Source organism: Arthrobacter alkaliphilus, assembly GCF_021483235.1.
Classification (GTDB): domain Bacteria; phylum Actinomycetota; class Actinomycetes; order Actinomycetales; family Micrococcaceae; genus Arthrobacter; species Arthrobacter alkaliphilus.
Genome location: NZ_JAKEEC010000007.1, coordinates 56232 through 113902, shown reverse-complemented (window position 1 = coordinate 113902; position 57671 = coordinate 56232). Strand labels below are relative to the sequence as shown.

Below are 57671 nucleotides of genomic sequence, written 5' to 3'. Positions count from 1 at the left end.
GGGCGTGACGGTTTCGGGGGCGCCGTAGAAGTTCTCGCATGCATCCTGGAAAATTTCCTGGACTGTTCCGGCCGAGCCGGGGAGGAACACGATGCCTCCGTTGCACAATTCCAGCAGGATCGCTTCGCGCATGGAGTTGGCGAAGTACTTGGCGATGTGGGTGGCAAAGAGATTGGGCGGTTCGTGCCCATAGAACCACGTGGGGATGCCGAGCGACGTCGTTCCGCTCGGATAATGCCCGACGACGGCGGCCGCCGCCCGCGCCCAGGCCGTCACCGAGGGGCGGAACCCCGGCACGGTGGCGAGCGATTGCAGCGCGACGGTGAAGTCGTCGTCGGGCAGGCCGCTCACGTAAGCTCCCAGGTTGGCCGCTTCCATGGCCCCCGGGCCTCCACCGGTGGCCACGGTGAAACCAGACAGGGCTAAGAGTCGGCCCAGGCGGGCGGCGTCGTGGAAGTCCTGGGTTCCCCGTTGGGCGGCATGCCCGCCCATGACGCCCACGATCTTGCGTCCGGCGAAATCGCCGTTGCCCAAGAGATCATCGAGTGCATCCCCGATCGCGTGGTCGTGCAGGGCGGCGGCGAGGGTGGCGTCGAGGCTGGTCCGTTGCCCGGGCATGATGCTCCAGTGGTACACCTTGGCATCCAACGTGGATTCATATTCAGTGGAGTCGATGTCCTCGTACAGTTCCGCCGCGCTATAGAGGCTGCCCCGGTACGGGTTGAACGGCACGCCGCGCAGCTTGGGAAAGATGAGCGCGCCTCGGCTGCGCAGCGAGTCCTCCACGCCGTCGTCGAAGGTGCAGCCCAGGAAGATGGCGCCTTGGGGATCCAACCTCTGCAGATCGCTGCTTCGACCGCGCAGGTCCAGCGACTGCGCGTGCCAGCCGTGCATCGATACCGCACCGGAATCGAGCAGCCGGTCGAAGTGGGCGATGCTCTCAATGTCGAGCGTGCGTGGACTGGGGGTCAAAGCGCCGGACGGACTCATGGCATCAGCGTAAGCCCGGGGTTCCCGTTGCGCAGACCTGTCGGTCTCGGATCGGCACCCCTACCAACTCAGGAGCTCAGGAGCTCAGGACCACTCTTTTCCAGGGCGTGCTTACCGCGATGCCAACGCCGCAACGATGAAAATCAGCCACAAGGCAGTCACACCCACACAGATCCATCCGAGAACCTTTCCCGCGGTCGCCTTAACCCCGAGCGCCTCGGCCTTGGAAGCCTGAACGATGGCCAAGGGGCCGAAGACAATGCCCAAGACGAATATGCCAAGTACCCCAAATATCGTTGCCGTTGAGCGGTGGTTCATTCCCTGCGCATAGGACTGGAGTAGTGCGGCTGAACCAAGATCAGAGCGCCTCGACTTGTTGACAGCGCTCACAACGACCAGGACGATAACGACGGCCAGAGCAATGGGGACCAGGATCAGCACCCACGGTCCCTCAAACAATCTGCCCAATTGCATTCCCCCCAATACAGCCAGTCGGATCATTTTATTAGAAAACGATCATTAGGTACGCACCGGCCTCAGGCAGCGGTTCCGCAGACAACAACTGCCCGTTCCGTTGAACCTGAGCCCGCCGGAATACGTCTCATCAATGTGGCTGGCACATTCCGGCCACCGGACACGAGAAGCGGGAGCCAATCATGAAGAAGAGCCCCAAGACCTTGATGGTCATCCTTGCTACAGCCACCCTGATCGCCGTGACCGGCTGCGGGGCCTCCGGAACCGGCGGCCAAGGTACGGCATCGAGCCAGGCGTCCTCGAGCGCTGCGACGTCCGGCAACTCCCAGCAACTCACCATCACCATCAAGGACTTCCGCTATCAAGGGCCCGCATCCGTCAGCCCCGGCGCCAAGATCACCATCAAGAACGACGATGCCCAGGCCCACACCGTCACCTCGGACGATGGCAAGGCATTCGACGTCGCCGTTGATGGCGGGGGCGGAACCGCCCAGTTCACGGCGCCTGCCACACCGGGCAGCTACACCTATCACTGCGCGTACCACTCCAATATGCACGGAACCCTGATCGTGAAATGAAGGCCGGCGAAATGAGGACCAGCGATATGACAACCCGTGAACTGGCGCTGCGCAATCCAACGGACATCCTGCTGCGGCTGCTTGTTGTGGCGGCCTTGGTCATTGACGCCGTGGTGCACTTCGATCTTGCCCCGGGCTATCAACTGGCCGCCCCGGACGGAATCGGGCAGGGCAACTTGTTCCGCTTGCAAGCCGCAGCGGCTGTCCTGGTTGCCTTGTACGTCCTGGTGCGCGGGAGCCGCCCGGCGTACGCCGCCGCCCTGCTCGTGGCGGGCAGCGCGTTTGTCGCCGTCCTCATCTACCGATACGTCGACATACCGGCCTTTGGTCCGATCCCGGCCATGTACGAGCCCGTATGGTTCTTCGAGAAGACCCTCAGCGCGGTGGCCGAGGGCATCGGCGCGGTCTTGGCCGCCGTCGGGGTCTTCAGGCAAAGCAGCCGAGCACGCCGGCGCGGCGCCACTCAAGGCGTCCGACGCCGTAAGAACCAGGCCTGCTATCATCGGTAAAGCAGTATGTCCTATCAAGCGAACATGAAGGGACATGCATGCGATTTCCGGGACAGCCCCGGAATACGAGGGAGCATGCAATGGCGAATCAACTTGGCCTTAATATCGACCGTTCTTCCCCGGTGCCTTTGTACCATCAGGTGGTTCAGGGCATCGAGGCCGCCATCCACAGCGGAGCGTTGGAGCCAGGCAGCCGCCTGGATAACGAGATAGACCTCGCCGCCCAGCTCAATCTGTCCCGGCCCACCATGCGCAAGGCCATGGACGAACTCGTCCGCTCAGGGCTGTTGGTCCGCAAGCGTGGCGTCGGCACCCAGGTTGTTTCGAGCCAGGTCCGCCGGCCGCTGGAGCTCTCGAGCCTCTTCGACGATCTGACCAATAACGGCAAGAAGCCCACCACCCAGGTCCTCAGCTTTTCGCACATGGACGCCGACGCGGATACGCTGACGGCCCTTCAGCTTCCGGCCGGTTCCAAGGTGTACCACTTCACCCGCCTGCGCAAGGTGGGCGGGAAGCCCCTGGCGCTCATGGAGAACTGGGTCCGCGACGATATCGCCACCATGGACGAGGCCATGCTCGCCAAGGAAGGCCTCTACGCCATCCTCCGCCGCGGCGGCGTCAATTTCCGGCTCGCTTCGCAGCGGATCGGCGCCATGATCGCCAACGACTACCAGGCCCCGCTCTTGGAGACGGAGGTCGGCTCGGCGTTGGTCACCATGGAACGCACCGCCGTCGATGACACCGGACGCATGGTGGAAACCGGCAATCACGTCTACCGGGCCGATTCATACAGCTTTGAAATGACACTCGTACAGCGCTGACGCAAGGACTTTTCTTTATGGCGAACTGGGTCTATCCACTAGGAACAGCCAACGACGGCGACTGGGACATCTCGCTCGGAACCTCCGATTCCGCTCTGGCTGTCGAAGGCTGGGCCCACACCGGACTCAAGGTCGCCACGCTCGCCGCGGGCGCCGTCGTCGAACTCCCCGCCGCGGCTGAGGAGCGGATCATTGTGCCGCTCAACGGCGCCTTCGCCGTGACGGTCGACGACGTCGAGTATCCCCTTGCGGGGCGGGCGTCGGTTTTCCATGGGCCCAGCGATGTGCTGTACTCCGGCACGAACGCCGCGGTCACCATCAGTTCGCCCGACGGCGGCCGCGTCGCCGTCGCGACCGCCCCGGCCAAGGCGTCGTACCCCACAAGGCTGGTGACGGCCGCGGAAACCCCTGTCGAGCTGCGCGGGGCGGGCAATTGCTCGCGCCAGGTCCACAACTTCGGCACGCCTGCCACCCTCGAAGCCGACCGTTTCATCGTCTGCGAAGTCCTGACGCCCGCGGGTAACTGGTCTTCCTATCCCCCGCACAAGCACGACGAGGAAAAGGACGGCGAGACGCAGCTCGAAGAGATCTACTACTTCGAGACCCGTGTGGCTGGCGGCTCCGGCGCCCCCGCCCACGCAGATGCGGTCGGCTATCAGCGTGTCTATGCCTCCGACGACCGCCCGATCGATGTTGCGGCAGAGGTTCGGACGGGCGACGTGGTCCTGGTTCCCTACGGCTGGCACGGCCCGGCCATGGCCGCTCCCGGTTATGACATGTACTACCTGAACGTCATGGCCGGTCCGGGTCCCGTCCGCGAGTGGCTCATCAGCGACGACCCCCACCACGGTTGGGTGCGGCAAAGCTGGGACGGACAGGCCATCGACCCGCGGCTGCCGTTTGGCGCCTAGCCGGCCTACGCGTACAGCTCGGGCTTGGTATTGAGCTGGACCGAAACCTTCTCGCCCGACTTCTGGGCCTCGACGCCGGCCTCGCAGCACGCGGCGGTGGCGTAACCGTCCCAGGCCGTCGGACCGCCGATCTCGCCGCGGCGGGCAGCATCCACCCAAGCCTGGACTTCGACGTCGTACGCGGCACCAAAGCGCTCTTCGAAACCAGGGGTGACCTTGCCTCCCCAGCGGCCCGCGCTGCGGACGTAAGGACCGCCGTCGCCCCCGATGTTCACGATGCCGTCCTCGAAGGTGGCCTGGGTAGCGACTTCATAACCGAACTTCGCATTCACGTAGATTTCGACGTCGGCCAGGACACCGGACTCGGTCTCGATCAGGACGTGCTGGGGGTCGTGCTGGCCGTTCGGGGCGTTGCGGGTCGCCTTGCCCAGGCGCACCTGCACGGAAGTGATTTCCTCGCCCGTGAAGAAGCGGATGGCGTCGAACTCATGGACCACGGAGTCATTGATGAGCATCTCGTTGGTGAAGCCCGCGGGGGTGTCCGGGTTGCGGTGCTGGTGGTGAAGCATGAGCAGCTCGCCGAGTTCACGATCGCGGATCATCGAACCCAGGGCGGCGTATTCGGCGTCGAAACGGCGCATGAAACCCACCTGGATGCGCTTGTGGCCGAGTGCAGTTTCGGCCTGGACAACCTTCCAAGCGCTCTCGGCATCCGGAGTCAGCGGCTTCTCGCAGAGGATCGGGAAGTCCTTCTCGAGCGCCTTGTAGAGGATTTCCTCATGCAGAAAACCCGGTGTGGCGATCAGGACGGCGTTGACGTCGCCGTTGTTGAGGGCCTCTTCGGCGCTTGCGAGGGCGACGGCGCCGTCAATCCCTGCGATGGCCGCCTGCGCGCGGGCGAGGTCGACGTCGACGACGGCGGCCACTTCGGCGCCGTGGATGCGGCTGCTGAGGCGCTTGATGTGGTCAGCGCCCATGCGACCTGCGCCGATTACGGCCACGCGGAGAATGTCAGTCAATGTTCTGTCCTTAGCTAGTTGACGGCAGTGCGGGAGCCGCACGAAAGCAGGTAGTTGCGGGTGCGCTTGGCGATGGGCATGGGAACGTCGAAGGCCACGGGGTACATGTCCTGTTCCACGATGCCAAAGATCGGGCGGTTGAGTCCTTCAACGGCCTCGATGACGGCACGAAGATCCGGCAGGCCGCCCGGCGGCTCGGTCATGACGCCGGCCAGGTTCGCCGCTGCCCAGGTCATGTTTTCCTCGTTCACTTTCCTCAGGACGTCCGGGTTGATCTGCTTCAAGTGCAGGTAGCCGATGCGGTCCGGGTAGTTCTTGATCAGTTCCAGGCTGGACGCTCCGCAGTATTCCGCGTGCCCGGTGTCCAAGCAGAGGTTCAAGTACTGGGGATCGGTCTCTGCGAGCAGGCGCTCGATGTCCGCCTGGGCGCCGACGTGGGAATCTGCGTGTGAGTGGAATTGCTGCTTGAGGCCGAAGTCGTCCAGCAGCACTTTGCCCATGCGGTTGTGTCCGGCGAACAGGTCGTTCCACTGTTCATGGGAGAGCTCCCCGCTCTCCACGGCCTCGCCGGTGACGTCGTCGCGCCACATCGCCGGGATGACCACAATGTGTTCGCCGCCCATGGCCGCCGTCAGCTCGGCCACCTTGCGTGCCGGCTCCCATGCTTCCTCGTACTGTGCGGCGCCGCGGTGGAAGGCGGTGAACACCGTTCCGGCAGTGACCTTGAGATCGCGCTGCTGGAGTTCCTCGGCGAGGCGGGCAGGATCGTTCGGCAAATAGCCGTAGGGGCCAAGCTCGATCCACTTGTACCCGGACTCAGCCACTTCGTCCAGGAAGCGTTCCCACGGAGTCTGCTTCGGATCGTCCGCGAACCACACGCCCCACGAATCCGGGGCCGTGCCAATGATGAGTTTGTTTTCCGTCATTGCGGGCTCCTTAGTTGGAGGGGAAGTTGTAGGAGGCCCCGGAGGCGTGGGTAGGTTCCGGCCAGCGGGAGGTAACTACCTTGCCGCGGGTGTAGAAGGAGACGCCTTCGGGACCGTAGATGTGCTTGTCTCCGAACAGGGACGCTTTCCAGCCGCCGAAGGAATGGTACGCCACCGGGACGGGCAGGGGCACGTTGATCCCGATCATGCCCACCGTGACGGAGCGCTGGAACTTCCGGGCGTTGGCTCCGGAAGAGGTGAAGATCGCGGTGCCGTTGCCGTAAGGGTTGGAGTTGATGAGCTTGATGCCTTCGTCCAGGTCTTCGACGCGGACGACGACGAGCACGGGTCCGAAGATTTCCTCGGTGTAGGCGCTCATTTCGGTCTTGACGTGGTCGATCACGGTGGGCCCCACCCAGAAACCGTCTTCGTGGCCGGGGACCACGAGGTCACGGCCGTCCACGACCATCGCGGCGCCCGCAGCTTCGGCTTCGGTGACGATCCGTACGATGCGTTCCTTGGAGGCCGGCGTGATGACCGGTCCCATTTCGGCGTCGGGCTCGGTGCCGTTCTTGACCTTCACGGCGAGGGCGCGTTCCTCGACCTTCTTGACCAGCAGTTCCGCAGCATCGCCGACGGCGACCGCGACCGAGATGGCCATGCAACGTTCTCCGGCGGAGCCGAACGCGGCAGCGGCCAGGTGGTCGGCGGCGTTGTCGAGGTCGGCGTCGGGCATGACGATCGCGTGGTTCTTCGCCCCGCCCAGGGCCTGGACCCGCTTGCCGTGCTTGGTGGCGGTCTCGTGGACGTACTGCGCGATCGGGGTGGAGCCGACGAAGGAGATGCCGTCCACGTCCGGGTGGGTCAGCAAACCGTCCACGGTTTCCTTGTCGCCGTGCAGGACCTGGAACACACCGTCGGGCAGGCCCGCGTCCTTCCACAGCTTGGCCAGCAGCAACGAGGCGGACGGGTCGCGCTCGGAGGGCTTGAGGATGAAGGCGTTGCCGGTGGCGATCGCCATCGGCGCCATCCACAACGGCACCATGACCGGGAAGTTGAACGGCGTGATGCCCGCGACAACACCGAGCGGCTCGCGGAAGGAGAACACGTCGATGCCGGTGGAGACCTGGTCCGAGTAGTCGCCCTTGAGCAGCTGCGGGATGCCGCAGGCGAACTCGATGACTTCCAAGCCCCGGCCGATCTCACCCTTGGCGTCGGAGATGACCTTGCCGTGCTCCGCCGTGACCAGCTGGGCCAGTTCCTCCACGTGCGCCGCGACGAGTTCACGGAACTTGAACAGCACGGCGGTGCGCTTGGCCAGGGAGATGTCACCCCACTTCTCCGCCGCCGCCTTCGCGGCGGCGACCGTGGCCTCCAAGTCTTCCCGGTTGGCGAGCCGCAGCTCGGCAGAGACGGCACCGGTGGCCGGGTTGTAGACGGGCTGGGTGCGGTTGCCTTCGCCGGCGGTCTCAACACCGTTGATGAAATGGTTGATGGTGGTCAGGGTGGTCGTCAACGACATGTGGGGACTTCCTTGTCGGTTGCTTGGGGGTCAGCCGAGCAGCTTGCGCTGGCGGGACTTGTGGTCGGTGTAGGTCTTGAAGGCCTGCTGGGTGGATTCGAGTTCGGAGACCTGGGAGACGGGGACGTCCCACCAGGACTCGGAGCTCGGGGCGTCCAGCAGGGGGTCCGATTCGACGTGGATGACGATCGGCCCGGTCTCTTCCGGGGCAGCTTTCGCGTCGCGGATGGCTTGTTCGAGTTCGGCGATGGCCTTCTCGCCCGGTTCGATCCGGATCACCTTCGCGCCGAGGGATTCGGCGTTGAGGGCCAGGTCGATGGGCAGGTGCTCACCGGCGTCGAAACTGTGGTGTTCCTTGTCCAGGGCGCGGTACTGGGTGCCGAATCGCTGCGACCCCAGGGACTCTGAGAGGGAACCGATGGAGGCGTAGCCGTGGTTCTGGATCAGGACCACGATCAGTTTGATGCGTTCGGCGACGGCGGTGACCAGCTCGGTGTGCATCATCAGGTAGGAGCCGTCCCCCACCATGACCACGACGTCGCGGTCCTTGCCACCCGCTGCGGCCTCGGCCAACGCGGCGCGCTTGACGCCCAGGCCACCGGGGATCTCATAGCCCATGCAGGAGTAGGCATATTCGACGTGGTAGCCGAACGGGTCCCGGACGCGCCACATCTTGTGCAGGTCGCCCGGCAGGGAACCGGCGGCGCAGATGACAACGTCGGAAGCGTCCATCGCCCGGTTGGTGGCGCCGATGATCTCGTTCTGGGCCGGCAGCGGGCGGTGGCGGGTGTCGAAGGCTTCGTCCACGATGCCGTCCCAGCGCTTCTTCTCGGCCGCGATCTTCTGCTCGAGGTCCGCGCCGACGCGGTATCCACCCAGGGCTGCGTTGAGCTTGACGAGGGCCTTGCGGGCGTCGGCCACGATCGGCAGCGCGGTGCCGTGCTTGTACGCGTCGATCGGGGCGACGTTGATGTTCACGAACTTCACGTCGGGGTTCTGGAAAGCAGTGCGCGACGCCGTCGTGAAGTCCTCGTACCGGGTACCAATGCCGATGATCAGGTCAGCCTCGGCAGCGATGGCGTTCGCCGCCGTCGTGCCTGTGGAGCCGACGGCGCCGAGCGACAGCTGGTGGTCCCACGGCAGGACGCCGACGCCGGCCTGGGTGTTGCCCACCGGGATGCCCGTCAGTTCGGCGAACTTGGCCAGTTCGTCGTTGGCGAAGGCGTAGAGGACTCCGCCGCCGGCAATGATCATGGGCCGCTTCGCGGCACGGATGGCCTCAGCGGCGCGGCGGATATCGTCGTCGTCGGCTTCGGGGCGGCGGATCCGCCACTCACGCTCGGCGAGGAACTCTTCGGGGACGTCCAATGCCTCGGCCTGGACGTCCTGCGGAAGCGAAATGGTCACCGCGCCGGTCTCGGCCGGGTCAGTCAGGACCCGCAGGCCGTGGTGGAACGCCGAGAAAACCTGCTCGGGGCGGGAGACCCGGTCGAAGAACTTCGACAGCGGACGGAAAGCGTCGTTGACGGTGATGTCGTAGGCGTAGGGCAGCTCGAGCTGCTGCAGGACCGGGTCCGCGGCCCGGGTGGCGAAGGTGTCGGACGGCAGCAGCAGCACCGGGAGCCGGTTGGCGGTGGCCAGCGCCGCGCCCGTCAGCAGGTTCGAGGACCCCGGACCGATCGAGGTGCTGATCGCGAAGGTCTGCCGGCGGCGGGTGTGCCGCGCGTAGCCCACGGCCTGGTGCGCCTGCGCCTGCTCGTTGCGGCCCTGGTAATACGGCATGATGGCCGGGTCCACGGACTGGTACTGCTTGAGGGCCTGCCCGACGCCGGCGACGTTGCCGTGCCCGAAGATCCCGAACGTGCCCGGGATCAGGCGCGCCCGGTATTCGTTACCGCCGACGGTGTCCACCGTGTACTGCTTGGACAGGAACTCGACAACGGCTTGGGCCACCGTCATTCTGCGTGTTGACATGACTCTTACTCCGATACTTTCGCAGGTGTCTTCAGCGGCTCGGGTTTCTTCAGCGGCTCTGTCTTCTTCAAGAGCGATGCGGCCGTGGCCACGGCACCGGCCACGTCGCCGTCGGCCGGATACAAAAGGGTCCGTCCCACAGTCAATCCTTGGACTCCCGGGAGGGCAAGCGCAGCCTGCCAGCTGGCGAAAACCTCGTCCTGGCCCGCGTCCGGGTCCCCGCCCAACAGGACCGTGGGCAGCGTGGTCGCGGCCATGACGCGTTCCATCTCGGCCACGACCGGGAGCTTCATCCAGGTGTAAGCGCTCGTGGAACCGAGGCCCTGCGCAATCGCGACCGACTTGATCACGGCGTCGGGGGAAAGATCGTTGCAGACCTTGCCGTTCGCATCGCGGACGGACAGGAACGGCTCCACCATGGCGATCAGCTTGCGTGCTGCGAGGGAGTCCACCGCCTTGGCCGTGGCTTCGAGGATGTTGGCCGTGTCCGGATCCCCGAGGCAGATGCGGGCGAGCATCTTCCCGCCGTCGGCGCCCAAGGCATCCAGGGCCGCTGCGGTATGGCCCGTGAAACGGTCATCGATCTCGTTGACGAGCCCCGCAAGGCCGCCGCGGTTCATCGAGCCGAACACAAGCTTGCCTTCAAGGGCACCCAGGAGGAGCAGGTCGTCCATCATGTCCGGGCTCGCGAGCACGCCGTCCACGGCGGGATTCGCCAAAGCGATCCGCAGCCGGTCCAGCAGGTCCCTGCGGTCAGCCATCGCCTTCGGGTCGTTGCCAACGGCCAAGGCACCACGTGCCGGGTGGTCGGCGGCCACGATGAAGTTCTGGGTCCCGTACTTCAGGCCCGGGTGGCGGCGACGTGCGGCGGCGGCGCGGGAAACGGCGTCGGGATCTTCCAAACGGATGGCAGTCAGGTGCTCGTACCGGCGGGGGTCATCATTGAAACTCAACGTGCTGCTCCTTCGGAAATGGCTGCGTGAGAGGTGCCATCGGGCGTCAGGCGGCCGCGCGCTGCAAGCAACGAGGTGACCTCCTCCGGCGTCGGCATCGCGTCGGCGCACGAGACGCGGGAGGCGACGATCGCACCTGCGGCGTTGGCGTAGTCCAGGACCTGGGCCAAGGGCCAGCCCGCCAACAATCCATGGCAGAACGCCCCGCCGAAGGAGTCGCCCGCACCGAGGCCGTTGACGGTCTGCACGGTGACCGGGGCGGACACGACGCGCTCGGTGCGGGTCTTGGCCATGACGCCGTCGTGGCCGAGCTTCACGACGGCGATCTCGACGCCGGCCGCCAGAAGGCGGTCCGCCTGCTCGTCCGGGGTTCCTTCGCCCACGGCAACGGCACATTCCTTGTCATTGCCGATGGCCACGGTGACGTGCGGCAGGATCTTGGCGATCTCCGCACGGGCCTCATCCTCGGAAGCCCAGAACATCGGCCGGTAGTCGAGGTCCAGGATGGTGTACTGGCCCTCTTTGAGTCCTTTTCGGGGGCGGGCTTCGTGCGCCGTGATGTGCGCCTCGCGGCTCGGCTCCTGGCACAGGCCGGTCACCGTTGACCAAAAGATCCCGGCGTTCCGGATGGCTTCGAGGTCGAGCTCTTCGGCCTTGATCTGCAGGTCCGGCGCCGTCGGGAACCGTCCGTAGAAGTACAGCGGGAAGTCGTGCGGAGGTTGGATCGCACAGAAGGTGGCGGGGGTCTGGAGGCCCGGTACCGGGGTCACGAAGGAGTCGTCAACGTTGAACTTGCGCAGTTCCCGGTGCAGGTAGACGCCGAAGGGGTCATCGCCTGTACGCGTGATCACGCCGGAACGTCGGCCGTGGCGGGCAGCGGCAACAGCCACGTTCGACGGCGATCCACCGAGGTACTTGCCAAAGGACTGCACATCTTCCAGTCCGACCCCAATGTCGTTCGGGTAGATATCGACGCTTATGCGCCCGATGGTGAGCAGTTCGTGGGTCACGGTGATCGCGGACCTTTCTGTAGTGAACTCTTCTCGAGGGGACGGTGAGAGCTCCAGTGCTGTGCCAGCCCGCCCATGGGCAGGGACACAACCACTACTTTGCCACCAGAATCAATGTCCTGTCAAAAGTTTGTACTGACATATTTACAACGAAACGTGATGGTTTGATTCGGCGACGGATTGGGTCTGGATCCGCGCCAAATCGCCCGAGTTACCGCGCGGGAGCGGCAAGCTCTGCAGTGACATGCGGGGCGGCCGGCCCGAAAAGATTGATCATTCGCAACGCTTTCAACATACCCGGAAACGCACCCTCGCCGTCGACATCCCGCTCGCTAACCCGGGCGGAGTTCGCAGCCTAGTGGACGTCGATTCGAACGCAGGCCGCCCGCCTTCCTCTGCGCAGTTTGTCCTAACATACTAACGGCCCGAAGCGCCCCAACCCCCACTCACCTCTGACCGCCAAACCCCAACCCCCACTCACCTAGGTGGGCGGGTCGGACCAAAGACGCACCGGTCGTGACCGGCGCGTGGCAAGAAGGGCCGACGTCGCATTCTGCTGGATCATTCGGTCCGCCGACAGCGCAGGTCCCGCGGTTTCGCTACTCTGCGGTTGGTCCATTCGAATGATTGAGCAGAATGTCATAGACGGGATATCGAGCCCAAAAGACCCACGCTCGCCCACCAAACCTGACCGGGCGTCGCAAGCGAACCCACCAAACCTGACCGGGCGTCACAAGAAAACCCACCAAACCTGACCGGGCGTGCCGTTAAACAACGACGGCGGCTGTCACCTCCCAGGGGAAGGTGACAGCCGCCGTCGGGCGTGCTTTTGGAACTACAGGGCTGCGTAGACCTCGCGGAGGAGCTTGGCGGTCTCGGACGGCGTCTTGCCGACCTTCACGCCTGCGGCTTCGAGGGCTTCCTTCTTGGCCTGGGCCGTGCCCGCGGAGCCGGAGACAATGGCGCCTGCGTGGCCCATGGTCTTGCCCTCGGGAGCGGTGAAGCCCGCGACGTAGCCGACAACCGGCTTGGTGACGTTGGCCTTGATGAAGTCGGCTGCGCGCTCTTCAGCGTCGCCACCGATTTCACCGATCATGACGATCGCCTTGGTCTCCGGGTCAGCCTCGAAAGCGGCCAGGGCGTCGATGTGCGTGGTGCCGATGATGGGGTCGCCGCCGATGCCAATCGCAGTGGAGAAGCCAAGGTCGCGCAGTTCGTACATCATCTGGTAGGTCAAGGTACCGGACTTGGAAACCAAGCCGATGGGGCCCTTGCCCGTGATGTTTGCCGGGGTGATGCCAACCAGGGCTTCGCCCGGGGTGATGATGCCGGGGCAGTTCGGGCCGATGATGCGGGTGATCTGGTTACCGTCGGCGTCCACCGTGGCCTGGGCCAGTGCCCAGAACTCGGCGGAGTCCTGAACCGGCACGCCTTCGGTGATGACGACAACCAGGCCGATGCCTGCTTCGATGGCTTCAACCACGGCGGCCTTGGTGAATGCCGGCGGAACGAAGACGATGGAGACGTCGGCGCCGGTTTCCGCAATGGCTTCCTTGACGGTGCCGAAGACGGTGATTTCCTTGTCGCCGTGCAGCACCGTGGTGCCTGCCTTGCGGGCGTTGACGCCGCCGACGATGTTGGTGCCGGCCTTGAGCATCAGGGCGGTGTGCTTGGTGCCTTCGCCGCCGGTGATGCCCTGGACGATGACCTTGGAGTCTTTGTTGAGGTAGATAGACATAGTCCTGCGTCCCTTACTTAGCTGCGTTGGCGAGCTCGGCGGCCTTGTCGGCGCCCTCGTCCATGGTGGCTGCCAGGGTAACCAGCGGGTGGTTGGCCTCGGCAAGGATGCGGCGGCCCTCTTCGACGTTGTTGCCATCGAGACGGACAACCAGCGGCTTGTTGGCGTTGGAGCCGAGCTCGGCCAGTGCGCCGACGATGCCCTTTGCCACAGCGTCACACGCGGTGATTCCACCGAAGACGTTCACGAAAACGCTCTTGACCTGCTCGTCGCCGAGAATGACGTCCAAGCCGGCGGCCATGACCTCAGCGGAGGCTCCACCGCCGATGTCCAGGAAGTTGGCCGGCTTGACGTTACCGTGGTTCTCGCCTGCGTAAGCAACGACGTCGAGGGTGGACATCACAAGACCGGCGCCGTTGCCGATGATGCCGACCGAGCCGTCAAGCTTCACGTAGTTGAGGTCCTGCGCCTTGGCCTTTGCCTCGAGCGGGTCAGCTGCTTCCTTGTCCTCAAGTTCGCTGTGGTGGACGTGGCGGAAGCTCGCGTTCTCGTCCAGCGAGACCTTGCCGTCAAGCGCAACGATGTCGCCAGCGCCGGTCTTGACCAGCGGGTTGACCTCCACCAGGGTTGCGTCTTCCTTCTTGAAGACGTCCCAGAGCTTCAGGATGACGGAAGCAACCTTGCCGCGCAGTTCTTCGGAGAAGCCGGCAGCGTCGACGATTTCGTCGGCCTTGGCCTGGTCGATGCCGACGGCTGGATCGATGGCCACCTTGGCGAGCGCCTCGGGACGCTCCACGGCAAGCTGCTCGATTTCCATGCCGCCTTCTACCGAGCACATGGCCAGGTAGTTGCGGTTCGCCCGGTCCAGCAGGACGGAGAAGTAGTATTCCTCAGCAATGTCGGCGCCCTGGGCGATCATGACCTTGTTGACGGTGTGGCCCTTGATGTCCATGCCAAGGATGTTGGTAGCGTGCTCAAACGCCTCGTCGGCGGACTTTGCGACCTTGACACCGCCGGCCTTGCCACGGCCACCGACCTTTACCTGCGCCTTGACGACGGTCACGCCGCCAATGTTCTCGGCAGCAGCCTTTGCTTCTTCAGGAGTGTGCGCCACGATGCCGGCGAGCACGGGTACACCGTGCGCTTCGAACATATCGCGCGCCTGATATTCAAACAGGTCCACGGTTTAGTGTCCTTCTACGTCGAAGTAGGTTTCGGTACAGCCGGAAACCACGGTGACCGCGACATCCGACTGCGGATAGGTGCGCATCGCGCGGCCGCCAGGCAACCGGTCACATTACGCAAGTTCCTCTCGGAACTTTAGCCCCCCGGGGAGGGCAGCCGGTTCTACAGTACCCGTTAAGTGAGTAACCACACACTTCTATCAGCCGTAGAAAAACCGCTATATGACGCGGTTTTCCGGCCTATCAGCCGCTACGAATCCAGTTTGGTCAGCGGCGCGTAACGCAACAGCAGCCGCTTCTCACCGACGTCGAACTTCACCTTCGCCACGGTCTTGTCTCCGGCACCTTCGACGCCGATCACGGTGCCGTTGCCGAAGCTCGTGTGGTTCACCTTGTCGCCCACGACGACGGCGATCACTTCCTTCTGCGGTTGGACCCGATTGCGTACGACGGCGGCCGGCACGTCGGCGTCGAAGCCCGCCGTAGCGCTGGCTGCAGCCCCGCGGGAGGTACCCGCTCCCCAGAAGGAGCCACCGTAGCGTCCGGAATCGATGGGGGCATTGCCCCAGCCGCTCACTTGCCGGGAGGTGCCTTCGCGTTTCCACTCCACGAGTCCGGTGGGAATCTCTTCGAGGAATTGGCTGGCAGGGTTGTACTGGCTCTGGCCCCACATGCTGCGTACTTCTGAACGCGTCACGTAGAGGCGCTTCCGTGCGCGGGTGAGGCCTACGTAGGCCAGCCGACGCTCTTCTGCCAATTCCTTCGGATCGGTTGCGGACCGCTGATGCGGGAACAGCCCGTGCTCCATGCCGGTCAGGAAGACCACGGGGAATTCCAGGCCCTTGGCTGTGTGGAGGGTCATGAGCGTGACCACGCCCATCCGTTTGGCCTCCGCGACGGCGGCGGCAGCGTCCTCGGAGGATCCCTCGGGAGCGTCCGGGATCTGGTCGGCATCGGCTACGAGGGAGACTTGCTCCAGGAACTCACCCAGTGAGCCTTCGGGGTTGTCCCGCTCGTATTCGCGGACCACCGCCACCAGTTCGGCGAGGTTTTCCACACGGGATTCGTCCTGGGGATCGTTACTGGCACGGAGCCCGGCAAGGTACCCCGTCTGTTCCAGTACGGCTTCCAAAGCTGCGGCGGCCCCGGATCCCGAAGCCACTTCGGCCAGGTCATCCAGGAGTTTCACGAAGCCGAGAACCGCGTTCACGGAGCGGGTGGCCATGCCGGGAGCCTGGTCCGCCTTGCGGGCCGCAGCCATGAACGAGGTGCGCTCCCGCTCGGCGAGGGCGGCCACGGCGCCTTCAGCACGATCGCCGATTCCACGCTTGGGTTCGTTGAGGACCCGACGCAGGTTGACGTCGTCGTCCGGGTTCACCAGGACCCGAAGGTACGCGAGGGCGTCCTTGATTTCCTTGCGCTCGTAGAAGCGGGTGCCGCCCACCACTTTGTACGGCAGCCCCACCCGGACCAGGACGTCTTCAATGGAACGGGACTGGGCATTGGTGCGGTAGAAGATCGCGACGTCGCCGGGACGCAGTCCTTCCTCGTCCTGGAGCCGGTCGATCTCCTTGGCGATGAACTGGGCTTCGTCGTGCTCGTTCTCCCCCACGTAGCCGATGATCTTCTCGCCGTCGCCCTCGGCCGTCCAGAGTTTCTTGTCCGGGCGGTTGGGATTGCGCGAAATGACTGAGTTGGCCGCGCTCAGGATGTTCTGGGTGGAGCGGTAGTTCTGCTCCAACTTGATGGTGCGGGCTTCCGGGTAATCCTTTTCGAATTCGACGATGTTGCGGATGTCCGCACCGCGGAACGCGTAGATGGACTGGTCTGAGTCGCCGACGACGGTCAGCTCGCTCGCCTGGGGACCCTCACCGACGATTTCGCGGACCAATGCGTACTGTGCGTTGTTGGTGTCCTGGTATTCGTCCACGAGGACGTGCCGGAAACGCCGCCTGTAGGACTCGGCGAGCGCCGGGAAGGCCCGGAACATGTAGACCGTTTCGGCAATGAGGTCATCGAAGTCCAGTGCGTTGGCTTGGCGGAGCCGCTGCGTGTAGCCCTTGAACACCTCAGCCACGGCCTGTTCGAAGGGCTCGTTGTGGTTGGCGGCCGACGCGAAATCGTCGGCGTCGATGAGCTCATTCTTGAGGGCCGAGATCTTGTGCTGGATCGCTTTGGGCGCGAACTTTTTGGGGTCAAGGTCCAGGTTCTTCGCCACGAGGGTGATGAGGCGCAGGGAGTCCGCGGAGTCGTAAATGGAGAAGTTGGAGTTCAGGCCAACGTTGGCAGCCTCGCGGCGCAGGATGCGCACGCAAGAGGAGTGGAACGTGGAGATCCACATGGCCTTGGCGCGGGCACCTACGAGGGCTTCGATGCGTTCCCGCATTTCCGCGGCAGCCTTGTTGGTGAAGGTGATGGCCAGGATTTCGCCGTGGTGGGCACGCCTGGTCGCGATCAGGTACGCGATGCGGTTCGACAGCACCCGGGTTTTGCCTGAACCCGCTCCCGCGACGATCAGCAATGGGCTGCCGGCATGTTTGACGGCTTCCTCCTGCTGCGGGTTCAACCCTTCGAGCAATGCCTCCGACGCGGGCAGACCCGCATGGCTGCCTTCCCGCCCGCCGTCGGGCGCGCCGCCCCAGGACGCAGGCCCACCAGATCCAGATCCACCGGGCACAGGACCGCCAGGCACAGCCCCACCAGACACAGGGCCGCCGGACGCGGGACCGCTTCCGGCGCGTGCAAGCATGGCCGGTGCGGCCTTGGCGGCAGCTCGGCTTGCCGCTTTGAAGGGGCCATCCGCGTACGGGTCAAACAACATATCCATGGTGTTTACCAGTCTAGGCGGTGCCCCTGACACTGATGGACCGGCACGAATCTCCTCCGGGGCCGCGTCAAAAAAGTGTCCAGTCGGGAAATACCGCGGCTCCGAAGTGCCCTCCGAATTATGCTTCTTAGGAGCTACGAGTTCGCTGGCTCGCCGGACAGTCCGAAGGAACGGCATGCGGTTAAGACAAGGGGCGTGGAGCACGCGCCGCCCCGATGTGGTGTCGAAATACGGAACCCTCCTCGGGTTGAGCATCACCACGGCCTCAAGCCTGTTCCTCGCCGCGGCCGAGCGGCTTGAGTTCTGGGAATTCGTTGGCGCGTACCTGGTCCTGGCGGCCGTGCTGGTTTGCTTCGCACTCATGCTCCGCTCTGATGCGTGGCCCCGGCGCCTTGTCGTTCTGCTCGGGCTGATCCTCCTTGCGGAACTATTGGGCTCGGAACAGCGCGACGAGTTCGACCCCGTTTTCCTCTCGTACACCCTGGTCCTCTCGGCCAGTTCGGTCCTCGTCCTCTCGATGCGCAATACCTGGCGCTCGATCCTCTTCACCTTTGTGGCATTCCTTCTCGTTCTGGGGTACGCGGTGATCTCAGCCTCGGTGGTAGGCGTCCGTCCCGTGAGCGCTGCCATACTCGCGGCGAGCTGGACCATCACGTTGGCGATGCGGCTTGGCGGGCCACGGGCATTGGCCCTGTACTGGGGAGATTTTGCCGTCCGCCAAGAGTCGGTCGCAGCCCACGTCGTGGCACAGAACCGGCGCAGCGCCGTGGCTTGGAAGACGAGGCATTTGCATGACACCGCCTTGCGCACCCTCACCGTCATCGGCCGCCAGGGCGCCGGTCTCACGTCGAAGGAACTGCGGGAAATGCTCGACGGCGGCGCCTCCTCGCGAACGGCGGCCTCCACGGGAGCGGCCGCTGGGCCGGGACTCCCGCTGCTTGGATGGACCGGCGTCGACATTGACGCTCCGCCCGCTGACGCACCGGAACCCGGCGAACTCACAGTCCTGCTGCGGCGCATCGCCGAGAACCGCGCAAGGGACGGCTTCCGCGTGGAGATCCACGGGACGACCGGACCGCTCCCCGGGCCCGTCCAGGCCGCCTTGTTGGCGGCCGTGGATGAATGCATCCTGAACGCCGACAGGCACGCCGCCTCGGGACATGTGGATGTCCTGCTGTCCCGGACTTCGGATCACGTGTCAGTGGTCGTGAGCGATTCCGGTTGTGGATTTGACCCCTTGGAACTCCCCACTGACAGGCTGGGTGTCAAGGAATCGGTTTTGGCACGGATGCGCGATGCCGGTGGACGTGCCGGGGTCTTTTCCGCCCCCGGGCGCGGTACCACGATCCTGCTCGAGGCAGCGGCCGCATGACAATGCCGGCCATGTCGCGGTCCAGCGTGGAGGGCCCCCTCTTCGTATCCCGTGGAATTCTGGCGACAGCGTGCTTCGTGCTGTGGATCCTGGATTTCTATCTCGCTGGTGAGGCCGTCTACAAGGCGGGCGCTCCCCCTTGGCGCCTGATGGCCGCCGGCCTGGACATGGCGGGGCTCATCGTCGCCGTCCACGCCTCCGGTGCCGCCACCCCGCGGGCGCGGCTGGCCGGTTTGCGTGTGACGTGGTTGGCCCTGTCCATTGCTTCAGGATCCTGTGCGGCGTTGGATACCACGCAGGAGACGGGGCTCGCCCTCGTCGGCACACATGCGCTGCTCTCCGGGGTCGCCGTCCTCCTGGTGTCCCACCTTTGGAACCTTCGCGGGTTCGCCGCCCTCACGGTGGCGGCCGCGTCGGTCACGACGGCCCTTTACGCCTTCACTCCGGAAGCCGACCCGCGCTCGACGTCGAATATCCTGTTCCTTTCGCTCCTTCCCGGTGTGGCCGGAACGGTGAGTGTGCTGCTGCGCTGGGACGCCATCCAGCGCAAGGCTGCGAGCGGCCTGAGCGAGCGGCTCGACGCCCTGACCCGGGCCCTCAACGCCAAAACGTCGGCACAGGAGCTCGAATTGACGATCGCCAAGTCCCGGATCGATGAATTGTTCGTGAAGGTGGCGCGGGCACCATCCGTGCCCGTCGACCGGGCAACGGCCACCGAAGCGCGGGAGCTCGCGGGCCATGTGCGCCGGCTGTTGCTGGAGGAATGGTCCGATAATTGGCTTGCTGAGGCGTTGGAACTTGAGGGCCTGGCCGGCAGCGTCATTATTGCCCGGCCTACTTTGGTGGTGGAAGAGCTTCCGGAGACCTCACGCCCCGCCATCCTGGCGGCCACCATGCTGATGGCCGTGGGTCCGCACCGGCGCCGCGCCGCCCCGCGGCCGGGAACGGCGCATCGCATCCACTTTTTTGCCGAAGAGTCCGGCCAGGACGGCGCACTGCTCACGTGGCGCATTGGCGGAGTACACAAGAACCATCTCCCGCCCCTAGTGTGGACCGAACTGGATTCTCTGGGCCGCGTCAAAGCGCACAATGACGGCGAAGGCTGCAGCATCGTGGTGGAGACAGCGGGGCGGCGGCCGTGACCCGGGTTCTGCTCATCGACCGCCACCAGCTCTTGATCGACTCCTTGTCACAATGGCTTCTCATCCATGCTCCGGAAATCCGCGTCCTGGCCGGCGCCTCGAGTTGGCAGCCGGAAGGCCGCTGGCCCCAAGGCGACGGAGCCGCCCAAGCCGATGTCGCCGTCGTCGGGGAACCGCACGGACGGGATGACCCGAATCCTGCCGTGTTCGTGTCTTCGCTCAGGGCGCGCGGAATGCAAGTAGTCCTGTTGGCTGACCAGCAGCCCGTGGTCGCCATCAACTCAGCCCTCGACGCCGGCGCGCTGGCCGTTGTGCCCAAGTCCGCCGATCCCAGCCACACCGCGGCCGCGATCCGCGCCGCGGCCTCGGGCCGGCGATACCTTCATCCGGATATCGAAGACTTGCTTGAAGCAACGGCCAGCACGAGGGTCGAGTTGTCAATCAGGGAACGGCGGCTTGTGGAGCTTTATCTTGGCCCCACACCTCGAAGCATCGGGGAGGTGGCGGATCTGTTGGCAATCAGCGAGCAGACCGTCAAATCCCACCTGTACCGGGTGCGCCAACGCTATGCGGCCGCGGGCTTCAACGTGGGCAACATCATCAGCCTCCAGGAACAGCTGCGAAAAGACGGCTGGCTGAGCTAGCCGGCGTGCAGCTTCGATTGCGGCTTCGATTTCGACGCAAGAATGCTCAGCAAAGCCACCAGGAGGGGAATGCACAATGCCGACATGTACCCGGCCACGATCATCCGGGTGTTGAGCCGGGGCGGCCCTTCGAACAGCAGGACAACCCAGAACTGCGACCAGCAGCCGAGGACCATCACCACGGCAAGGCGCCCAAGCCCTGACTTCCGTCGAGCGGCGACGGCGAAGCCCAAAAGCAGCGTCAACAAATGCACGCCCACCAACGCAACCGGCGCCGCTTTCATCGCCGTGTACAGGCCCAGGACAACGGGCACCCGGCGTTCCTTGACACCGGGTCCTTCGCCCGAATCCGACAGGTACGATCCCCCGTTGCGGAGTTCGGGCGTGAGGAGGGCAGCGATCCCCCGCTCCCCCATGCCGATCAGCCGTTCCGGGTGTGTGGCAAAGAAGGCAGCGATCTTGCCCCGATTGATCTGTTCCCCGAATTGGGCGTAATGCGGGTTGTAGACCGCTGAATTGACGGAGTCCATGGTGCTGCCCGTGGCCGTGACGAAACTGCTGTCCAGGCCGAGCCACGTCAAATCCGCTGCCGGGTCCGGGCTGCCGGGCAGGATCGACGCGAAGACTGCGCTGTAGAGCTTCTCTTCCGTGGCACGCTTGGGCTCAACTGAGAGGGACGCGACGGCAACCGCCGCAACAGCTATCACGGCCGCCGAGGGCACAACGAACGCCCGCCACCGGCCACGCACGGAGCCCGCCCGGCGTCGGGCACCGGCCACGCCCCGGCGTCGACCGCTCGCGGCAGGCAACCACAGCAGCCCCAAGGCAAGTACTGGCAACCACGACACCATCTGGGGCATGGCCGAGACAGTGAACGCAGCCGCGAGGAACACCATCAGCACCGAAGCCCAGCGCGGTCCTCCGCCGTTCCAGTAGTGGAGCAGCGCGACCGCCACGGCAAGTGTGCCCAGGAACGCCGCGGGCTCGCGGTAGGAGGAGACGAAGAAATCAGCGAACACACCGTCCGCGGTGACCAGCGTGACGAGCGCGGCGATCAGCACCCGGAACGGCGCCCGCCCGGGCAACACGGCCACAAGTCCGGCGACGAGGGCACCAAGGGCAACACAGCAGACAATCCCCACCGCGCGCGTGTCCAGTCCGGGTCCCCAAGCAAACACCGGCGTGAGCCATTTGCCGAGCCACAAGAGCAGCAATTGCGAGGAAGGGACCGGCTCTCCGGATCCGGTGAAACCGGAAAGCAGCTGGTGACCGCTCCCGTGGTCGGCCATGCCAACGGTCCGGGGCACGAACAGGCGGAAGATCATGACCATCGTGGCAAGGGTGCCGGACAACCCGGCGACGCCGCGCAAGCGGAGCGCCGCCGCGGCCGGCCCCACATCGCGAGGTCCGACCCAGCCCGGCCCGAACGTCCTGGCCAGGTAGGCGGCCGCGGAGCGCAGCACGCCGGCGGTCACGTTCTTCCTGCGGACTAGCAGCAACCCCGCAACAGCCCCGTCTCCAGCCCGCTTCGCCGCGCTATCCGGCACGCCGTCTCCGGCTGGTCCGACCGGCGCTGACCAGGACAATGACGGCTGCAGCAAAGCCGATGATGACCACAAAGGAACCGACGAAATGGTGCATGATGCTGAAACCCTGCTCGCCCCACGCCTGCTGGGCGCCCGCAATCATGAGGAACCTCAAGCCGTTGCTCACGACGACAAGCAGCAACGCAAAAGCGGCGGCCCGGGCCAATCGTGGCACCGCGATGCGGCCCATGAGGAACAGGACGCCGGACAAGGCCAGGACCGGGGCGATCAGTACCGCGCTGGAGCACAATCCAGTCACGACCAAGCCAAAAGGCTGCCCGCCCCCGATGTTGTGGAAGATGATGTCGCGAACACTGTAGGACGATCCTCCAAGCACCCGGTCGAACACCCAGGCCATTGCCCAGGCCTCGGAACTGCGGATGCTCTGTTGCTGCAGCACGGCCAGTACGGCCGCCGCCAAACATGCCAGCCCGGGGAGGGTCCCGCCCTGATTGGTTTGGACTGTTGCGGCGCGGGGGCTGACAGTTGTGGACACTAGGCTTCCTTCGCTAGCAGCTGGGCGTCGTTTTCGTTGTTGCGCCGGGTCTTCGCCCAGCCCTGCCGACCTGTAATCAAGCGGTAGCTTGCCCTCAACACCGATACATAGTTTTGGTACATGTAGAGCCAGTAGCCAATGCCCCACAGGACTCCCGCGAGCCGGCTCCTGTCCGGGGCTGCCTGCTTACGGTAGACGGGACCCCACAAGGCGAATGGCGCAATGCCCGTGATGATGATGAGCGGGATGATGAACCAGGACGCTGCCAGCCACGCCTGGAAACCGCCCATTGAGAGCGAGCCTTGGGCCACCATCGCGATGAACAGGGTGGGCCATAAGGCCAGGCCGATCATCTGGATAAACGGTTGGAGGAGGAAATAGCTGCATTCGATGGCCCCGATGTTGCTGAAGTACGGAGACTCGAAAATTCTCCCCAGATACCTGCTGCACTGCATTCCGCCGTGGCACCAGCGGGTCCTTTGGGTCAGGAGCCGGCGAAGCCCCGGAAGTGCCTCTTGCGAAACGTGGGCGTCATGCATGTAGACGGTCTTGTAGCCGCTGAGCATCACGTGGATCGCCAGCTCGTAGTCCTCCAGCAGGGCTCCATGCCACGGCTCCCCGGAGGTCCTGGCGATCGCGTCGAGGGTGGAAAGCCGGGTGAACTGCCCGTTGCCGCCCAAACCAACGGTCAGGGTGTGGCGCCGGAGCGACTGCATGGCGGCGATGGTGGTGCGGAATTCCATGTCTTGCATCAGGATGAGGTAACGGGCGAAGGCCTGCTTCACGCGTCCGAATCCCCTGGCCGTCCTGAGTGCCGGGTCATCCAGGTTGGACATCCACACAGCGGCCTGGGCTGCTCCCACCTCAGGGTCCCCGAAGGCTCGCGGTCCGGCCGCCTGCCGGAACGCATTCTCGGACATGAGCCCGTCGGCGTCGAGCACCATGACGATCACCGTTTCCCGGCCGGCTTCAGGAGGCAGCCAGGCGTCAAGTGCCCGGTACGCCGCGTTCAGCGCGTCGCCCTTGCCCGAGCGTGCGTCCGGGAGGCTGCGGCGCACAAGGTGGACCAGTGGATCGGCCGCGGACGCGCTCTGCACGATGTGGGCCGTGCCGTCTTCGCTGGCATCGTCCACAACCCAGACGTGCGCCTCGGGGAATTGCCTCCGCAATGTTGCGAGGGTATTCCCGATCACTGTTTCCTCGTCGCGGCAGGGGATGAACACGTGCCACGTGAAGCCCCCGGGTATTCCCTCCGGATCGGCCGTCCTGCGGAGGAACGGAACCATGATCACGGCGATGTAGGCCAGGAACAGCACCAACAACACGAATGCCAGAGCCTGGGCGGACTCGAGTACGGACATTTCTCCCCGATAGTGCTTTAAGGCCGTTGATGGCGGTGCAAGAAAAAGGTGGAGCGGGACGGCCCCTGAGACAGAGCCGTCCCGCCGATGTTGCAGCTAGGAATCCTTGCGACCGGCTGCCCGCTTCGCGGCCTTGAGCCTGCTGTTGCGCAGGACCACGAGGCCTGCGAGCAACAGCGCAATGCCCAGGAGGATGATCCAGCCCATGGCCGGTGCTCCGGTGGCGGCGAGGGTACCGCCGCCCGCCGCCACCGCGCCCCCGGTGGTCGAACTATTTCCATACATGCTGCACGTTCCTTCCGTCGTCCTTGCCTGGTGAGGGCAGCTGCAGTCAGGCGGCCTGAACCGCTGTCCGGCGGCGTGCACGGACCAGCAACCAGCAAACAAGCGTCAGCAATCCCGCTGCGCCGCTGACAGCCAAGGATTCGTTGTTGGCCACCGGGATTGCCGCGGCAAGCAGGTTCGGACCCACGGTGGCGTTCGCGAGGTCGACGGTGGCAATGCTGCCGCCGGCCACACCCACCTGGAGCGCGCGCTCGGTGAAGACGCCGCCGTTGGATTGCTGCACGTTGACTTTGGCCGAGACCAGGGCGGTCAAGGCGTTGGTCAACGGGGTCACGATGGTCGAGGACAGTCCGGACACAACGCCGTTCAAGGTGGCGGTCAGCGTTGCCAGGGCAGGGCCGGCAGTGAGCTGGGCAATCGGTCCGAGGGCGTTGACAGCGGCGGTCGCGCTGGCGAGCGTCGAGTTGACCAGGCTCGTGATCTTGGCGGCAACAGCCTGCGGCAGGAAGGAGACGAGGTCCGTGCCCGGAGGCAGGGCGTTCAGGCTGGGCACACCGGCAACGGCAAGGATGTCTGCCTCGGTGATGGAGATCGTGCCGTTCGCAACAGGATTCACCACAGTGACGCCCAAGGGAGCAAGGACAAGATTGGCGGTGTTGATGGCGGTGCCAACAGTGCCGGAAACTCCGCCAATGACCGTTCCGCCGAGATCCGCCGATACCCCGGCAACCGAATAGGCGCCCACCGGGGCTGCCCCCTGGTCCTGCTTGGCGGCGGCGGCCAGCGTGGTGATCTTCAGGTCCAGGTTCACGAGGTCCGCTCCACCAAGGATGCTGGCCGTGCCGGCTTTGATTTCAGCCGCGGGGATGCCGGGACTGCCCGACGTCGGCAGGCCGCCGGGCAGGGTGACGAGGCCCGGTGCACCGGAAACCGTGCCGGAGAACGCCGCCGAGGATCCGTCATTGACGGCCTTGCCGTATTGGCTGACTGCGCCCAGCTGGATGATGCCGTTGTTGCCGAGCAAGGGAATGTTTCCCGCGCCGACGTTCACGATGCCGAAGGCGGCGGAAAGATCCAGCGGGGTGCTGTTTTCGATGACGGCGGGGCCGGACGGCGGAGTGCCGATCTGTTGGGCCGTTGCGGCGCCGTTGGAAGCGATGCCGGCAAAGTTCGGAATCGCAAGAACGCTGCCGTCGATGATCTGTCCGCTGCCCGAAGAAATTACGTCAGTTGGTCCGGCAGTTGCGGCGGGTGCCGCTACCAGGCCGAAACCCAACGCTGCGACGGCGCTGACGCCTACCGCCGCGGACCATTTCCTGTGTCTCGTATTCAAGTCTTGCCCCCTTGTGAAAGTTGCAATCACGCCGGGCGCGCTGCAACGGAAACCTCGGAGGACACGCGTCCCCCGAGGAGAAAGTAAACAAGCCCTGGAGCGAGTGCTTTCCGAAGGTACCCGAATGGGTTAAGCCACGAAGTCCGGGCGTCGCTGACCCATTCCCAACAGGGAGTCGATGGCCGCCACAGCACGTTCCGCCGCGCCGCCGTCGCCGTAGGGGTTCACTGCCTTTGCCATCGCCGAATACTGTGCGGAGTCCGTTATCAAAGCGTTGACGGCATCCACGATTGTTTGCTCATCGGTCCCAATAAGCCGTGCCGTGCCCGCCGCCACGGCCTCGGGGCGCTCGGTGTTGTCACGCATCACCAGGACGGGTTTCCCGAGGGCCGGCGCCTCTTCCTGGACGCCGCCCGAGTCCGTGAGGACCACGTGGCACAGGCTCAGGAGCTTGGTGAAATCCACGTAGCCGAGTGGTTCCGTGATGGTGATGTTCGGGACCCCTGCGACTTCCGGCAGGACCGCCTCCCGGACGGCTGGATTTCGGTGCAGGGGAAGGACGATTTCCATCCCGGGGCATTGCGCAGCGAGCCGCGCGAGAGCCTTGCCCACGCCCACCATGGCCTTGCCCTGGTTTTCGCGCCGGTGGATGGTCACCAGCAGGATTCTGCGGCGCGCCGTGATGGCCCGGAGTGCGGGTTCCGCAAACTCTATGTCCCTTTTCACAGTCCCCAACAGCGCATCGATGACCGTATTTCCTGTGACCACGATGTTCTGCGGCGGGACGCCCTCGGACAGCAGATTGTCCTTGCCTGTGGCGGTAGGCGCGAGGTGGAGCGTGGCGATTTGCCCGAGCAAGCGACGGTTCGCTTCCTCCGGGAAAGGTGAAGTCAGGTTGCCGCTGCGGAGTCCGGCCTCGAGGTGGACCACCGGAATTCCCTGGTAGAACGCGGCAAGGCCGGCGGCCATGGCGGTGGTGGTGTCTCCCTGGACCACTACCGCGTCCGGCATGACGTTGCGAAGCACTTCCGTGACACCTTGGATTGTTTTCTCCGTGATCCCGGCAAGCGTCTGACGCGGCTGAATGATGTTCAGGTCATGATCGGGACTGATGCCGAACAGTGCGTTTACTTGATCCAACATTTCCCGATGCTGCCCGGTTACCGCCACGGGCGCCTCGTACCGGTCTGTTGCTCGCAAAGCATGGACCAGCGGCGCCATTTTGATGGCCTCCGGACGGGTCCCGTAAACGAGCAGGACGGTGCGTTTATCCAATATTTCCCCCTGGGCTTGAGCTGCCGTCCGGAGACTAACAACTGCCCAGGGCCCCGCCCGGAGCACTCCCCATTAGGGTCAATCCCCTAGGGACATGCCCCCTCTATGGATGAACCAGTGGACATAACAGCACTATGTTCATCCCTCAAGCCGAGGGAGGCGCATGCTCACAGGAAGCGAGGCGCTATGTCCATCCCTCAAGCCAAGGAAGGCGCATGCTCAGGCGAATTGGCGCATGCTCAGGCGAATTGCGGCACCGAGGTAAGCGCCGCGCGCAACTCCCGGACCGCCGTCGGGCCTCCCGCGAGGAACCAGTCCAGGCCATTGACGCGCACGACGTCGGTGTCCCCGCCGGCCGCACGGACGATCGCCTTGCCGGGGAGCCAGTCCCACTCGGGGCAGCTGTGTTGGAACCAGCAGCCCAGTTCGCCGTCGGCCACGCGGCCGAGATCGCAGGATCCCGAACCGAACATGCGCAATGCAGCCGCGGACACCGCCGCAGCATGCCAAGGCATGGCGGCGCGGGGATCGGCGAGCCAGGTGGGGTGGATGTAGGTCGCGGCGCCGAGTTCAGCCAAGGCAGCCGCCGAGGGTCCTGCGATCGGTTCGTCGTTGAGGGTCGCGCGACGGCCTTCGCCGCCGATCCAGAGCTTGTCGAGTTCCGGCTGATAGATGGCTCCGAGAATGACGTCGGCATCATCCGAGGGGACGCCGTCCGGGACCGGCTGCGACTGCTTCAACGCGATCGCCGAGCACCAATACGTAGAGCCGTGCAGGAAATTGTACGTACCGTCCACGGGATCGATCACCCAGGTGCGGCCGCTGCTTCCTGCCACCGCACTTCCCTCTTCACCCAGGATCCCGTCATCCGGGCGGCAGCGCCGCAGTTGCTCAAGGACGTAAGCCTCAGCCGCATGGTCCGCGGCGGTTACCACGTCCGAAACCGAGGTCTTCCGTTCTCCCTGCAACCCGCCCATCCGCATCAGCAGGGCAAGCTGCCCGGCTTCCCGGACCAGGGCCGCAGCGAGATCGTAGTCGTCGAGCGAAGGATCAAGTTCTGCGGCGGAGTGCCTGCCAGTGGTCATGGGTCCAGCTTATGTGGCGGGATAATGAATGACATGGCCAAGACCCCCGCCCAACGCATCAAGAAGCACGGCGCCAATGCTGCCGTCCCCCAGCACCACCTGCCGCCGGTGATCAATCCCACCACCCGACGGTCCCCGGAGAAGGCCCAGAACAACGGCCGCCTCATAGTCATTGCCGGGCTTGTGGCGAGCCTTTTCCTCTTTTGGTACGTGCACCTGCTCACCCTGAACCAGATGACCCAGTTGTCCGGCGGCATGGCCATGCCCGATTCCCTCATCGGCGGGTTCTCCACCGACTACATCCGCCAATTGCACGCCGGCATGACGGACGACGCCCGCGGACAGCTCAGCTACATCCACAAGACCGCCGGAACCCTGTTTCCGCTGATCTTCGGATTCACTTGGCTTCTCCTGATCGGCACCAATGTGGCCGGAAGGGCCCTGCGCTGGACGTTGTGGGCTGCTCCCCTGTTGTTCGCCGTGGTCCGGTTGTGGGGCAACGTTGCGGTTGACGCCGCGGTGGGAACAGCAGCGCCCGACGCCGGCCAAGTGGCTTTGGCTTCCACGCTCACCGTCGTCGGCTGGGTGCTGTTCCTGCTGAGCCTTGTGGCAAGCGGCGCGGCTATATTCCTCGGGCGGCGGCGCTCGAAGCGCGCCTAGCGTCAAGCTTCCGATTCGGTCCCCGGTTCAAGCATCTCCCTGGCTTGGAGGGCACGCTGGTGGGCGCCGGCTTTTTCGAAGCGACCCGCCGCTTCGGCCAGGCTTTCCTTTGCCGCCTGCTTGTTACCGGTGTCGGATTGGGCGCGTGCCATCAAGAGGAATATCTCGCCTGCCATCTGAGGGGGCAAGTGGTCGACATGGTCTGTGAGCTCGTCCAGCAACTTGATTGCCTCGCCGGTGTCCCCTGCGAGGTAGTTCCAATGCGCGCGGTTGAGGCGAAGCAGCAGAATTTCCTCTTCGTTGCCGCCAACCACGTCCGTGGCAAGCTCCGCCCGTTCAATGCACCGGAGGGTGGCGGCATCGGCCACTTCGGCGGCCAGCCTCATCGCCGCTGACGCCTTGTTGAATTTGGCCCAGATATCAAGGTTCCGAGTAGGGGAAAAGGTTTCCGCCGCCAGCTCATGGTAGTGGAGGCCCTCATTGACCTTGTCGCAAAGGAAGGCCACATTGCCGATCACCCAGTACGCCTTGCCGGCCAACTGGTCATCCATTCCATCGGAGATCCGCGCGGAGAGGGAAAGGCACTCCTTCCATGCCTCCTCTAGCTTTCCCGACTCGCCGTACGCCGCGATCAGGGCCTGCCGTGCGTGGACGTCGATTTCCATGTCCGCGTCATCATCGACCAAGCCGACGGCGGATGCCGCGGCCGCCGTCGCCGCCTCGAGGAGCCCTTCACCCCGCAGGGAATTCGCCATCAAGATGAGTGCCCGGGCTTTGTGTTGGGGCGAGGTTACAGCCAACGATGCCTCGGAAAGGGATCTCGCCAGCGCCGTGCTCTCAGCGAAATCACCGGCGTCGAGAAGGTTCTGTGCTTGAAGGAAGGTCATGTTCCACCACCCCGTGGAATCGCCGTCATCGCGGGCGATATCGGCGGCCGAGCGCGCTCCGTCGGCAGCCTTGGCGAAATCGTGGCTGGCCCGATGCTCCCTCGCCTGCAGTTCCGCGGCGGCGTAGGACGGCGCAACCTTCTTTTCTTGCATACTCCATTATGTCCCTCAGACACTTAGGCAAGCTGCGCCCCGGCAAGTAGCACGGCTTTGTGGGATGCGCACGAAGGAGTGATGACACCGCGTGTCGTTACTCCTTATACTGAGCGTGCTTCACTTCGTTCACTCCAGTCGCATCAGCCACAAATATCAGGAGCTTTCGCATGAAAAGAACTTTCGCCGCCCTCCTCGCGGCAGCAGCAATCCTGCTCGCAGGGATCACCGGCTCCGCCGCTGTTTCTGCCAGCAGCCAGAGCCCGGCACAAGACTCGTCCGTAGCCACTGGCTGGTGGCCGAACTTCAGCACGACTTCGACGTCAGCCACTGGCTGGTGGCCGAACTTCAGCACGACCTCGACGTCAGCCACCGGCTGGTGGCCGAACGCCACCACCCAGGCTTCGCCTCAGGCAACCGGCTGGTGGCCGAACTCCACCCCGGCCAACTAGCTACAACCAGCTAAAACTGAAAGGCACCGGACCGAAGGTCCGGTGCCTTTCCGCTGCCTGGATTCTTTCACAGGATTCCGTCACGGGGAGGAGACCCGGTCAGCTGCCTCGCAGCATCTCCGCGAACTTCTCCGCCGCCATGGGTCGGCCAAAGTAATACCCTTGGCCGCTGGCGCAGCCCAGGCGGGCGAGTTCGGCCGCCTGTTCGGCCGTTTCGATACCCTCTGCAACAGCCTGCATTCCGCACGCATGAATGAGCTGGAGAACGGCCGACACAAAATTCCGTTCCTTGTCGTCCGTGCCCAGGCCTTGGATGAGGGAGCGATCAATCTTAACCACGTTGACTGGAAGGGTGCGCAGGTAGCTGATGGACGAATAGCCGGTGCCGAAATCGTCTATTTCCAAGCGGACACCCAACCGGCGGAGGCCCGTCAGGGAGTATTTATCGAGGTCGCCGCCGTTCACCGCCACTGATTCCGTCAGTTCAATGATCAGCCTGGATGCCTCCACCCCGGTTTCAGCGAGGACTTCCCGGACATGTTCGATCAATTCCAGGCTTTGCAGTTCTGTCGTGGAGATATTGACGCGCATGCTGAAGTCTTCGTCCACGCCCGGGCCGTCCTGCCACTCGCGCAACTGCCGTATCGCCTGGCGGAGGACCCAATAGCCCAGATCGATGATGATGCCGGTCTCCTCGGCCAGCGGGATGAAAGCATCAGGCATCAGCAATCCCCTGTCCGGATGGTTCCATCGCACCAGCGCTTCAGCGCCTTCAATCCGCCCGGAGGCCAACTCGACAACAGGCTGGAAATGGAGGATCAGCTGATCCGTCCGAATGGCTTCACGCAGTTCCGAGATCATGAGTCCCTGGAGCCGGCGCGCGTACAACAATGCCGGTTCGAAAACCCGGACGCTGCTCCCCTGCTCCGCCTTTGCCGCATACATGGCTGTGTCGGCCTCCATGACGAGGTCGTCCACAGACTGGCCCGGCTCGGCGACCCGGAGCCCGATGCTTGTTCCACAGATGATCCGGACTTCGCCGATGTCGATGCTCTCGCCGACAGCCCGGAGGATCCGCTTGGCGACGCCCCGCGCGTGCGCCGCATTGGATTTGGGCAGCATCACCGCGAATTCGTCCCCGCCGAGCCTGGCCACCATGTCGGTTTCACGGACGGCCGCGAGCAGGCGCCTGGCCGTAACCTTCAAAACCGTATCCCCTGCGCCGTGCCCCAAGGTGTCGTTGATCCCCTTGAAGGAGTTCAAGTCCAAGACGAGCAACGCAGGCGGCAGCTCGCCCCGCTCCGATTCGACGAGTTCATGGTTCAGCGCCCGTTCGAGTGCCGTGCGGTTCGCCAACTGCGTCAGCGGATCGGTGAGCGCCATCCTCTCGAGTTCGATCTGTGCCTCGCGCAGCATGGCGGTCCGGCTTTCGACCCGCTCCTCGAGCTCCTGGTAGATGGCTTGAAGGTCGTCCGCCATAAGGTTGATCCCGGTGATGACAGCTGCCACTTCGTCGCGGGGGCCGGAGACGGGGATCCTTGTGCTGAGGTCGCCGTCCGCGATCCTGACTACCCCTTCGACCAGGGCAAGGAGTCGCGGGTCCTGGGGCTCATGACTCACGGTGGTGCTCTCTCAACCAGTCACGGGCTTCCGCCTCTGACGTGAAGAACCGTCCCGGAATGGAGTCCGGCTTGGCGCGGAGGAGAAAGTGCGCGATCACCCGGTCCACCGGGCTCTCCCCCAACAGTGCGCACGCTGAAATTTCGGCGGCATTCGTGTAGGTCACGCGCGCTTTGTCGGTGATTGACAGCACTCCGGTCACTTTGAGCAGGACCGGAAGCCGCCGTCCGTCCGCAATCATACGAACAACCGCCGCGGCTGCCTGGGCCTCCGGCGAGCGGACCGCGGTGTTCGGCGGAAGGGTGACCTCGACGATCCCGTCCTCCGCCAATTCAACGGTGATCTGGCCAGCACCGGTAGCCGCGTCTTCCAACGGGGCAGCCATCGATTCTTCCGGATGCATGGAATCCCGGGCGGGCAGTGTCTGGGCGCTCATCGCTGCGTGGCCTGACGCTGAACAAGCTGATGAGTCATGGGTCCTAGGTTCTGCCGTGTCGGTCCATTTGATCTGCGCCAAGACTGCGTGGAACCCTCAGCCCGGCGCCATTCCGGTGAGTGCACTCATGATAATGCAAACTTTGCACACACACCGACACGATGCTATCCGCGAAAAACTCAGCGCCTTGCAAGCCGCGCCGCCGTTCGCCGTACTTCCCGGACCCGTTGCGCCACCACTAGCCCCGCAGCGGCGAATCCGATCGTGACCGGGTAAGCCATCAGCCGCTCCAGGGTTCCCGGTTCGGGGACATGCATGTGTGTCAGGCCGCCGACCACCAGGGCACCCAGCGTCAGCGTCCCACACGCCAGGATGAACCAGCTCATTACGGTGTGCGGCAGCCAGAGTATCCCGAGGAGCACCAGCGCGAACGCTCCACCGACAAAGAACATGAGGGCACCGGCAAGATGGAAGGGAGAGCCAAGGTCTTCCGGCACGAATCCAACAACCACAGTCCCGAGCCCGGAGATACCAGCCAGGAACCGGACCGCGACGGCGGCGGGCCATGCCTTGCGGTAGGCGGCACCCGGCACGGTGCGCACGCCGGGACGGGCCGCGATGCACAAGAGCGCCGAGCTCAGCAGGAGCGCCCCGAAGAGCATCCCCAGGCCCTGCACTACGAAGGAGGCATTCATGAGCAGATGCAGGGGCGAACAGACGTCGCGGTGATCGTAGGTTCCGCATTTGAGCGCGCCAAGATCACTGATGAACCCGGTCCGGCGGTCATAGGGCGCGGGGCCCCGCCAGGCTTCAATCACCGCCGCTTCGGCCACGAAATACTGCACCACGCTCAACTGGGCCCAGCCGCCGATGTTCGAGCGGATGGTACCCAGGTCCCGGAGATGGTCGCCGTGGGCGGCGGCCACGGTCATATGCTCACTCATGCGGGCCAGCCTAGCGCCAGCGTGCATCTGCCGTGCCGCCGGCGCCGCCGGGCAGTCCCATGTTGCCGGAGCCGGTGTTCGAGGGCCGCTCCGGCAGCTTGTATGCTTATATGCGTGCCCGGCGGGCGGCTTCCCGGAGCTTCCAGCATGCGCACAGGCCCTCGTAGCTCAGTGGATAGAGCACGGCTCTCCTAAAGCCGGTGTCGTTGGTTCGATTCCAATCGAGGGCACTTGAAAGACCAGTTGCGCGAACCCCCTCCGACGCACGACCTGCGGGCCTACCTGCTGGGCAGCTGGACTGTGGAACGGTCCCTGTGGGACCGGGCGGGGGACGCCCGCGGTACCTTTACCGGCGTCGTGCGCTATTCGGAAACCCCCGACGGCGGTCTCCTCCTCCGCGAAGACGGAACCATGACGTGGCCCACCCACACCGGCCCGGCTTTCCGCGAATACCTCCTCCGACCCTCCGGCTCTCCCGCCGCCATGGATGTCCGCTTCCCCGATGGAAAGCCGTTCCACCGCATGAGCTTCCGCGAGCACGCCAACGAGGACACCCACTGGTGCGATCCCGATGACTACAAAGTCACATACCTCTGGGGCGGCCCCGATGCCTTCAGCTACACCTGGGACGTCCACGGACCGGCCAAGGACTTGCTGCTCGAATCCCGGCTAAGGAGAGAGCAATGACCCGCGACAACCGGCCCAAGGACCTGATAATCGTCAGCGCGGTGTGCGTGTACGACGACGCCGGAAGGCTGCTGACGGTGCGCAAGCGGGGCACGGACAAGTTCATGCATCCGGGAGGCAAGCCCGAGCCAGGTGAAACCGCGGCGGAGACGGCAGCCCGCGAGCTGGCCGAGGAGGTCGGTATCGAGCTTCCAGCCACGGAACTGTTGCCCTTGGGGACCTGGCTTGCCGCTGCGGCAAACGAGGCCGCCACGGACATCGAAGCCACGGTTTTCACGGCGCCCGGCACGTGGACGGCGCATCCGTCCGCCGAGATAGCGGAGATCCGGTGGTTGGACATTGGCGGTGATCTCCCGGACGACTTGGCGCCGCTCCTGACCGACCATGTGCTGCCCCTCCTCGCCGCAACCGTGGGACCTCCGGCATCGGGAAGAATGCCCGCGTGAACTGGCCCTAAACTTCTTCGACCGCCATGAAAATCCGGTGTGAACTGGCTATAGTGGTCGAACAGTTTGTTTTAACTTGATACAGGCTGCATTGTCAGGTCCAGCTGGGGGATCGCATGCAATCTAATGTTCAGCGCCGGCTTGCCGGCGCACCGGCCGAGGCTCAGGCCGTTGCCCGACTCGGCCCCGAACAGCCGCAGTTCCGTGACACCCCCTTGGAGGTCAAGGCCTTCTCGACGGCGGGAATGTCCGGCTGGGCGGCGCAATTGGGTTCGCCCGCTCCCGAGGCCCCCCGGTCCCGCTGGATGGCCAGGATCGGCGGGCTCGCCGCGATCGTGGCGTTGGTGGCCTACCTCATTTGGCGAATCTCCTTCACCATGCCGCCCGCAGGCGGTGACCGTGCCATCGCGTGGACGCTGGTGACGTTCGAAGCCCTTCCGCTCCTGGGGCTCGTCCTGAAGTCCATCACCCTGTGGAACATCGATTGCCGCGCACCGGAGCCGGTGACGGAACCTCCGCAGGGCATGAAGGTGGCCGTGCTGATCCCCACCTACAACGAACCCGTCGAGGTCCTTGCCCCCACCATTGCTGCGGCCTGCGCACTGAAGCCGAGCCACGAAACATGGGTACTGGACGACGGCAACCGGCCATGGGTCGCCGAGATGTGCGCTTCGTTCGCCGCGCGAGTCGTTACCAGGGCCAAACATGACCATGCCAAAGCCGGCAACATGAACCATGCGCTGGAGCTCATGGCCGCCGAGGAAGCGGCGGGCAAGGACGCAATAGACATCATTGCCGTGCTGGACTGCGATCACGTGCCACTGCCCACGTTCCTGACGGCCACGCTGGGTTGGTTCGCCGACGAGGACATCGCGCTCGTCCAAGGCCCGCAGGCGTTCTACAACTCGGGCGCCTTCGATGACGACGGGATCTCCGGTGAACAGGGCCTGTTCTTCAACGTCCTGATGCCATCCCGCAATGTTCCCGGCGCAGGACCGTTCTGGTGCGGCTCAACCTCGCTGCTCCGGGTCAAGGCCCTGCGCCAAGTGGGTGGAGTGGCCACGGAGACGATCACCGAGGACATGCACACCACCCTCAAGCTCATCCGCCTCGGGTGGTAGACCGTGTACCACCACCAGACCCTGGCTGTAGGCCTCGCCCCCGCAACCGCGGACCAGTACCTGTTGCAGCGCCGCCGTTGGGGCATGGGCGCCATGCAGATCCTGACCTACGAGCGGCTCTGGGCCGCCAAGAGCTGGATGACCTGGCGGAACTTCCACGAATACATCAACGGAACCTTATGGTGGCTGGAGGGCATTGCCACCTTGATCGCGTTCATTATCCCGATGGGGGTCATGATCTCAGGCGCGCAGACCTCCACGGCGGGACCGGTGGAGTTCACCCTTGCCTTCGCTGCGATGTTCTGGGTCCGTTTGTGGGGCGCCAAGCGGCTCATGCGCCACCAGATCCATTGGCCGACGGCGTTCGCCCTGCGGATCTTCCGGGTGCCCGTCGGGATGGCATGCCTTTGGTGGCTCGTTTCCCGGCAGTCCCTCGAATTCCAAGTGACTCCCAAGGGTGCGGCAGAGCTCAGGCTCCGCGGCAGGGCGCCTAGGATCCTCCTCGTGCTGATCGCCATCGTGGCCGGGATCATCCTCTATGCGACGGCGGGAGTACTCGGATGGGTGCCTTGGCGGACAAGCCCCGGTTCCACGATCGCCGCCGGAGTCTGGCTGGTGCTGGCCGGAATTGTCCTCGTGCTGGGAACGCTGCGGATCCGGGCCGCGGAATTCGCTACGTCGCGCAGGAGCGCCCACCGGGTCCCTCTCTCCGTGCCCGTCACGGTTGCCGGCACTCCCGGGCAATTGGTGGACGTGTCCATGGGGGGCGCCGCCGTCCGAATGAACGCCGACGCACTACCCGAATCAGGAAAGGTCCTCTTGGCACTCCCCAAATCCGAACCAATCCCCCTCGACATCGTCCGGGTCTGGACGAGCGCGAAGTCCGAGCAGACCGCCTCGCTGAGGGTTCGCGACGGAGACTGGGGTGCCTATCGCCAACTTGCGCTGTGGCTGTTCCACACTCCCGACGGCGTAGTGCCCGGCTTCCCGCCTGGCGTCCCCGTCGTCGCAACCCGCGAGGCATCATGAGCGGGTACGGAATGCGAACATTTACGTTGCTCCGGCCGGTGGCCGCCATCGCCGTCGTCGGCGCCGTCGCCGCCGTCGTCGTCCTGACGGTTTTCCTGGGCTTGAACCAAGGATCGTCCGGGGCCCAGACCGCCGGGGACCTCACCATCCTGGCGGCCGCCCTGCTCGCCACAGCCAGTTGTGCCCGGGCCGCGCGGCGCAAAGACGAAAGCGCCCGTGCCTGGCGGGTCATGGGCCTGGCCACGCTGATTTGGAGCATTGGTCAAACGATCTGGACCTTTTTTGGCTTGACGCTCAACCATGTCTATCCCTACCCCTCCATAGCCGACGCCGCTTTTGTCGGCTACGCGATCCCGGCGGCCATAGCCCTGTACTTGTTCCCGCGGCCCCGTGCCTCCTCGGTAGCTTTCGTGCGCACGCTCTTGGATTCGGCAGTGATTGCGTCAGCGGTGCTCTTCATGAGCTGGGCCACCGTCCTCGGCTCCATCTACAAGACCGAAGGGCAGGACGTCCTCGTCCATCTCACGAGCGTCGCCTATCCGGTTGCCGACATCGTCATTGTCTCCATCGTCCTCATGCTCACCATGCGGAGGGCCCCCGGGGAGCGCCTCAGGTGGGTCTGCCTGGGCGGTGGCCTCCTCGTCCTGGCGATCACTGACAGTACGTATGTGGACTTGACGTCCGGCGGCGTCACAGGGCTCACCGGAACTCCGCTGGCCGCAGGCTGGATCACGGCCTTCCTGCTTATCGCGCTGGCGCCTCTGATTCCTTATTCCCCGCGTCCACGCACGGAACGGCGCCTCTACACTTTGGCCTTGGAACTGCTCCCCTTTGTTCCTCTCCTGGGTGCGATGATCGTGGCGCCCATCCGCAACGGGCGTCCCGGCGACCCCTTCCTCCAAGCCGTTGGCATCACGGCGCTGGTCCTGGCCATCACGCGCCAGATCCTCATGATCGTCGAGAACATCAACCTCACCAGGGACCTCGAATCGAAAGTCGCCGAGCGTACAGCGGAGCTGGAAGGCCTGGGCGCGATCGTCAACTCCTCGGCGGATGCCGTCGTCGGCAAGACCCTGGACGGTGTCATCACCAGCTGGAACCCCGGAGCCGAACGGATCTACGGGTACAGCGCAGCTGAAGCGATCGGCAGGAACGTTTCTTTCATCATTCCTGCTGAACTGCAGGACGAGGAACGAAGGCTCATGGCAGCCCTCCGCGCCGGCGGAGAAACCCACAGCTACGAAACAGCACGGGTCCGCGTGGACGGCTCGATCGTTCCTGTCTCCCTGACGATGTCCCCGATCCGTGGCTCCGGCGGCATCCACGGAGTCGCCTCAATCGCCCAGGACATCACGGAACGCCGGAAAGCCCAGGCCGAGTTGGTGGCCGCCCGCGAAGCCGCCGAGGAAGCCAGCCGCTTGAAGTCGGAGTTCCTCGCGACGATGAGCCATGAGATCCGCACGCCGATGAACGGAGTGATCGGGCTGACCGGCTTGTTGCTGGACACCCCCTTGGACGAAACCCAGCGCCAATATGCCGAAGGCGTCAAGGGCGCGGGTGAAGCCCTGTTGTCCCTCATCAACGACATTCTGGACTTCTCGAAGCTCGAAGCCGGCAAGGTGGACCTGGACTCTGCGCCGTTCAATCCACGCACCTTGGTGGAAGAACTCGCCGTCCTCATCGCTGAGGCCGCACAGGCCAATGGCCTGGAGCTGATTGCCTACTGCCGCCCGGAGGTTCCGGCGATGCTGGTGGGCGATGCCGGGCGCATCAGGCAGATCCTGCTCAATCTGGCATCAAACGCCATAAAGTTCACTCCTTCAGGGGAAGTTGTCATCAGTGTGAAGCTCGTGGAGCAGGAGTCGGAGAACGTTCGTGTGCGCTTCGAAGTCCGTGATACCGGGATCGGGATCGACGCGGCAGACCATCACAGGCTCTTTGAATCGTTCTCGCAGGCGGATGCTTCCACCACGCGGCGATACGGCGGGACCGGCCTCGGCCTGGCGATTTCCCGGAGGCTCACCGAGGTGATGGGCGGCGAGATCGGCGTGGACAGCTCCTTGGGCAACGGGAGTACTTTCTGGGCCACCCTTCCCCTGGCCGTGAGCGAAGAGGCTGCAACTCCGCCGTCGATCTCGCCCGACCAGCTCACTGGACTCCGGGTCCTGGTTGTGGACGACAACTCAACCAACCGCCTGGTCCTCCAAACGCAGTTGGCGGGCTGGCGGATGCGTCCGGAGGCTGTCGGAGATGCCCGGCAGGGCTTGGACCGCTGCCGCGAGGAAGCTGCGGCCGGACGTCCCTTCGACATTGCGGTGCTGGACATGTGCATGCCCGACATGAATGGCTTGGAACTGGCACACAAGCTGAGCACCGACCCCGCGCTTGCAGCCACGCGGATCATCATGCTGACATCCACCATGAATGTGGACAAAGCCGAACTCGTGGCCGCGGGAGTCCAGGAATGGCTGACGAAGCCGGTCCGCAGTTCCGAGTTCTACGACCGCCTCATGCGTCTTGTGGCGGCCCACCCGATCGCGGCTCCTCCGGTTCCCCAAGCAGCCCCGGTCAGCACCACCCAGCGGTCGCGCGCCCTGATCCTGGTGGTCGAGGACAACGAGGTCAACCAGCTCGTGGCCCGCAGCATGGTTGCGAAGCTCGGGTACGAGGCCGACGTCGTGGCTGACGGCAGCGAAGCGGTTGCCGCCACCGCGGCCACCGACTATGCCGCCGTCCTGATGGACTGCCATATGCCTGTCATGGACGGATTCGAGGCCACAAAAGCCATCCGTGCAAGGCAGAACGGACACAGGCGGCTGCCCGTCATCGCCATGACCGCGGGCGCACTCGACGAGGATCGTGAGCGCTGCATTGCGGCCGGCATGGACGACTATTTGACCAAACCGGTGGACGTGGACAAATTGAAGCAGGTTCTCGCCCGGTGGATACCGGAAGCTTCAAAGGAAGACGGCGGACCCGTCCTCGACCCCGAGAGACTGGAAACCTTGCGTAGCCTCGGTCCGGCAGACGGGCTCGGGTTGCTGCCCGCCGCCGCCCAGGCCTTCAGGGAAGACATCGGTCCGAGCCTGGAGGCACTCCGCCACGCCCTGGACAACGGAAACGAGGACGCTTTCCGGCAGGTGGCCCACAAACTAAAGGGCGCCGCAGCCAACATCGGCGCCGCCCGCGCGGCACGGATGTGTGAGGAATTGGAGCACAGCTCATCCAGCGGCGGACCCGTCGATCCCGCGCTCCTGGGCGGCCTCGAAGCCGAACTGGGACTCGTTGACGAAGCGCTGGACCAGGCCGTGTCGGTGGCCTCGTGAAGGTCCTGGTGGCGGACGACGACTTCGGCTCGCGCCTCGTGGCGGAGGCGGCAGTTGAGCAATCCGGCCACGAATGCATCGTGGCCGCGGACGGCAGCTCCGCCTGGGAGTTGTACAGGCACCACCGCCCGCAAGTTGTGGTGACCGACCTGATGATGCCCGGGCTCAATGGACTGGAACTCTGCCGCGCCATCCGCAGTGCGGAAGAGGATTCCTACACCTACCTTGTCCTTGTCACCTCAAAGGACTCGCGTGAAGACGTCGTCGCGGGCATGGAGGCCGGCGCGGATGACTACGTGGCCAAGCCGCTTGACCCGTTCGCCCTGCATACCCGGCTGCTGGTGGCACAAAGGGTGACATCGCTGCATGCGGATCTTGCACGCTACCGTGCCGCGCTGGCGGAGCAAGCGCGCACCGATCCCCTGACAAAGCTCCACAACCGGCTCAAGCTCTCGGAGGATCTGGAGCAGCTGCACAAGAGATCCGCCCGCTACGGAACGGACTACAGCCTGGCGATCTGCGACGTCGACAATTTCAAGAGGTACAACGATTTTTACGGCCACCAGGCCGGTGACCTCGCCTTGCAGTCGGTTGCGGCCACCCTTGCCGAACAAGGGCGCGAGAGCGATGGAATCTACCGCTTCGGCGGGGAGGAATTTCTCCTCCTGCTGCCCGGCCAGTCGGTGGCGGGCGCCGAAACAAGCCTGGAACGCGCGCTGGAGGCCGTGCGGAACCTGGGTATTGCCCATTCCGGAAACCCCTCGGGCACCCTGACTTTGAGCGCAGGTCTCTCGGCCTTTGTCCCCGACCATCGGGTCAGCAGCGAACGGCTCCTGAAAGAGGCTGACTTGGCTTTGTACTCGGCCAAGGCGGCCGGGCGGAATCGCCTGGAAGTTGCGCCGGAAGTCCGTCACATCATCCGGAGCTGAGACCCCGGCCGCTTGGCGGAGTGGCTGCGCCTTACAGCTCCGGAACAGCTTCCCGGGCCACCGCCGTCGCCTCCGCGAACTGCGTGTTGTACAGCTCCGCGTAGCGGCCGCCCGCGGCGAGCAGCTCGGCATGGGTTCCGCGCTCCACGATGTAGCCGTCCTCGACCACCAGGATCGCGTCAGCGGCGCGGATAGTGGACAGGCGGTGGGCAATCACGACGGCGGTGCGCCCCTCGAGCGCTTCGCCCAGGGCTGCCTGCACGGCGGCTTCGTTAGTGGAGTCCAAGGCCGCCGTGGCTTCATCGAGGATGACAACTTTCGGCTGCTTGATAAGGAGCCGGGCTATGGTTAGCCGTTGACGCTCACCACCCGAGAGCCGGTAGCCGCGCTCCCCCACCACAGTCTCCAAACCGTCGGGCAGGGACCGCACCATGTCTTCGAGCCTGGCCCGCCGCAGTACATCCCACATTTCCTCGTCGCTCGCGCCCGGCCGGGCAAGCCGGAGGTTGGAAGCAATGCTTTCGTGGAACAGGTGGCCGTCCTGGGTGACCATTCCCAAGGTGTCCCGGAGGGAATCGAACGTGACGTCGCGAACGTCCATCCCGGTCCCGGGCCCGAAGCCGCCCAAGCGGACGGCGCCGGAATCGACGTCGTACAAGCGGGACAACAGTTGCGCCACAGTGGACTTGCCGGCACCTGAGGAACCAACCAACGCCACGGTCTGCCCGGGCTCTACCCGGAAACTGATTCCATGCAGGACTTCCTCGCCGCCGCGGGTATCGAGGGTGGACACTTCCTCCAGCGACGCGAGGGACACCTTGTCAGCAGAAGGGTAGGCGAACCGGACGTCGTCGAACTCCACCGCAACGGGTCCCGGAGGCACGGCCACAGCGCCCGGCTTTTCCTGGATGAGCGGCTCAAGGTCCAGGATCTCGAAGACCCTCTCGAAGCTGACCAGGGCGCTCATCACTTCCACCCGCGCGCTGGAAAGCGCCGTGAGCGGCGCATAAAGGCGGGTGAGGAGCAGGGCCAGCACCACGACGTCGCCCGCTGCGAGCTGGCCGCCAAGCGCGAGCCAACCGCCCAGGCCGTAGACCAGAGCGAGGGCGAGGGCCGAAACCAGGGTCAGCGCAGTGATGAAGGTGAACTGCAGCATGGCCGTACGGACGCCAATGTCACGCACCCGGCCGGCCCGCAGGGCGAACTCGGCGGATTCCTCGTCCGGGCGGCCGAACAGTTTTACGAGCGTGGCGCCCGGCGCGGAGAAGCGCTCGGTCATTTGCGTTCCCATCGCAGCGTTGTGCTCGGCGGCTTCCCGCCGGAGGTCCGCGAGCTTGGAGCCCATCCGCCGGGCGGGAATGAGGAAGATCGGCAACAAGACCATGGCGAGCACGGTGACCAGCCAGGAGGTGTGGAGCATGACGATCAGCGTCAAGGCCAACGAGACCACGTTGCTGACCACTCCGGAGAGCGTGCCAGCGAACGCCGACTGGGCGCCGATCACGTCGTTGTTGAGCCGGCTGACGAGGGCTCCCGTGCGGGTCCGCGTGAAGAACGCGATGGGCATCCGTTGCACATGGTCGAAAACCCGCGTCCGCAGGTCCACGATCACGCCTTCTCCGATCACCGAGGACAACCAGCGCGTGAGCAAGCCGAGCCCGGCATCCGCGACGGCCACCACGGCGATGAGCCCCGCGAGGCCGATCACCACGTCCGCGCTGGTGCGGGCGATGATCGCGTCGACCACTCGGCCTGCCAGCACCGGAGTGGCGACCGCAAGGAACGCACCGGCGATGGAGGCAAGCACGAAGGCGATCAGCTTGTTGCGATGGGGCCTGGCGAACGCCAGCACGCGTTTGATGGTTTCCTTGGAGAACGGCTGCGAGCCGCTCTTTACCCGGGAGATGTTGTAGAGCGAACGCCAGGCGACGCCATCCATGCTCATGGCTTTTTGTTTCCTAATCCGGTGGTGTGGTGCAGTTCGGTCACGGCGCCGTTGTCGAGGTGCCAACGGGCATCGAGCCGGACGTTTTCAAGCAAGCGGCGATCGTGCGTGACGAGCAGCAGCGCGCCGTCGTAGCTTTCGAGGGCTTCCTCAAGCTGCTCGATGGCCGGCAAGTCGAGGTGGTTGGTGGGTTCGTCGAGCACCAGCAGGTTCACGCCGCGGGCCTGCAGCAGCGCGAGCGCCGCGCGCGTCCGCTCGCCCGGGGACAGCGAGTCCACGGTCCGCGAGGTGTGGTCCGCCTTAAGGCCGAACTTGGCCAGCAGGGTGCGGACATCCGCCGAGTTCCAGTCGACCAGGACGGATTCGACGGCGTCTGCCAAGGTGAGGTGACCAGCCAGCAGTCCGCGGGCCTGGTCGATCTCACCGATGGCCACGGACACACCCATAGAGGCGTCTCCGGCGTCGGGCTCTTGAATCCCCAGCAGCAACCGCAGGAGGGTGGATTTTCCCGCGCCGTTGGGTCCCGTGATGCCAATGCGTTCGCCGGCGTTGAGCTGGAGGTTGACGGGTCCCAGCGTGAAGTCTCCTTGGCGGGCCACGACGTCGCGCAGGGTTGCGACGACGGAGCTGGAACGGGGAGCCTGGCCGATGCTGAACCGCAGCTGCCATTCCTTGCGGGGCTCCTCCACCTCCTCAAGCCGGGCAATGCGGGATTCCATCTGGCGGACCTTTTGGGCCTGTTTCTCCGAGGACTCGACGCTCGCCGCCCTGCGGATCTTGTCGCTGTCAGGACTCTTCTTCATGGCGTTGCGGACGCCTTGGGAGCTCCATTCGCGCTGCGTCCGGGCACGGGACACCAGATCAGCCTTCGTATTGGCGAACTCCTCGTAGCGTTCGCGGGCATGCCGCTTTGCCACAGCGCGCTCTTCGAGGAAGGAATCGTAACCGCCGTCGTAGACTGCCACGCTGTTCTGCGCCAGATCCAGTTCAAGCACCTTGGTGATGCAGCGCGCCAGGAACTCCCGGTCGTGCGAAACCAAGACGGCGCCACCGCGAAGGCGTTGGACGAACGCTTCGAGACGGGCGAGCCCGTCGAGGTCCAGGTCATTGGTGGGTTCGTCCAGGAGGACGACGTCGAAGCGGCTCAGGAGGAGCGCGGCCAAGGCGACGCGGGCGGCCTGACCGCCGGACAGGCCCGTCATGAGCGCATCCGGACCCGCTTCCAGCCCAAGTTCCGCCAGCACCGCCGGGATCCGGTCCTCAAGGTCCGCGGCGCCTGATGCCATCCAGCGGTCAAAAGCCAAGGCGTACGCGTCGTCGGCGTCCTTGGTCCCGGCGGCGAGGCCCTCGGCGCCGGCCTCCATCTCCGCCGTTGCCTGGGCGCAACCAGTGCGGCGGGCAATGTACGCGCCAACGGTTTCGCCGGGGGTGCGTTCGTGTTCCTGGGGCAGCCAACCGACAAAAGCGTCGCTCGGAGCAAGGCTTACCGTACCGGCCTGGGGGCGGTCAGCTCCCGCGAGGATACGCAAAAGAGTGGACTTCCCGGCGCCGTTTGCGCCGACGACACCCACGACGTCTCCCGGCGCGACAGTGAGGGAGAGCTTCGAGAACAAGGTGCGGTGACCGTGGCCGCCGGAAAGCTCTTTGGCGACAAGCGTTGCAGTCATTGGTCTATCCTCTCACTGCTTCCGCCCGTGAGCGGAAAGGCCGGGGCATGGAAGAACCCGCTGGTCCGGACTTGGGGGGTGTGCGGACCAGCGGGTTCGAGAATCAAGCATAATTCAATGTGCCTGCATCGTAAAATCGACTTCGCGGACCTGGCTGAATGCATGGTCCAGAGGCATCCTGCGGGAAACCGTCTATCAGAAAGTGGTACATGTCCCTCCCTTCCAAGGCGTTCCAACGCTGGCTGCACGGGATCGCCCCGAACACCAGCACCGCCGATGTGTGCCGCTTTTCGGGAGTGAAACGCACCACCTTGGCCCAACAATTGGTCCGCGGCAAGGTCGCCGAGAGTTCGCTCGTGAGCATCAGCCGGGCCTTCGATATGAATCCCTTCGATGCATTGGCCCAATTCGAGGCCTACGCGGCGCTTCGCGGCACCCAGGTTCCCCCCACTGATGCGGAACTCGTCAGCCAGATATCCACCACGGATCTGCTGCGTGCCATCATTGAACGGTCGGACCCTCGGGAGGGCGCCCCGGCCCTGGTCTTGGCGGAGACTCCGCACGCGAGTTCGGTCAGGAACTGGGTGGACGCTATCGACGACGGCGGGCTGCGCCACCGGGTGAGCATCGCTACCGGGATCGCACCGCAAAACTTCTCCGCGCACTTGACCGCCAACCGGCTGCCTCCGGAACTGGCCTTGGCAACGTCCCAAGCGGCCGGCGTAGGACCGGCTGGAGGTCTTGTGGCCAGCGGACTGGTCACAGAGGCCGAAGCCGGATGGCCCCCCGGGGCGCGGCGGGATGCCTTGGACAGGATGACGGAAGGCGAACTGGCCCTGGTGGCCGGGGAACGGCTGCAGGCCATGGGCAAGGCCCTCCGCCGCCATGAGCATGAGCTCGACCACAGCAACAGAATCTGGGAGAACCTGGGATGACCACCGTCTTGGCGTGGGCCACGCTCTCCGTTTGCGTTATTTTGACGGCCATTCGCATTCCCAGCGCCGTACGGGGCGAGAACCGGATGGTATTTGTCTTGTTCGCGCTGATTTCGCTCGACATCCTCCTCAGCATCGAGGGTCCCTACATGCTGATCGACGGGTGGCTGGGAAACTTCAACCTCGCCAACCTCTTGCTCCGGTTCATGCTCTACGGAACGTTCCTGCTCATGGGCATCAAGGTGGCCCGGGCCTTTGGCTCAGCCATCGGAGAACGTGCCATCCGCGGACCGATCGGCTTGGCGGTTTTGGTAGCAACGGCCGTACTCACGGCCGTTTTCTTCTTCTCGATGGACACCCGGGGCTCCTCCGTTGGCCTAAGTGACCTCGACGCTGGCCCGGCCCTTGAACTCTATGCGGCCTTGGGCAGGCTCTACCCGGGCTACGTTGCCGTGTGCCTCATTCCGGGCATCTGGAGTTCCGTTCGAGGGACAGGACCCGGCCTGCTCCGGGCCGCCTCCGCAACGCTGCTCCTGGGCCTCGGCTTGATGACCGTTTCGCAGCTCTTTCCCCTCATCCCGGACTCGGCCGAATGGCTGCGTCCGGTCATCAATTACTCAGCCGCCCTGGCCACTGCGCTCGGCTTCGGGGGCATTTGGCTCTCCAAGGCCGTTGCCAGCCGGAAGGTCGCACGGTAACTTAAGAAACAGACCGCGTAACCTCTTTCATAAAACCATTATATGGTGGCATAATTATGAATGTGTGAAGGCAACGCAGCCTAACCTTTGAATCAATGAACGGGTTTCCAAGGTTCGTGGCGCGTGCGGAAGCACTTTGGGGGGATGAGTGGTGGCGGGCTGTTGGGGACCGCCCCCACTCAGCCTTTTTAAGCGTCCTCCCGTGTACACCGGCGCCAACCGGGTCCGGTCCCGTGACTAAGATGGCTTTCATGAAGATCCTGCCTTCCCGCCGAACAGCCCTGTCCGCAACTCTCGCCGCCCTCGCGCTGGCATTGACCGCTTGCGGAGGCGGCTCCTCGCCGTCGTCGACGTCGGGTGGAGACACATCGCTCTCCGCCATCAAGTCCAAAGGCGAGATCGTCATCGCTACCGAGGGCACGTACCGGCCGTTCAGCTTCCACGACAACGGGGCCGGCCCCCTCACGGGCTTCGACGTCGAAATCGCCCAAGCCGTGGCCGCGAAGCTCGGCGTGAAGGCGACCTTCCAGGAGACCCAGTTCGATGGCATTTTCGCCGGGCTTGACTCCAAGCGCTTCGACGCCATTGCCAACCAGATCTCCATCAACCCTGAGCGCACTGCCAAGTACGACTTCTCGGCCCCGTACACCATCTCCAACGGCGTCGTTGTGACCAAGTCGGACAACAACTCCATCCACAGCTTCGCCGATCTCAAAGGCAAGACCACCGCCCAGTCGCTGACCAGCAACTTCTACAAGATGGCAGTCGACGCGGGCGCCAACGTCCAGTCCGTCGAAGGCTGGGCGCAAGCCGCCGCGCTGGTCCGCCAGGGCCGCGTCGACGCAACCGTCAACGACAAGCTGACCTACCTCGACTATGCCAAGAGCACTCCGGACTCCGGCTTGAAGATCGCCGCCGAGACCACCGACAAGACGCAAAGCGCCATGGTCTTCCGCAAGGGATCCACCGAGCTCAAGAACGCCGTCGACAAAGCGCTCACGGACCTTCGTGCCGACGGTACCCTCGCCAAGATCTCCCAGAAGTACTTCAGCGCAGACGTCACCAAGTAGCCGGCGGCCAAACAGATGACCTTCAACTGGGACCTCGTCTGGAGTTCCTTCGGGCCGATCATCGGGGGCGCCGTCACGGGAACCATCCCGTTGACGCTGGCCTCGTTCGCCATTGGCCTGGCCCTGGCGCTGCTCGTTGCCCTCCTGCGTTTGAGCCCCAACCCCTTGCTCTCCGGCGCCGCGCGCTTCTACGTCTCCGTGATCCGGGGGACTCCCCTGCTGGTGCAGTTGTTCGTGATCTTCTATGGCCTCCCGAGCGTCGGCGTGAAGCTCGAGCCGTGGCCGAGCGCCATCATCGCGTTTTCGCTCAATGTTGGCGGATACGCGGCCGAGGTCATCCGCGCGGCGATCCTGTCGGTACCCAAGGGCCAGTGGGAGGCCGGGCACACCATCGGCATGTCGGGCCCGCAGACGCTCGTGCGGATCATCCTCCCGCAAGCGGCCAGGGTCTCGGTGCCGCCACTCTCCAACACCTTCATTTCCCTCGTGAAGGACACCTCGTTGGCTTCGCTCATCCTGGTCACCGAGCTCTTCCGCAATGCCCAGCAGATCGCCGCGTTCAGCCAGGAATTCATGATCCTGTATCTCGAGTCCGCGTTGGTTTACTGGGTCATTTGCCTTGTCCTCTCCACGGGCCAGTCCGCCCTGGAGCGCAGATTGGACCGTTATGTCGCCCACTGAGACCAGCAACGCCTCCCAAGGGAACTCCGGGCTGGTACTTTCCGCCCGCAACCTCGCCAAAGCCTTCGGCAGCAACAAGGTGCTGCGCGGAATCGACCTCGACGTCCGCCGCGGGCAGGTGGTCGCATTGATCGGGCCCTCCGGTTCCGGCAAGACAACCGTCCTGCGCTCGCTCAACGGCTTGGAAGTGCCCGACGCCGGAACGGTCACCTTCGGAGACGCCGACGCCGGAACGGTGAGGGGCTCCGGCGCGGGACTGACGCTCGATTTCGCGGGCGGCGTGGGCAAGCGGGAGATCGCTGCCCTGCGGGATCGAAGCGCCATGGTGTTCCAGCACTACAACCTGTTCCCGCACATGACGGTGCTCAAGAACATCATCGAGGGGCCCGTCCAGGTCCAGAAACGGCCCCGCGCTGAGGTGGTCGCAGAGGCTGAGCGGCTCCTGGCCCGGGTGGGCCTCGCGGACAAACGGGACGCCTACCCGTTCGAACTGTCAGGCGGCCAGCAACAACGCGTGGGAATTGTGCGCGCTTTGGCGCTCAAACCCCAGCTGCTGCTCTTCGATGAGCCCACCTCGGCCCTGGACCCCGAACTCGTAGGTGACGTGCTCGGTGTCATCAAGGAACTTGCCGACGAAGGGTGGACCATGGTGATCGTGACGCATGAACTCGCGTTCGCCCGCCAGGTTGCCAACGAGGTCATCTTCATGGACGGCGGCGTGGTGGTGGAGCGGGGACCGGCCGCAGAGGTCTTGCGCGAGCCGCGCGAGGAACGTACCAAGCAATTCGTCAAGCGTCTGCAGCACGAGGTCTAGCGGCTGAAACGCAAGGTCACCAACTGGAACGGGCGCAGGGCCAGCTCTGCGGCACCGGCTCCAGGGGTCACGCCCGGTGCCTCGACGGGCCGCTCCAGCAGGTCCACCGATTGCACCCGCGCGGATTCGAAGTTGGCCGTGATGAGACCGGTGGAGCGTTCCCCCAGCGATTCGTAGAGCCGCACGATGACGTCTCCGGAGCCGTCCTCGGCGAGCTTGACGGCTTCGACCACCAGCGCTTGGTTGAACACCGTGAAGAGCGGCGCTACGGCCTTTGCACCCGCCACGAGCCGTGGCTTGAGGTTGGTCCGGTACCCCTCCTCCACGGCGTCGCCGATGCTGGCTCCGGGCCGGATGCTCAGGTCCAGGACATGCATGCCACGGTCCGCCTCGGGGTCCGGGAACTTCGGGGCCCGGAGCAGGGACACTCGGACGTTGGTGGTGGTACCGCCGTCGTCGCGGATGGCCCGCGTGACATCGTGCCCGTAGCTTGACGCATTCGAGATGGCGACGCCGTATCCCGGCTCCGCCACGTGGATCCAGCGGTGCGCGCAGAATTCGAACTTGGCGGCTTCCCAGGACGTGTTCGTATGGGTCGCCCGGAAGACATGCCCGAACTGGGTCTCCGAGGCGGACCGGTCCGCACGGACATCCAGCGGGAAGCCGATCTTCAAAAGCTTCTCGCGCTCCTGCCAGTCCACGGTAGTGGAAATTCCGAGGGACTCGGCGCCGGCTTCCAGCGAGATGCGCTGGGTGATGGTCGAAGAGCCAACGGTACGTTCCACCACGACGACGGCGTCCCACCCCGCGCTCTCAAGCGTCACCGAACGCGCTTCGACCACCGAAACAACGTTGCGCCGGTAGAACTCGTCGATGTCCCACGCGTCCCACTCGTTGGGAGTGTCCCGATGGAGCTCAAGGTGGTTGCCGAACTGCCCAGGAGCGATCGCCTCGCGGCCGCTGGCATAGTCCACAAGCGACGTGAGCAGGCCGTTCGCGTCGAGCACGGCCCGGATGACGCCGTTGTCCAAAACATACCCGCCGGCGCGCTCGGTCACCTTGACGGGATGCTCCGGGTGGACCACTTCTGCAGCGGCGAACGGAGGCACTCCGTTGCGCTCGTGCGGGGCCCCATTCAAGAGGAACGTCGTGTCCCCTTCACCCAGCAGGGCTGCTGCAGCGCTGGCGATAATCGCTTCCAGGTCGCGGGCAATGGCCGCGTAATTCCGTTCGGCGTCCTGATGGACCCAAGCGATCGCGCTGCCCGGCAGGATGTCGTGGAACTGCTGCAGCAGCACCAGGCGCCACAAGCGCTTCAGTTCCGCCGCAGGGTAGGCGAAGGCGCCTCCTGTCCGCACTGCCGCCGTCGAGCACCAAAGTTCGGCTTCGCGGAGGAGATGCTCCGAACGGCGGTTGCCCTGTTTGGTGTTGGCCTGGCTGGTATAGGTGCCCCGGTGCAGCTCGAGGTACATCTCCCCCACCCAAACGGGGAGGTTGGGATACTCGGCCTCGGCCTTCGTGAAAAATTCCTTCGCCGTTCCCATGCGCACCTTCGGCGAACCCTCCAGGTCGGCCGTTCGGCGTGCCGCGGCAACCATTTCGCGCGTGGGTCCGCCGCCGCCGTCGCCGTAGCCGAAGGGAATCAGGGAAATGGTGCCGCGGCCGTGCTCACGGTAGTTGCGCTGGGCATGGGCGAGCTCGCGGCCGTGGAGCTCGGCGTTGTAGGTATCCACGGGCGGGAAGTGGGTGAAGAGCCGCGTGCCGTCGATGCCTTCCCAATTGAAAGTGTGGTGCGGCATTTTGTTGACCTGGTTCCATGAGATCTTCTGGGTCAGGAACCAGCGGGAGCCGGCGGACTTGACGATTTGCGGCAGGGCGCCGGAGTATCCAAAGGAGTCCGGGAGCCAGGCTTCCTGGCAGTCGACGCCGAACTCCTCCAGGAAGAAGCTCTTGCCCTCCACGAATTGGCGCGCCATCGCCTCGCCGCCGGGCATGTTGGTGTCCGATTCGACCCACATGCCGCCCACCGGCACGAATTGCCCGGCCTTCACCTTCTCCCGGATGCGGACGAACAACTCAGGGTAGAACTCTTTAATCCACGCCAATTGCTGCGCCGAGGAACACGAGAAGACAAAATCCGGGTTCTCATCCATGAGGGCGACCACATTGGAGAAGGTGCGGGCGCACTTTCGGATGGTTTCACGGACAGGCCACAGCCATGCCGAGTCGATATGGGCGTGTCCTGTGGCCAGCAGCTCATGTGCTGAAGCATAGGCGGGCCGGGCCAGGACCTCGGCGAGTGCTTCCCGGCCGGCGGCTGCGGTACCGGCAACGTCGTCCGGGTCCATGACGTCCAGCATGCGCTCAAAAGCGCGGAGGATCTCATGCCGCCGCGGCAGTTCGAAGGGCAGTTCGTGCATGAGCCCGCTAAGGGTCCAAATGTCCTGGTGGAGCTCCCAGACCACCTCGTTGAGTTCGGCGATGGCTATGCGTCCAAGCCGGTAGCGGGGCTCTTCGCCGGAGGTGGCCTTGTCTCCCAGGGGGGTCGCCGCGAAGGTCCACCCTTGGCTGAGGTCCGGATTGGCCGCGGCCTCCACGTAGAAGTCGACGGACAGGCCGCCACCCAAGAGCTTCAGCGGGACGTGCTGGTTGCGCGGCGAAATGGCCTTGATGATGGTGCCGTCCGCGCGCCAGGCAATGCCTTCGCACTGGAATCCGGGGACATCATTGTTGAACCCGAGATCGACCACGATTTCCACGGTGGTGCCATCGGCCACTCCCCAACCCTCCGGGACCTCACCCCTAAGCCGAAGCCATTTGGTGCTCCAAGCCTTGCCCCAGGCGGCACCCTGTTCCTGCGGTTCGAAAACCTGGCGGAGCGCTTCCGAAACGGGAACCGGTTCTCCTGGGGCGTCCCAGCTGCTCAGTTCAAGGGGCAACGCGCGGCCATAGATGGCGGGAGCAATCCGCTCCCGGACAAAACGGTCGAGCCGCTGCTCAGTGATCAGGCGGTCGTCGTGCAATGCGGGTCCCCTTTAGCGCGGTGGAAAAGCGGTTCCATTCGATGGATAAAATCTACGTTGTTCTGGAACAATTACCAAGTGACTGGCGGCCATGCCCCGGATCCTTAAATGCTTGCCGGAACCCCCACCCGCTCGCTTCCCGCGTACACGTTCAGGCTCGTCCCACGGCTGAACCCCACCAGCGTGAGTCCCGACTCCTGGGCAAGTTGCGCGGCAAGGCTCGAGGGCGCGCTGACGGCGGCCAAAACGGGAATCCCCGCGAGCGCCGCCTTCTGCACCAGTTCAAACGAGGCCCTCCCCGAGACCTGCAGGATGGTGCCCCGCAGGGGCAGCAGTCCCTCGCGCAGCGCCCAGCCCACCACCTTGTCCACCGCATTGTGCCGGCCGACGTCTTCGCGCAGGCACAGCAGCTCCGGCTCGCCGCCGTCGTCCTCGCTGATCCGGAAGAGACCCGCGGCATGCACCCCCCCGGTCTTGTCGAAGACTGCCTGGGCTTCGCGCAGACGGTCAGGCAGCGAAGCCAGAACCTCCACAGGGACGCTCAGGGGGTCCCCCTCGGGGCTGAAGTGTGAGGACTTGCGCACTGCCTCGATGGAGTCCGTTCCGCAGATCCCGCACGAGCTGGAGGTGTAGACGTTGCGGCCGGTCTCCGGAAGGACGACGTCGGGACGCAACTGGGCCTCCACCACGTTGAACGTCTGAACGCCGTTCTCGTCCTCTCCTGCGCAGAAGCGCAGGGAAATGAGCTGGGCAGGGTCCCAAATGACGCCCTCGGAGACCAGGAAGCCCGCCACGAGGTCGAAGTCGTCGCCGGGAGTCCGCATGGTTACCGAGAAGGACATGTGCCCCAAGCGCACCTCGAGCGGTTCCTCGACGGCCAGGAAGTCCTCGCGGTAGCGGACCGGGTGCTCCAGAGCCTGCGGGGAGCCGTCCAGGACGAATTTGTGCACCTTGCGGCGCTGGGTCACGCGTCCCATGTCACTTCCCTACCGTCCCGGCAGCTTCCGGATGCCCGGCGGGTTCAGCATGCCTGTTCATGTCCCCATCATTGCAAGGCCTCACGTTCTAATCCACCCGCAGTCATCCGGCACGTGCCGCTTTCAGCCTGTCAGCGCGCTCCAGTCCACCGGTCCGGACGCAACCTTACGGGCCGGCTTGGCGGAAGCCTTCTTGGCCTTGTCCTCCGGAAGCTTCGGCAGGGGAAGGGGCCGCCCCCACGGCAACGGAAAAGCGGGCACTGCCTCTCCCAGCTGCACGCCGTGCGGCGGCACCACCATGACGCCGTCCGCATTGGCAAGGCCGCGCATCATTCCGGGCCCCGCGTGCTGGGCAGGCGAGGCCAAGCCGTACACGAACCTGAAGGGAAGCAGGCGCGTCCGCCCGGGGTCGGCGTCGAGCATGGCACCGCAAGGCACCTCGCCCACCTCGGGCAGCGTGCCGTGGCCCAGCCCCGCGAGGAGCGGCGAGCCGATCGTGAAGAGCACCATCATGGCCGCGAGTGGATTGCCCGGGAGACCCAGCACGAACCGGCCGTCCGGCAGTTCGGCCAGCACGCCGGGATGACCCGGACGCATCGCGATTCCATCAATGAGCAAGCGGCCGCCCAGCTCCGCAATGGCGCGGCGGAAGTGGTCGGTTCCCGAACGGCCAGTTCCCCCGGTGGTGATGACGACGTCGGCGGGTGGCGCATCCGGCGACAGCTCGCCTTCCTCAAGGGCCGAGAGCCACTCGCCATAGGAGTCGCCCACCCTGGTTTGCCCGCCTTGCAGCCCGCCCAGGAGTTCGACGACGGCGCCAAGCTGGGGTCCGAAGGTATCGCGCACGCGCCCGGGGGCCGGGACACCCGCGGTCACCACTTCGGAGCCCGTCAGGAGGATCTTCACGAGGGGTTTGCCCAGGACGTCGACTTCATCACGTCCGGCCAGCGCGGCGAGGGCGAGATGGGCCGGGTTAAGGACGACTCCCGAGGCGATCAGCAGCTCGCCCGCCGCGGCTTCCTCTGCCGCGGCGCGGATATGTTGCCCGTTGCGCGGTTCGCCGGGCCTTGCGTTCCCGCCGAGCGCGAGCAGCGGCAGGCCATCTTCGTCCGTGGTCAGGATCCCGTTCTCACTCCGCAGCACGGCCTTGGCTCCCGGCGGGACCAGGCCGCCGGTGGCGATCGGGCTGGCTTGATGAGGGGCCAGCCGATGGCCGGGTTCGGCGAGGATCCAGGGGCCGCTGCCGTTGACCGCCCAGCCGTCCATTGCCGACGATGCGTAGTGCGGCAGGTCCTGCAGGGCGTGGACATCCGAGGCCAGGGTCCTGCCGATGGCGTCCTTCAGGGCAACCGGTGCGGCGGGAATGGGCGTGGCACTATCGAAGGCAAGTTGCCGCGCCTCCGCCCACAAGTGGTCGGCGTGCGGGACATGCTCGGCGGCTTCCGTCATCCGGCGCCGGTTCCGGGGTTTGTGTAGTCGTTCGCGAGCGTGCGTGCCAGGCCCATGGCGGCATCCATCGACGCTGCTTCCGTCGCTTGTCCCGAACCCGCGGCACGTCCGGCCGCAAAGCCTGCAATGAAGGTGGTCAGAGGCGCCGCCGGACGGACCACTGAATGGGCTGCAACGCCCGCCAGGGACAGGACCTCGTTGATGTCGATCTCGACACCGTCCAGTTCATACGCCTGCAGCAGGCTCCTGCACCATTCCTCGAGTGTTTCTTCCTGGCTCTTCACGATCCGCCTCCACTGTCCGGTACAGCTGTTGTCACGGCAGGCCGCCGTCCACTCCAAGCGCCGCGGCATCGTCCCAGGTATCCACGTCATCGGTGGACCCAGCGGGGACAGGCACGGCCAGCAGATCAAGACTAGCAAGCAGGCGGAAGACCGCGAGGTTGGCCAACCCGGCAACTTCTGCCGCGGCCTCGACTGCCCGCATCAGCGAAGAGACACGGTAGATTCCGAGCAGCGGCTGCTGCCGGCCGTCGGCAGATACGGCCATGGCACCGTCAGTATCCTGATGGCCTGCAACTTCGCGGAGCAGGACCGGAACGGCGGAGGCGGCTAGGGGCATGTCGCAAGCCAAAACCAGGACCCAAGGCGCGGGCTTCCTGAATTGACCTGCGTCCTGCCCCAGGGCGAGGAGCCCGGCAGCGATCGCGGCCGCGGGTCCGGCGAAGGGCGGTTCCTCCCGCGCGGTCAATGTGCCGTCCGGCAAGGTGCCGGGATCCGGGCCGACGACGACGATGCGTCCCGCACCGCGCGCGGCCCCCAGGGCATGCTCAAGGAGCGTGGCGCCGGCATACCCCAACTGTGCTTTGGGCACGCCGCCGAGGCGGGAGGACTTGCCACCCGCCAAAACCACTGCATCAAAGTCCACTTGCCCAGATTACCGGGGAAGCAGGCTCAATTCCGGTTCAGGCCGCCGATTCGGGCAGGAGGAAGGGATCCCACGCGGGCGCAGGTTTCTCAAGCTCCTTGATTTGCCAGATAGTCCCGGTGGGCGCCGCTGGAGTGAACCTCAACTTCCAGCCCATCTCGGCCGGGGTGTGGTCACTCTTGGCGTTGTTGCAGCGCAAGCACGCTGCCACCAGGTTTTCCCAGGAATCCGCGCCGCCCCTGGATTTGGGGTGGACGTGGTCAATGGTGTGCGCTGCTTTCCCGCAATAGGCGCAACGGTGACCGTCGCGGCGCAGGACGCCGCGGCGTGTAACCGCCGTGATGGTGTTGTACCTTGGCCGGATGTAGCGATTGAGCAGAATCACGGAGGGACGTCCGAGAATCTCTTGTGGCCCGACGACAGGCTCGTCGCCTTCGGCCACTACGCTCGCTTTTCCGGTGAGCACAAGGACCAGCGCCCGGCGGAAGGTTACTACCGCCAGCGGTTCATATCCAGCATTCAGAACGAGTGTGCGCATGCACGTACCTCTTCACGGCCGCACCCGTCAGGGGCGCGAGGGCCGGCTGCCCTCTGCATGTACGGGCTGTGGATCGACAAGCTAAGAGTAAACACCCGAAGGCCATATCAACGAATCCACGAGCGCTTGGGCGGGCGGTGTCGGGCAAAGTTCACGTGCCGGACACCTTGGCGCATGCTGGTTAAAGCGGAACATCCCCGCCGGCGGACCAGCGGGGACGTTCGAGTGCGACTGTGTAGCCGGAGCTAATTAGCCACCAACGCGGATGAAGACCGGGCCGGAGCCGACGTTGACGCTGTACAGGGCGGTGGTGCCACCGTTCCAGCCGCCGTGGACCGCCATGCCGTTGCCGACGTAGACGGCGATGTGAGCCATGCCCATGCCACCGTTCTGGTAGTAGACGAGGTCTCCCGGCTGCGCTTCAGCGGCGCTGACCGTACGGCCAAGGGAGAGGTAGTCTGCCGGCCAGCCGTGGAAGTTGATGCCAACAGCGGCCAGGGAGTTCGAAGCCAAGGCGGTGCAGTCCTGGGCAACGCCAAGCTGAGCGTAAGCTGCGGCAGCAATCGCTGCGCCCTTGCCGCTGGCAACCTTCGTGGCGGGGGAAACAGCAGCAGTCACAGAAAGCTTTGCGGAGCCGGTGGCGGCACCCGTTGCAGCTTGGGGAGCCGGAGCCGGAGCGGCTTCCTGCGTGGCGACCGGAGCTTCGACAACCGGAGCAGCTTCGGTGGAAACCACCGGGCGCTCGTACTTGATTGCGACAGACGAGTCAGCCGAAATGCTGGCTTGGGCGATCGACTGGACTTCCAGGGCGGAAGTCGAAGTGGACTCGCGGGGGACATTGGTTTCTGCAGCGTTTGCTGCGATACCGCTAGTGAGCACCAGACCGGAAGCAGCCGCGATAACGGCTGCCTGACGGCCTACGCCACCGGCGTTGCTGCCGACAGTCTTGGCGATAACGGCTAGCGAGTTGGTCTTGGTGACCGCGGCACGATGGCGCGCAACAGTAGAGCGTGAAGACACGTTAAGAGGCCTCTCCCTATGCCCGCGAGGTAAGCTGTCGGATTCGGATGGGAGTCATCCGGCCACACTTCTCCCTACCGGAAGTTGTGCGACTTAACCCCAAGGCCATCGGTGAAGATGACCAAAAGTGGGTCCCCCGCCTCTGCCAGACGATGTTTTGCGAACGGAACCTCGGGCAGTGGCAGAGCTAGGCAATCCACCCGAGTGCACCAACTGTCTAAAAGTTGGTGCGTGTTAGACGGTACATGAGTTTTGGCCGAATGTCACATTCAGATCACGGAGCGTGACAAGCATGCGAGAGACTTCCATCGGATTGGCTACAGCCAGCCCAGGGGGTCGACGACGTCGCCGTTGACCATGACTTCAAAATGGAGGTGGCAGCCCGTAGAAGCGCCGGTGGTGCCGCTCAGTGCGATGACGTCGCCGCGGCTGACCGTTTGGCCCACCTGGACGTTAAACGAGGACAAGTGGTTGTAGGTGGTTTCGAGGCCGTTGCCGTGGTCCACCACAATGCGGTTTCCTCCGCCATACGGATGCCAGCCGGCGAAAGTGACCTTGCCGGCCGCGGCAGCGTGGACCTGGGTGCCGCACTGGGCCACGAAGTCCTGGCCTCGGTGGAACTCGCCCAAACCGCCCGTGATGGGGTTCACGCGGTATCCGAAAGGCGAGGCCGTAGCCAGGGTGTCCAGCGGCGCCCCGAGGGTGCCCTTCGACGAAGACGTCTTGATGGTGCCGACCGACTGCGCGCTCAAGAGCTGCTTGAGCTTGCCGTCCGGATCCGCCGTGGTTGACACAGCGGCGCGGCTGAAGTCGATGGTGGCGCTTGCCGCGGCGGCAATCTCAGGCTGCGTGCCCGCGGCCGAGGCGGTCACATTCGATTCGGGCGCGGCCGTCACGGCTCCGGCGCCCGGCATCGCGACCGTGAGGATGAGGCCGGTGGCGGCAAGGGCCAGTCCGGCCTTCTGCCCCGCTCCGCTCGCGGCCGCGAAGTCGGCCATCTGCCGCAAGGGACCCTTGCGGCGGCGAAGTTCGCGTTGGGGATCGCGGGGCCGGTCGTACGTGACGGCGGTTGTGCTCCGCAGTTCAGCAGTAGGACCGGACGCGCGCCTGCGGCCCCTGGTGTTCTGCGTGCTCAAGGTTTTCCTCTCTGGCAAGCCTGCGAAGTTAGCTGTCGGATTCGGGCCAGAGAGATCGTGGACCCGGTCCGCGCGAAGGGCACGAA

General features: G+C 64.9%; 52 protein-coding genes, 1 tRNA gene and 2 riboswitches (2 of these 55 cut by a window edge). Of the genes, 21 read left to right on the top strand and 32 right to left on the bottom strand.

What is annotated here, in order from left to right; genetic code table 11:
* Both L0B83_RS07540 and L0B83_RS07535 read right to left on the bottom strand, forming a co-directional pair.
* Positions 1–990: the 5' portion of an LOG family protein gene (locus L0B83_RS07540; protein WP_234757790.1), read on the bottom strand. The gene continues 144 nt to the left of window position 1, outside the view; 990 of the gene's 1134 nt are visible here — the first part of the coding sequence; its start codon is at positions 988–990; the stop codon falls past the left edge of the window.
* A 111-nt stretch (positions 991–1101) separates the two neighbouring features.
* Positions 1102–1431, bottom strand: coding sequence for a hypothetical protein (locus tag L0B83_RS07535; RefSeq protein WP_234757789.1), 330 nt, complete (start codon positions 1429–1431; stop codon positions 1102–1104).
* A 215-nt stretch (positions 1432–1646) separates the two neighbouring features.
* Here L0B83_RS07535 and L0B83_RS07530 point away from each other — a divergent pair, with 215 nt between their 5' ends.
* From L0B83_RS07530 to iolB, 4 genes are all read left to right on the top strand, one after another.
* A complete protein-coding gene (locus tag L0B83_RS07530; RefSeq protein ID WP_234757788.1) occupies positions 1647–2042 on the top strand; it encodes a cupredoxin domain-containing protein in 396 nt (131 codons plus the stop codon).
* Between the two features lie 26 nt (positions 2043–2068).
* Positions 2069–2551, top strand: a complete 483-nt coding sequence (locus tag L0B83_RS07525) for a hypothetical protein (protein WP_234757787.1) — start codon at positions 2069–2071, stop codon at positions 2549–2551.
* 80 nt (positions 2552–2631) lie between these two features.
* Positions 2632–3372: a GntR family transcriptional regulator gene (locus L0B83_RS07520; protein WP_234757786.1), complete on the top strand. Its 741-nt coding sequence runs from the start codon at positions 2632–2634 to the stop codon at positions 3370–3372.
* A gap of 17 nt (positions 3373–3389) precedes the next feature.
* Positions 3390–4283 carry a 5-deoxy-glucuronate isomerase gene (gene iolB, locus L0B83_RS07515; RefSeq protein WP_234757785.1) on the top strand — a complete coding sequence of 298 codons (894 nt, stop codon included), beginning with the start codon at positions 3390–3392 and terminating at the stop codon, positions 4281–4283.
* A gap of 5 nt (positions 4284–4288) precedes the next feature.
* Here the strand turns inward: iolB and L0B83_RS07510 are convergent, their stop codons facing one another.
* The 9 genes from L0B83_RS07510 to pcrA all read right to left on the bottom strand — a co-directional run bounded on the left by L0B83_RS07510 (position 4289) and on the right by pcrA (position 17436).
* Entirely contained in the window at positions 4289–5302 is a 1014-nt protein-coding gene (locus L0B83_RS07510) for a Gfo/Idh/MocA family protein (RefSeq protein ID WP_234757784.1), read from the bottom strand.
* Positions 5303–5316: 14 nt separating this feature from the next.
* On the bottom strand, positions 5317–6228 hold the full coding sequence (locus tag L0B83_RS07505) for a sugar phosphate isomerase/epimerase family protein (protein ID WP_234757783.1): 912 nt from the start codon (positions 6226–6228) through the stop codon (positions 5317–5319).
* Between the two features lie 10 nt (positions 6229–6238).
* On the bottom strand, positions 6239–7750 hold the full coding sequence (locus L0B83_RS07500; RefSeq protein WP_234757782.1) for a CoA-acylating methylmalonate-semialdehyde dehydrogenase: 1512 nt from the start codon (positions 7748–7750) through the stop codon (positions 6239–6241).
* Positions 7751–7780: 30 nt separating this feature from the next.
* Positions 7781–9709: a 3D-(3,5/4)-trihydroxycyclohexane-1,2-dione acylhydrolase (decyclizing) gene (gene iolD / locus L0B83_RS07495; RefSeq protein WP_234757814.1), complete on the bottom strand. Its 1929-nt coding sequence runs from the start codon at positions 9707–9709 to the stop codon at positions 7781–7783.
* 20 nt (positions 9710–9729) lie between these two features.
* Complete coding sequence (locus L0B83_RS07490; protein ID WP_234757781.1) at positions 9730–10677, bottom strand: Cgl0159 family (beta/alpha)8-fold protein; 948 nt, start codon at positions 10675–10677, stop codon at positions 9730–9732.
* The gene (gene iolC, locus L0B83_RS07485; protein ID WP_234757780.1) at positions 10674–11687 is read right to left on the bottom strand and encodes a 5-dehydro-2-deoxygluconokinase; all 1014 of its coding nucleotides are present in this window, start codon (positions 11685–11687) and stop codon (positions 10674–10676) included. Before iolC ends, L0B83_RS07490 begins: the two co-directional genes overlap by 4 nt.
* Positions 11688–12522: 835 nt before the next feature.
* Positions 12523–13425 (bottom strand): succinate--CoA ligase subunit alpha, encoded by a 903-nt coding sequence (gene sucD, locus L0B83_RS07480; protein ID WP_234757779.1) that lies wholly within the window; start codon positions 13423–13425, stop codon positions 12523–12525.
* A 13-nt stretch (positions 13426–13438) separates the two neighbouring features.
* Entirely contained in the window at positions 13439–14608 is a 1170-nt protein-coding gene (gene sucC, locus L0B83_RS07475; protein ID WP_234757778.1) for an ADP-forming succinate--CoA ligase subunit beta, read from the bottom strand.
* A 251-nt stretch (positions 14609–14859) separates the two neighbouring features.
* Entirely contained in the window at positions 14860–17436 is a 2577-nt protein-coding gene (gene pcrA / locus L0B83_RS07470; protein ID WP_234757777.1) for a DNA helicase PcrA, read from the bottom strand.
* 175 nt (positions 17437–17611) lie between these two features.
* Between pcrA and L0B83_RS07465 the strand changes: the two genes are divergently transcribed.
* From L0B83_RS07465 to L0B83_RS07455, 3 genes are read left to right on the top strand one after another with little or no spacing between them, the layout of a single operon-like run.
* Positions 17612–18808 (top strand): sensor histidine kinase, encoded by a 1197-nt coding sequence (locus L0B83_RS07465; RefSeq protein WP_234757776.1) that lies wholly within the window; start codon positions 17612–17614, stop codon positions 18806–18808.
* An 11-nt stretch (positions 18809–18819) separates the two neighbouring features.
* Positions 18820–19950, top strand: a complete 1131-nt coding sequence (locus L0B83_RS07460; RefSeq protein ID WP_234757775.1) for a hypothetical protein — start codon at positions 18820–18822, stop codon at positions 19948–19950.
* Positions 19947–20594 carry a helix-turn-helix domain-containing protein gene (locus L0B83_RS07455; protein WP_234757774.1) on the top strand — a complete coding sequence of 216 codons (648 nt, stop codon included), beginning with the start codon at positions 19947–19949 and terminating at the stop codon, positions 20592–20594. Before L0B83_RS07460 ends, L0B83_RS07455 begins: the two co-directional genes overlap by 4 nt.
* Here L0B83_RS07455 and wsfD read toward each other — a convergent pair.
* The 7 genes from wsfD to L0B83_RS07420 form a co-directional block, all read right to left on the bottom strand.
* Positions 20591–22069, bottom strand: coding sequence for a glycan biosynthesis hexose transferase WsfD (gene wsfD / locus L0B83_RS07450; protein ID WP_234757773.1), 1479 nt, complete (start codon positions 22067–22069; stop codon positions 20591–20593). The two genes, L0B83_RS07455 and wsfD, sit on opposite strands and share 4 nt — an antisense overlap.
* Before the next feature lie 61 nt (positions 22070–22130).
* Entirely contained in the window at positions 22131–22676 is a 546-nt protein-coding gene (gene xrtS, locus L0B83_RS07445) for an exosortase S (protein WP_234757772.1), read from the bottom strand.
* Positions 22676–24037 (bottom strand): XrtP-associated glycosyltransferase, encoded by a 1362-nt coding sequence (locus L0B83_RS07440; protein WP_234757771.1) that lies wholly within the window; start codon positions 24035–24037, stop codon positions 22676–22678. Before L0B83_RS07440 ends, xrtS begins: the two co-directional genes overlap by 1 nt.
* Before the next feature lie 96 nt (positions 24038–24133).
* Positions 24134–24322 (bottom strand): hypothetical protein, encoded by a 189-nt coding sequence (locus tag L0B83_RS07435; protein ID WP_234757770.1) that lies wholly within the window; start codon positions 24320–24322, stop codon positions 24134–24136.
* Between the two features lie 46 nt (positions 24323–24368).
* Complete coding sequence (locus L0B83_RS07430) at positions 24369–25655, bottom strand: PVV-CTERM domain-containing choice-of-anchor G protein (RefSeq protein ID WP_234757769.1); 1287 nt, start codon at positions 25653–25655, stop codon at positions 24369–24371.
* A 129-nt stretch (positions 25656–25784) separates the two neighbouring features.
* Positions 25785–26930 (bottom strand): non-hydrolyzing UDP-N-acetylglucosamine 2-epimerase, encoded by a 1146-nt coding sequence (wecB, locus tag L0B83_RS07425; RefSeq protein ID WP_268820697.1) that lies wholly within the window; start codon positions 26928–26930, stop codon positions 25785–25787.
* Positions 26931–27169: 239 nt separating this feature from the next.
* Positions 27170–28015 carry an inositol monophosphatase family protein gene (locus tag L0B83_RS07420; protein ID WP_234757768.1) on the bottom strand — a complete coding sequence of 282 codons (846 nt, stop codon included), beginning with the start codon at positions 28013–28015 and terminating at the stop codon, positions 27170–27172.
* 33 nt (positions 28016–28048) lie between these two features.
* Between L0B83_RS07420 and L0B83_RS07415 the strand changes: the two genes are divergently transcribed.
* The gene (locus L0B83_RS07415; RefSeq protein WP_234757767.1) at positions 28049–28675 is read left to right on the top strand and encodes a hypothetical protein; all 627 of its coding nucleotides are present in this window, start codon (positions 28049–28051) and stop codon (positions 28673–28675) included.
* A 2-nt stretch (positions 28676–28677) separates the two neighbouring features.
* Here the strand turns inward: L0B83_RS07415 and L0B83_RS07410 are convergent, their stop codons facing one another.
* On the bottom strand, positions 28678–29715 hold the full coding sequence (locus tag L0B83_RS07410; protein ID WP_234757766.1) for a hypothetical protein: 1038 nt from the start codon (positions 29713–29715) through the stop codon (positions 28678–28680).
* A 295-nt stretch (positions 29716–30010) separates the two neighbouring features.
* Here L0B83_RS07410 and L0B83_RS07405 point away from each other — a divergent pair, with 295 nt between their 5' ends.
* Positions 30011–30181, top strand: coding sequence for a hypothetical protein (locus L0B83_RS07405; protein WP_234757765.1), 171 nt, complete (start codon positions 30011–30013; stop codon positions 30179–30181).
* A gap of 85 nt (positions 30182–30266) precedes the next feature.
* Here L0B83_RS07405 and L0B83_RS07400 read toward each other — a convergent pair whose 3' ends face one another.
* The 3 genes from L0B83_RS07400 to L0B83_RS07390 all read right to left on the bottom strand — a co-directional run bounded on the left by L0B83_RS07400 (position 30267) and on the right by L0B83_RS07390 (position 33167).
* The gene (locus L0B83_RS07400) at positions 30267–31787 is read right to left on the bottom strand and encodes a putative bifunctional diguanylate cyclase/phosphodiesterase (protein WP_234757764.1); all 1521 of its coding nucleotides are present in this window, start codon (positions 31785–31787) and stop codon (positions 30267–30269) included.
* Positions 31777–32223: a DUF7793 family protein gene (locus L0B83_RS07395; protein WP_234757763.1), complete on the bottom strand. Its 447-nt coding sequence runs from the start codon at positions 32221–32223 to the stop codon at positions 31777–31779. The genes L0B83_RS07400 and L0B83_RS07395 overlap by 11 nt, the downstream gene beginning before the upstream one ends.
* A gap of 179 nt (positions 32224–32402) precedes the next feature.
* Positions 32403–33167 (bottom strand): hypothetical protein, encoded by a 765-nt coding sequence (locus L0B83_RS07390; protein ID WP_234757762.1) that lies wholly within the window; start codon positions 33165–33167, stop codon positions 32403–32405.
* 157 nt (positions 33168–33324) lie between these two features.
* Between L0B83_RS07390 and L0B83_RS07385 the strand changes: the two genes are divergently transcribed.
* The 7 genes from L0B83_RS07385 (at position 33325) to L0B83_RS07355 (ending at position 40705) form a co-directional block, all read left to right on the top strand.
* A tRNA-Arg gene (locus L0B83_RS07385) sits at positions 33325–33397 on the top strand.
* Positions 33398–33410: 13 nt separating this feature from the next.
* A complete protein-coding gene (locus tag L0B83_RS07380; RefSeq protein WP_234757761.1) occupies positions 33411–33854 on the top strand; it encodes a DUF6314 family protein in 444 nt (147 codons plus the stop codon).
* On the top strand, positions 33851–34300 hold the full coding sequence (locus tag L0B83_RS07375) for an NUDIX hydrolase (RefSeq protein ID WP_234757760.1): 450 nt from the start codon (positions 33851–33853) through the stop codon (positions 34298–34300). The genes L0B83_RS07380 and L0B83_RS07375 overlap by 4 nt, the downstream gene beginning before the upstream one ends.
* Positions 34301–34416: 116 nt before the next feature.
* Positions 34417–35421 carry a glycosyltransferase gene (locus L0B83_RS07370; protein ID WP_234757759.1) on the top strand — a complete coding sequence of 335 codons (1005 nt, stop codon included), beginning with the start codon at positions 34417–34419 and terminating at the stop codon, positions 35419–35421.
* Between the two features lie 3 nt (positions 35422–35424).
* Entirely contained in the window at positions 35425–36450 is a 1026-nt protein-coding gene (locus L0B83_RS19875; RefSeq protein WP_234757758.1) for a PilZ domain-containing protein, read from the top strand.
* Positions 36451–36461: 11 nt separating this feature from the next.
* On the top strand, positions 36462–39776 hold the full coding sequence (locus L0B83_RS07360; RefSeq protein ID WP_234757757.1) for a hybrid sensor histidine kinase/response regulator: 3315 nt from the start codon (positions 36462–36464) through the stop codon (positions 39774–39776).
* A complete protein-coding gene (locus L0B83_RS07355) occupies positions 39773–40705 on the top strand; it encodes a GGDEF domain-containing response regulator (protein ID WP_234757756.1) in 933 nt (310 codons plus the stop codon). Before L0B83_RS07360 ends, L0B83_RS07355 begins: the two co-directional genes overlap by 4 nt.
* A gap of 31 nt (positions 40706–40736) precedes the next feature.
* On the opposite strand, the gene L0B83_RS07350 is transcribed toward L0B83_RS07355, so the two are convergent.
* Together L0B83_RS07350 and L0B83_RS07345 are read right to left on the bottom strand one after the other, a co-directional pair.
* On the bottom strand, positions 40737–42650 hold the full coding sequence (locus L0B83_RS07350) for an ABC transporter ATP-binding protein (protein ID WP_234757755.1): 1914 nt from the start codon (positions 42648–42650) through the stop codon (positions 40737–40739).
* Positions 42647–44317, bottom strand: coding sequence for an ABC-F family ATP-binding cassette domain-containing protein (locus L0B83_RS07345; RefSeq protein ID WP_234757754.1), 1671 nt, complete (start codon positions 44315–44317; stop codon positions 42647–42649). Before L0B83_RS07345 ends, L0B83_RS07350 begins: the two co-directional genes overlap by 4 nt.
* A gap of 209 nt (positions 44318–44526) precedes the next feature.
* Here L0B83_RS07345 and L0B83_RS07340 point away from each other — a divergent pair, with 209 nt between their 5' ends.
* The 5 genes from L0B83_RS07340 (at position 44527) to L0B83_RS07320 (ending at position 48515) form a co-directional block, all read left to right on the top strand.
* Positions 44527–45252, top strand: a complete 726-nt coding sequence (locus L0B83_RS07340) for a hypothetical protein (RefSeq protein ID WP_234757753.1) — start codon at positions 44527–44529, stop codon at positions 45250–45252.
* Positions 45249–45950 (top strand): hypothetical protein, encoded by a 702-nt coding sequence (locus L0B83_RS07335; RefSeq protein WP_234757752.1) that lies wholly within the window; start codon positions 45249–45251, stop codon positions 45948–45950. The genes L0B83_RS07340 and L0B83_RS07335 overlap by 4 nt, the downstream gene beginning before the upstream one ends.
* 251 nt (positions 45951–46201) lie before the next feature.
* Positions 46202–47020 (top strand): amino acid ABC transporter substrate-binding protein, encoded by an 819-nt coding sequence (locus L0B83_RS07330; RefSeq protein WP_234757751.1) that lies wholly within the window; start codon positions 46202–46204, stop codon positions 47018–47020.
* A 15-nt stretch (positions 47021–47035) separates the two neighbouring features.
* Positions 47036–47701 carry an amino acid ABC transporter permease gene (locus L0B83_RS07325; protein ID WP_234757750.1) on the top strand — a complete coding sequence of 222 codons (666 nt, stop codon included), beginning with the start codon at positions 47036–47038 and terminating at the stop codon, positions 47699–47701.
* Positions 47688–48515: an amino acid ABC transporter ATP-binding protein gene (locus L0B83_RS07320; RefSeq protein ID WP_234757749.1), complete on the top strand. Its 828-nt coding sequence runs from the start codon at positions 47688–47690 to the stop codon at positions 48513–48515. Before L0B83_RS07325 ends, L0B83_RS07320 begins: the two co-directional genes overlap by 14 nt.
* Here the strand turns inward: L0B83_RS07320 and L0B83_RS07315 are convergent.
* The 8 genes from L0B83_RS07315 to L0B83_RS07280 form a co-directional block, all read right to left on the bottom strand.
* Positions 48512–51538 carry an alpha-mannosidase gene (locus L0B83_RS07315; protein WP_234757748.1) on the bottom strand — a complete coding sequence of 1009 codons (3027 nt, stop codon included), beginning with the start codon at positions 51536–51538 and terminating at the stop codon, positions 48512–48514. The two genes, L0B83_RS07320 and L0B83_RS07315, sit on opposite strands and share 4 nt — an antisense overlap.
* A gap of 104 nt (positions 51539–51642) precedes the next feature.
* Positions 51643–52515, bottom strand: a complete 873-nt coding sequence (gene fdhD, locus L0B83_RS07310; protein ID WP_234757747.1) for a formate dehydrogenase accessory sulfurtransferase FdhD — start codon at positions 52513–52515, stop codon at positions 51643–51645.
* A 123-nt stretch (positions 52516–52638) separates the two neighbouring features.
* Positions 52639–53964 carry a molybdopterin molybdotransferase MoeA gene (locus L0B83_RS07305; RefSeq protein ID WP_234757746.1) on the bottom strand — a complete coding sequence of 442 codons (1326 nt, stop codon included), beginning with the start codon at positions 53962–53964 and terminating at the stop codon, positions 52639–52641.
* The gene (locus tag L0B83_RS07300; protein ID WP_234757745.1) at positions 53961–54248 is read right to left on the bottom strand and encodes a DUF6457 domain-containing protein; all 288 of its coding nucleotides are present in this window, start codon (positions 54246–54248) and stop codon (positions 53961–53963) included. The genes L0B83_RS07305 and L0B83_RS07300 overlap by 4 nt, the downstream gene beginning before the upstream one ends.
* Before the next feature lie 31 nt (positions 54249–54279).
* Positions 54280–54891, bottom strand: a complete 612-nt coding sequence (gene mobA / locus L0B83_RS07295; protein ID WP_234757744.1) for a molybdenum cofactor guanylyltransferase — start codon at positions 54889–54891, stop codon at positions 54280–54282.
* A gap of 37 nt (positions 54892–54928) precedes the next feature.
* Positions 54929–55429, bottom strand: a complete 501-nt coding sequence (locus tag L0B83_RS07290) for an HNH endonuclease (protein ID WP_028266173.1) — start codon at positions 55427–55429, stop codon at positions 54929–54931.
* Positions 55430–55678: 249 nt separating this feature from the next.
* A complete protein-coding gene (locus tag L0B83_RS07285; protein ID WP_234757743.1) occupies positions 55679–56449 on the bottom strand; it encodes an NlpC/P60 family protein in 771 nt (256 codons plus the stop codon).
* Positions 56450–56454: 5 nt separating this feature from the next.
* A riboswitch (cyclic di-AMP (ydaO/yuaA leader) is annotated at positions 56455–56621 on the bottom strand.
* Positions 56622–56766: 145 nt separating this feature from the next.
* Positions 56767–57585 carry a M23 family metallopeptidase gene (locus L0B83_RS07280; protein WP_234757742.1) on the bottom strand — a complete coding sequence of 273 codons (819 nt, stop codon included), beginning with the start codon at positions 57583–57585 and terminating at the stop codon, positions 56767–56769.
* Between the two features lie 2 nt (positions 57586–57587).
* Positions 57588–57671: riboswitch (cyclic di-AMP (ydaO/yuaA leader) on the bottom strand; it runs 124 nt beyond the window's last position.

Coding starts and splice junctions, on each gene's coding strand:
- L0B83_RS07375 (WP_234757760.1), top strand. CDS start 33,851: ATGACCCGCGACAACCGGCCCAAGGACCTGATAATCGTCAGCGCGGTG.
- L0B83_RS07420 (WP_234757768.1), bottom strand. CDS start 28,015: ATGACCACTGGCAGGCACTCCGCCGCAGAACTTGATCCTTCGCTCGAC.
- L0B83_RS07435 (WP_234757770.1), bottom strand. CDS start 24,322: ATGTATGGAAATAGTTCGACCACCGGGGGCGCGGTGGCGGCGGGCGGC.
- L0B83_RS07305 (WP_234757746.1), bottom strand. CDS start 53,964: ATGACGGAAGCCGCCGAGCATGTCCCGCACGCCGACCACTTGTGGGCG.
- pcrA (WP_234757777.1), bottom strand. CDS start 17,436: ATGGATATGTTGTTTGACCCGTACGCGGATGGCCCCTTCAAAGCGGCA.
- iolD (WP_234757814.1), bottom strand. CDS start 9,709: ATGACGGTGGCCCAAGCCGTTGTCGAGTTCCTGTCCAAGCAGTACACG.
- L0B83_RS07360 (WP_234757757.1), top strand. CDS start 36,462: ATGCGAACATTTACGTTGCTCCGGCCGGTGGCCGCCATCGCCGTCGTC.
- L0B83_RS07350 (WP_234757755.1), bottom strand. CDS start 42,650: ATGAGCATGGATGGCGTCGCCTGGCGTTCGCTCTACAACATCTCCCGG.
- fdhD (WP_234757747.1), bottom strand. CDS start 52,515: ATGGGACGCGTGACCCAGCGCCGCAAGGTGCACAAATTCGTCCTGGAC.
- L0B83_RS07325 (WP_234757750.1), top strand. CDS start 47,036: ATGACCTTCAACTGGGACCTCGTCTGGAGTTCCTTCGGGCCGATCATC.
- L0B83_RS07520 (WP_234757786.1), top strand. CDS start 2,632: ATGGCGAATCAACTTGGCCTTAATATCGACCGTTCTTCCCCGGTGCCT.
- L0B83_RS07500 (WP_234757782.1), bottom strand. CDS start 7,750: ATGTCGTTGACGACCACCCTGACCACCATCAACCATTTCATCAACGGT.
- L0B83_RS07525 (WP_234757787.1), top strand. CDS start 2,069: ATGACAACCCGTGAACTGGCGCTGCGCAATCCAACGGACATCCTGCTG.
- L0B83_RS07465 (WP_234757776.1), top strand. CDS start 17,612: ATGCGGTTAAGACAAGGGGCGTGGAGCACGCGCCGCCCCGATGTGGTG.
- L0B83_RS07390 (WP_234757762.1), bottom strand. CDS start 33,167: ATGAGTGAGCATATGACCGTGGCCGCCGCCCACGGCGACCATCTCCGG.
- L0B83_RS07460 (WP_234757775.1), top strand. CDS start 18,820: ATGTCGCGGTCCAGCGTGGAGGGCCCCCTCTTCGTATCCCGTGGAATT.
- L0B83_RS07415 (WP_234757767.1), top strand. CDS start 28,049: ATGGCCAAGACCCCCGCCCAACGCATCAAGAAGCACGGCGCCAATGCT.
- L0B83_RS07410 (WP_234757766.1), bottom strand. CDS start 29,715: ATGCAAGAAAAGAAGGTTGCGCCGTCCTACGCCGCCGCGGAACTGCAG.
- L0B83_RS07340 (WP_234757753.1), top strand. CDS start 44,527: ATGTCCCTCCCTTCCAAGGCGTTCCAACGCTGGCTGCACGGGATCGCC.
- L0B83_RS07335 (WP_234757752.1), top strand. CDS start 45,249: ATGACCACCGTCTTGGCGTGGGCCACGCTCTCCGTTTGCGTTATTTTG.
- L0B83_RS07330 (WP_234757751.1), top strand. CDS start 46,202: ATGAAGATCCTGCCTTCCCGCCGAACAGCCCTGTCCGCAACTCTCGCC.
- L0B83_RS07290 (WP_028266173.1), bottom strand. CDS start 55,429: ATGCGCACACTCGTTCTGAATGCTGGATATGAACCGCTGGCGGTAGTA.
- L0B83_RS07345 (WP_234757754.1), bottom strand. CDS start 44,317: ATGACTGCAACGCTTGTCGCCAAAGAGCTTTCCGGCGGCCACGGTCAC.
- sucD (WP_234757779.1), bottom strand. CDS start 13,425: ATGTCTATCTACCTCAACAAAGACTCCAAGGTCATCGTCCAGGGCATC.
- L0B83_RS07505 (WP_234757783.1), bottom strand. CDS start 6,228: ATGACGGAAAACAAACTCATCATTGGCACGGCCCCGGATTCGTGGGGC.
- L0B83_RS07395 (WP_234757763.1), bottom strand. CDS start 32,223: ATGAGCGCCCAGACACTGCCCGCCCGGGATTCCATGCATCCGGAAGAA.
- L0B83_RS07320 (WP_234757749.1), top strand. CDS start 47,688: ATGTCGCCCACTGAGACCAGCAACGCCTCCCAAGGGAACTCCGGGCTG.
- L0B83_RS07370 (WP_234757759.1), top strand. CDS start 34,417: ATGCAATCTAATGTTCAGCGCCGGCTTGCCGGCGCACCGGCCGAGGCT.
- L0B83_RS07530 (WP_234757788.1), top strand. CDS start 1,647: ATGAAGAAGAGCCCCAAGACCTTGATGGTCATCCTTGCTACAGCCACC.
- L0B83_RS07440 (WP_234757771.1), bottom strand. CDS start 24,037: ATGTCCGTACTCGAGTCCGCCCAGGCTCTGGCATTCGTGTTGTTGGTG.
- iolB (WP_234757785.1), top strand. CDS start 3,390: ATGGCGAACTGGGTCTATCCACTAGGAACAGCCAACGACGGCGACTGG.